This is a genomic window from Paenibacillus sp. LjRoot56, from assembly GCF_964253335.1.
Taxonomy (GTDB): Bacteria; Bacillota; Bacilli; order Paenibacillales; family NBRC-103111; genus Paenibacillus_E; species Paenibacillus_E allorhizoplanae.
In genome coordinates this window covers 230,687-288,357 of record NZ_CAXURV020000005.1, presented here as the reverse complement: position 1 = coordinate 288,357, position 57,671 = coordinate 230,687, and the positions used below count along the sequence as shown (strand labels likewise).

The following is a 57,671-nucleotide window of genomic DNA, read 5'->3' as shown; positions in this document are numbered from 1 at the left end:
GTTTTTGAAATAATCGAAAATGAGGGTGATATAGAACATGCGTTACCCTCCCTGTACGAATAGACGTGTTTTGGATTTTACCCACAGCACATAGATCGGAATAATAAGGAGCAGGAACCAGAGAACTTGTACGCCAAAGTTTTGGAGTATCGCGTTGCCCGTTATTTTTCCGGTAAACACTGCACTGGGTAAATAAGTGATCGCCTGAAAGGGCAGCCACTCCAGAATCGACTTGGACCATCCTGGGAAAAAGGAAATCGGAATAATGAGCCCTGAAAAAAGGTCTACCGCTACGCGCTTCATGCGCATAAGGCCTTCATTATTTTCGAGGAAAAAGGCAAACAAACCCGTAATGATATTCAATTGCGTGTTAATCAAAAAGCTGAAGAACAGCATCACTAAGTAAATGACCCACAAGCTCGGATCTGTTGGGAATTGAATCGGGAGCAGCAGCCAGATCAGGATCATACCAGGTGTCGTGAAGAGCAGAAGACGGAATACACCTTCGCCTAAGCCTTGCATCATTTTCACAAAAATATAATTGTAGGGCCGGATGAATTGAATGGCGACACTACCATCCCGAATCTCGTTAGCAATCTCACGATCTAGGTTATTAAAATAGAAAGCGCGGCCCATCCATGAAATCGCCACATAGGTTGTCATTTGACCAAGAGTAAGACCACCGATGACAGCTTGGTCGCCATAAATCGCTTTATATACGAAATAGTACGAGCCAATATTAAGCGCATAGATCAGGATCCCGCTGTAATAATTCACCCGATAAGCGAGCATCATGAGAAACCGCATGCGTATAACTTCTATATAAGCTCTATGCATGGATCGTAACTCCCTCTGGCTGATCAATCTCCAAACGTTTCACTTCGGCCGAGCCTGATTTATAAATTTCACGGACAATATCATCCGTATTCGTTTCATTAATCTTAATATCTTGGATTTGCAGCACGCCAACGACGCGGCTTAACACATCCGAGATATTCGCTCTTTCATACGGAATGAACACTTTGGCGGATAGCTCATTTTCAAGCTGCCAAGCTACATCCAACCCAAGGGTCAGCTCTTGAAGTCGCGCTAACGTTGTTGGGTGTTCGAACTGCAGGACAACTTCTTTTCCTTTTCCCCATCTGGCTTTCAGCTCTTCCAGACCGCCATCATAAATAATTCGGCCGTCATCTAGCATAATAACACGGGAGCACAGCGCCTCGATGTCCTGCAAATCATGCGTTGTCAACAGAATCGTCGTCTCATATCGCTGATTGAGTGACTTCAGAAATTCACGGATCTCTGTTTTCACAACAATGTCTAGGCCAATGGTTGGCTCATCCAGAAATAAAATTTCAGGATTATGCAGCAAGGAAGCCGCTAATTCACAGCGCATCCGCTGACCTAAGCTCAGCTTGCGGACAGGTCGTGATAGAAGATCAGACAGTTGCAAACGGTCGACGAGCTCGTCGAGACGTTTTTTGTAATCGGCTTCGGAGACGCGGTATACCTTTTTCAACAGCTGGAAAGACTCAACAACACCAATATCCCACCAGAGCTGGCTGCGCTGACCGAAAACAACACCGATCCCAGCGACGAATTTCTCCCGCTCTTTGAATGGCACATAACCATTCACTTTGATGTGACCGGACGTAGGAACGAGAATACCCGTTAACATTTTGATCGTCGTCGATTTTCCGGCACCATTTTCACCGATATATCCACAAATTTCGCCTTTTGGAATCTGAAAGCTTATGTCCTTCACAGCTGTAATTTGCTTATACTCACGTTTGAATAAATCTTGCACGGCACCTTTGAGGCCACCGCGGCTTTGCTGAACTTGAAATTCTTTGCGCAGCATTTGAACATCTATGGCTAACATGCGTCTTCCCCCCTGACTTCGTCGTCTCGGTTACAGATTACGGCAACATTCGTCATAACTTGCTATCGAAGTTTCGTAGCATCTATAATATGGATCATAATGACGTTTCCTACAACCGTACAACAAGCTCATGATACCCCAATTCTGTAAGAAAAAAAAGTACAGATTAACAGGTATCGTATTTGACTTTAAATTAAAGCTAAATTTTACCTTGGAGAGGAGCTTACATAGTATGAAAATCTTCAAACGGACCATGCTCCTGATCGTCATGCTGCTTTTGGTGGTCGCCGGCTATTATTCTTACGCCTTCTACAGCTTCGCTAACAATATCTCTCATAATTCTGACAGTACGAATGGGAAAGGTAGTGGAGGCACAACCTTTATTCCGAACAACGCGAAGGATGCGGATAAATACACACCACCGAAATGGGAAAGCAAGCAGCGCGTAAATATCTTGCTGTTAGGCGGTGATTCTCGTGGCATGGTGAAGAATGAGTTACCAAGATCAGATAGTATTATGTTAGCCTCCATCGATCCAGTCACGAAGAAGGCTCATCTGTTCTCGATTCTGCGGGACACCTACGTGAAAATCCCCGGTGAAGGCGAAGATCGGATTAATACAGCGATTACGACAGGCGGACCTAATTTGGCCATGAAAACCGTCAGTGATCTCCTTGGCATTCCGGTTCAATATTATGTATACACCGACTTCAAAGGTTTCATCGCATTGATCGATGCGGTTGGCGGCATTGATATTGATGTGGAGAAGGATATGAAATATTCCGACTCCGAAGATGACCATGTATACGACATTAATTTGAAAAAAGGACAGCAGCATCTAGATGGCAAAACAGCCCTGCAATATGTACGCTTCCGCCACGATGCGTTATCCGACTTCTCCCGGACGGAGAGACAAAGAAAGTTCCTGACAGCTGTTGCGGCTAAAATGCAATCCACTTCATCGCTGATCAAGCTCCCGCGCATTCTAAATGCAATCGATCCGTATATTGATACGAATCTTAGCGTAACGGACATGCTCAAGCTCGGAAGCCTTGGTTATGAAGCCAAAGCTGATGGCATCGTCACATCACAGCTTCCCCCTTCAGACTTACTGATGGAGAAAACGATCCGCGGCGCTTCGGTCATTACAGCGGATAAGGTGAAGCTTCAAAAGTATATGAAAGACCTTTTTGCGGGTACAGCTGAAGCTGATACGGGGCCAACCAAGCCTTTACCTTCTCCAACACCGAAGGTTGCTGCGAAAACCGTGAAGTAGGAAACACGAGCAGGATGCGGAATTAAAACAGGAATAGCGTAAGAGCATAGTGTGAAAAAGCGGATAATAAGAGTGGGTATCCACTCTTATTTTTGTATGGGTGCGCAATTCGCCGGAGGGTGTATATCGCTAAACAAAATAATCGAGAATGACAAAAATGGAAATTTGTTATTCGTATTTTGTTAGTGGCGACGGTTGATGCGAGGGGCTAGGCTGTGGCGGTATATTGCTAAACAAAATAATCACGAATGACAAAAGTGGAAATTTGTTATTCGTATTTTGTTAGTGGCGACGGTTGATGCGAGGGCTCGGCTGTAGTGGTATATTGCTAAACAAAATAATCACGAATGACAAAAATGGAAATTTGTTATTCGTATTTTGTTAGTGGCGACGGTTGCTGCGAAGGGCTAGGCTATGCGGTATATTGCTAAACAAAATAATCACGAATGACAAAAATGGAAATTTGTTATTCGTATTTTGATAGCGACGGTTGATGCGAGGGCTAGGCTGTGGCGGCGGTTGATGCAATTGGGCTGGGCCGTGGCGGTCCCATGCGATTAGTGAATCCGATAGATTTTGCTGCTGGAATGGAACAGAAGGATCGTCAGTGCGCTATCTACACAAAATTAGCCAAATTTCCGACGAATCGGAACGTCATTGCACTATTTCGTAGTTTTAGTCTGGAAATCATACCATTTCGCTGAAATAGCGCACCCTCGTTCCCTTTCAACTCCAAAACAACCAAAACACCACAAATAGCGTCCTCTCGTTCCCCTTCGCTTGGGGCAGGTCGCTACTTAATGAATTCAACCACTACTACATATAAAGGAATGATATCGTCATGGAACGCAAGCAATCCGAACTCCTGTATCAAGAAGCACTGCAACACATCGTCGGCGGGGTCAACTCCCCTTCCCGCTCATTCAAAGCCGTTGGCGGCGGCGCGCCCGTCTTCATGAAGCGTGCGCAAGGCGCACACTTCTGGGATGTAGACGGAAATCGCTTCATTGACTACCTCGCCGCCTATGGCCCTATCATTACCGGTCACGCGCATCCGCACGTGACTGAAGCGATTATCCGAGCCGCACAGAACGGCACGCTGTACGGCACCCCGACCGAACTCGAGATCGAGTTCGCCAAAATGCTGAAGTCAGCGATTCCCTCGCTCGACAAAGTGCGCTTCGTCAACTCCGGCACCGAGGCCGTGATGACGACGATTCGCGTGGCGCGCGCGTTCACGAAGCGCACCAAGATCATTAAGTTTGCCGGGTGCTACCACGGCCACTCGGATCTCGTACTAGTGGCGGCTGGCTCCGGGCCGTCCACCCTAGGTACGCCTGACAGCGCAGGCGTGCCGGCAAGCATCGCGCAAGAGGTCATCACCGTGCCGTTCAACGACATCCCGGCACTAGAGGCAGCGCTTGCGCGTTGGGGTGAAGACATTGCAGCGGTGATGGTCGAGCCCATCGTCGGCAACTTCGGCATGGTTATGCCCCATGCCGGTTACCTCGAGCAGCTCTGCGCTGCTGCTCGCAAACACGGCGCCCTCGTCATCTACGACGAGGTCATCACAGCGTTCCGATTCCATTACGGAACGGCACAGACCTACGACGGCCTCCCTATCCTAGAGGGAGGACCCACAGAAGCCGCGGCGCGCTTCGCGGCCGTGGAACCTGACCTGACGGCCCTCGGCAAAGTGATCGGCGGCGGTCTGCCGATCGGGGCCTACGGCGGCCGCAAGGAAGTGATGGAGCAGGTTGCGCCGCTCGGACCTGCGTATCAAGCCGGCACGATGGCGGGGAATCCCGCCTCCATCTCCGCCGGTATCGCCTGCTTGGAGGTGCTCCAGCAGCCGGGTGTTTACACCAAGCTCGAGCAGCTTGGTACAACACTCGCGAATGGCATCTCCGAATCCGCCGCCCGCCATGGCATTGCCCTGACGCTGAACCGCATCGGCGGCGCCTTCTCTACTCATTTTTGTGATCATCCGATTACCAATTATGAGGAAGCGCAAGATACTGATGGCGAACGCTTCGCCGATTTCTTCCGACTTATGCTGGAGCAAGGCATTAATCTTGCCCCTTCCAAATACGAAGCTTGGTTCATGACAATTGCCCATACAGAGGCTGATATTACTCAAACGCTCGAGGCTGCAGACCAAGCTTTCCGAATAATGAAAACACGATAGTCGTCCCAAAAACGAACTATGATCCTATTAGGATTGTAGTTCGTTCGTCTTTCTACCCTAACATGCGTTGTAAGAATTATACTTTTATTCACCTGTATACAAAAAAGGTAACGCTTACATTTATGATTTCCGTCTGCAAGTATTGTCGGATGAACTTTTTCATGCTATTCTAAGATTACTTTTACCCTTTTAGCCAAATCGCTTGTTTTCACAGTATTTTCCTAGAAACTTAGGGCATGATTTACAAATACTGCATGGTTTTTTGTGTGTGATGCCTTACTTTACTACGAGTCGATTTATGCCGTATTTCGAGAGACTTATCTCCTGTAAATTGGTATGATATTCAGTTGAATTGCATTTTTATACACAATTATGCATATTTCGGATTTAGCCCACAATGTGGAATTGTCCCGGAAATAGGATGGCTAGCAGGCTCGACCGTGCCAGAATGCAAGAAGCGTAAGTAAGAGGAGTTTAAATATGTATGGGGGGTGACGGTCAGGCGACTGACCAGAGCAATGAATGAAATTATGCGTAATGAAGGCCGTTTTCAACATCTACTAGGAACCGAACACGACAGCTGCGGTATTATTTGTATTATTGAGAAGAATGGTCATCCTTCCCGTGATAACATCCAAAAGACGATTGATGCCCTTGTTAAAATGGAACATCGTTCTGGATTTATCAATGGTGAAGGCGATGGTTGCGGTATTCTAACAGATATTCCACGTGCTCTCTGGGAAAAGAAGCTAACAGATGCGGGTCTGGACAGCAAACTTGCTTATGACAACCGTTTTTCCGTTGGACACATCTTTGTTCCACGCAAGTTGGATTTGACTGTTACTGAGATTCAAAACGGCATTCGTGAGCTTTTTGCCTCCCATGATGTATCCATTATTCTAGAGCAAGAAAACCTAGTTGATAGCGGCTCATTAGGCGCTAATGGTTTGCTCGATGAGCCTACGTTCTGGCAAATTGCAGCTATCAGCAATAAGACCGAAGGTCAAGTTGCCGATCACCTTTATGAACTGCACATTGCGATTGAAGATCGTTACAACGTTCATGTTGCTACTCTTAGCAATGTAACATCTGCCTACAAAGTACTAGGTGCAGCTAGCATCCTACCTAAATATTTTAACGACTTGCGTGATCCTTTATTTGCATCCCAAGTAACGATTGGTCATAACCGTTATTCAACGAACACATTGTCCAGCTTCTTCCGCGTTCAACCGTTCTCCCTACTTGGACATAACGGTGAAATTAACACGGTGAAGAAACTTCGCCTTGAAGCTGACATGGTTGGCGTTCCGCTTGTAAGCGGCGGGTCTGACTCCCAAGACATGAACAGAACGATTGAAACGTTCATTCACCGTTTTGGATTGTCCCTTTTCGAAGCGATGGAAATGGTGTTCCCTCCTATTATTAATGAAATGAAACAGTTCCGTCCGGAACTTCAAGATCTTTATGTGTACTACCGTCAAGTATGGGGTCACTTTGCACAAGGTCCAGCAGGTATCGTTTCCCGTTACGGTAACGAGTGTATTTTCAGCGTAGATGCGTTAGGTCTTCGTCCTGTTTGGATGGTTGAAAGTGACACGTCCCTGTACTTCTCATCGGAGCAAGGTGTCATTACGGTTGGCGAAATGGTTGCTGATCCGAAGCCAATCGCACCAGGTGAGAAAGTCGGTGTTGTTCTAACACCAGGCGAGCACATTCAAGTAATTCCTTATCATGAAGTTCAATCCCTCGTGTATGAGCGTGTGAGCAAGCGTGTAAATATTGGCGGTCTCCGCTCGTATTTGAACCCTACTCAAACGAATACAGAAGCTGAGCTTAATGAGAATATTGTTACAACTGATCAAGTGTACAGTTCATTTGGTTGGGACCGTGATGGTATTTCACACATCGAATCCATGTCCGAAACAGGCGCTGAGCCCATTCGTTCATTGGGCCATGATTCACCTCATGCAGCTCTTGCGTGGGAACGCCAGAACGTGCCTGACTTCATTAAAGAAAGTGTTGCTGTTGTTACGAATCCGGCTATTGACCGTGACCGTGAAATGGAACACTTCTCTACACGTGTTATTGCTGGAGCTCGTCTTCCGGTATTTGCACAGGTGGATAACAACCTTCGTCTTGAGCTTCTTACTCCGCTTGTTCTTGAAGGAACGAACGGTGTAGGCAGCGAAGAAAACCTGTCCCAACCATCATTGGAGCAATTGCTTGCACAATTCCGTGCACAAGGCGATAACAAAGTAGCTGTTCTATCCACAACTTTCGCTAGAGGGACTTCGCTGAAGGATGGTTTGGCTGCACTTGCTGCCGATGCGATCTCAGCTGTTCGTAATGGCGCGGTGCTGCTCGTCTTGGACGATTCAGAAGCTCACCAAAACGACCGTCTGTGGCTGGATCCGCACCTTGCTGTTTCCAAAATCGATATCGCACTTCGTGCAGAAAAACTCGGTTTCGGCGACAACCTGCGCCGTCAAGTTACACTGATTCTTCGTTCAGCTGCTATTCGCAGTCTGCATGATATCGCGGTAGCTTGTGGTCTCGGTGCAGATGTTATCTCACCTTACTTGTTGTTCTCCACGGCTTCTGATAAAGAAGGCAACGCAGCAGCAGCACGTAAAGTATACGCGGCACTTACGAAAGGGCTTGAAAAAGTCATTTCAACGATCGGTACGCATGAGCTTCGCGGGTACACACGTTTCTTCTCCTCCATCGGCTTCCATCCGGAAGTATCTGAGGTACTGGATATCGTGAACTACCTTGGTAGTGAAAAAGCAGGTACTGGCTTTGCTCAGCTTGAAGCTGAAGCTGAAGCTCGTTACGCAGATTTCATCAACCCGAAAGCGAAAGCAGCGAAAAACTTCCGTTTCTTCCAACGTATGTGGAAAGCGCTAGGCGATGCTGCATCAGGAGCTGCTCCTTACAGCGACTACCGCGACAAACTGCGCGAAGAAGAGAAGAAGAATCCGATTTCCATTCGTCACATTGCGGGCTTCAAAGCAATCAGCGATGGTCGTCAACCACTTGATCCGTCGCAAGTTGATATTTCCATTGGCGGTCATTCCTTGCCGATGTTGATCTCTTCGATGTCCTTCGGTTCACAAAACGAAACAGCTTTCCGTGCCTACGCTGAAGCCGGCGAACGCCTGAACATGGTTACCATGAACGGCGAGGGCGGAGAGATTAAAGATATGCTTGGCCGTTACAAAAGAACGCGCGGAGCACAAGTCGCTTCCGGACGTTTCGGTGTTAACATTGAGCTTGCTAACGCAGTAGCTTTCCTTGAGATCAAAATTGGTCAAGGGGCAAAGCCAGGTGAAGGTGGTCACTTACCAGGTTCCAAAGTTACAGCGAAAATCGCTGAAGCTCGTAACGCTACAATCGGTTCAGACTTGATCTCACCGTCCAATAACCATGATATTTACTCGATCGAGGATTTGGCGCAAATCATTTCCGAGCTTAAAGAAGGTAGCGGTCGTAAAGCCAAAATTATCGTGAAAATCCCAGTTGTTCCTGGTATTGGTACGATTGCCGTTGGTGTTGCCAAAGCTGGCGCTGACGTTATTACCCTTTCTGGTTTCGACGGCGGTACTGGTGCGGCTCGTATTCACTCTTTGACGCACGTTGGTCTTCCAACGGAAATCGGAACTAAACTTGCTCACGTTGCTTTAATTGAAGCTGGTCTTCGTCACCGCGTTGAGCTGTGGTCCGATGGCGGTCTGAAATCAGGCGCTGACGTTGTTAAAATGGTTATGCTTGGTGCAAACCGTGCTGGTTTTGGTAGTATCGCTATGCAATCCATTGGTTGTACAACATGTCGCGGTTGTCATTTGGACACTTGTCACGTTGGTATTGCAACACAAATCGATTCCATGGAAGAAGCCGAAGAAAAAGGTCTTCGCCGTTTCGTACCTCGTCAATTTGATCTAGCTGTTGACAGCTTGGTTCGTTTGTTCGGTTCGATGGGTGAAGAAGTACGTGAAGTCGTTGCTTCCCTTGGTTTCAAAAGTTTACAAGAACTTGTTGGCCGTTCTGATCTTTTGGAGCAGATCAGCCACATCGAGCGTATAGATTTGTCCGATATTCTTCGTCCAGCTCCATTACAGTTCATCTCTGAAGAGACAAGAGCGGCTGAAGCAGCAGCAGTTTCGTCCGATATCCGTATCGCGGCAGGTGCTGAAGGACTTGAATTCTTCCCAGATTCCGTATCGTTCGATGCTCCTGTCGTTCGCAACTGGTCCAAAGTGGACGCCGAGTCCCGTATCCTTGGAACTCGTTATTCCAGCCATCGCGTAAGAGACCGTTTCAACGGCAGCTACGATGAGCTTCCAGCAGTTGCACTTAACTTGATCGATGGTTCCGTTCCTGGTAACGGTCTTGCCGCATTCAATGCGCGTGGCGTAGACATTACAGTACACGGCGGTGCTGAAGACGGTCTTGGTAAAATGGCCTTCGGCGGTAAAGTAGCTATCGTGAAATCACTTGGCAAAAACAATACCTTCATCAATGGTAGCGTTGGTAAATCGTTCGGTTACGGCGCTCAAAAAGGTTTGTTCTTGATCCAAGGCAGTGCAGATACACGTGCATGTATCCGTTTCTCCGGTGCTGACGTTGTATTCGGCGGCGAGATCACAACGCCTCTGCAAGATGAGCTTGGCGGTCTAGCAGCTCGTGCAAACCTTAAAGGCTTTGCGTTCGAGTACATGACAAACGGCCGTGCCGTTGTTATGGGCGATCCAGGTCCATGGATCTGTGCAGGTATGACAGGTGGGGTTATCTACCAACGTCTAGTGCCAGAAATGGGTCTTGATCAAGCAGCTATCGAACGTCGTATTGCTAAAGGTGCCAAAGTTAAACTTGAGCCTATCGGCCTTCAAAGTAAAAAAGATCTTACTGAATTGCTCACTGCTTACCACGCTGAGCTTGCGAACTCCGGTCAATCCGAAGCCGCGGCGAAAATCGAAGGTTTGCTAAGCAATCTAGAAGCTAACTTCATTCGGATCTCCCCGGTCAACATGCAAGCTGACCAATCCGTTGCTACAGAATAGTATCGTTGCACAAAACTCCATCAGACCTTCATTGGTCTGGTGGAGTTTTTTCGTAAAAGTACGTGTAATTGTTGCATAAAATATAGTCATCTATCGCATTTTATTAGTGCAACACCATCCGCGTACCACAGGAGGTTTTCAGCTATGAGCCACTCGAAGCGCCGCCAAGAAGCTGCATGGAAGGGTCGTAAACAAGCTCAACATCCACCACATGGTAAGGTGAAAGCCCTGGCCGAGTTCGCCAGTGAGTATGATGCGGAAAACAAGTAACTAGGATCTCCCCCTCTTCTCCCACACGTTAGAGGGACCAACACAAAGAGCCCGTTCGACCTATTTCTAAGGAAATAAGGTTTTCGGGTTCTTTGTGTTGGGCTGGGTATGCAGGAGAGGCATAGCGCTCGTTACCGGCTTGTGGATCCTATCACCAACGCTTATTTACTTGTCTAAATCAGGCGGAACACGGTGATGTGTAGCTTGTTCAAAGCCGTAGGCGATTTGGATCAAAGTCGGTTCACTGAAGGCTCTGCCCGAAAAAACAACACCAAAGGGCCCGGAGGTCGAATTGCCCCGTGCGTCGGTAACTCCTTCTATGGAGTACCCGGCAGGAACGGAAATCAACGGGTAGCCCAATCGCGCCGCGATATACAGACCATCCACATCACCTGGGAGCAAGAGCGCATCCAGGTCATCTTGGTCTAGTGCATAGTCGATTCCTTGCTGGAGAGGCAGTTCCTTGTAGGCTTGTATCTTCTGACGATAGGTTTCCTCCGTCAAGGTCGTTTCTTGTGAGCGAACGAGTGTGTCCTGCCCGAATTGCAGAGCAGCCTCTGCATGGTTGTGGTTATACGCTATCAGCTCTTCCAAAGAGTGAACAGGTATGTCTTCAGCCAGTCGCGATAAATAGGCATTCAGGCCTTTTTTGAATTCATAGGTGATGGCATCATTGTTCCAGTTTTGCTGTTCCACGTGTAAGCTAACCGGATCTACGATTGTTGCGCCTTCCTTTGTCAATGTTGCAATGGCGGCTTCCATAATGGCTAATCTTCCTTTGTCCAAATGTTGATAATAATGCCGCGGAATACCGATTCTGGCCTTTCGTACAAAACTTGCATCCAAAAACGGTGTGTAGTCTTGCCAAGCGACTTTTCTGCTCGCTAGCGTAGCCGGATCCTCGCTGTCAGCACCTGTTAATGCCCCTAACAAAATAACTGCATCTTTAACCGTCCTAGCTATCGGTCCAGGGGTATCCTGACTGCTTGAGATCGGGATAATCCCCGTACGGCTCACTAGACCAACAGTAGGCTTGATCCCCACTACATAATGCTGGCTTGCTGGTCCAACAATTGAACCTGCCGTCTCTGTACCTAACGAAGCAGCACCTAGATTTGCAGCTATTGCCGCTGCCGAACCTGAGCTAGAACCGCTCACGAACATTTCCCCGGGACCATATGGGTTTAGCACTTGCCCGCCCCGGGAACTATATCCTGCGGGCATGGAGCTGGACATAAAATTCGACCATTCCGACATATTCGTTTTCCCAAGCAAAACGGCACCTGCTGCTCGCAGTTTGGCGGCTACAAATGAATCCTTAGCCGCATACGAATCCGCCAGCGCAATCGATCCAGCACTCGTATGCATGTTATCGTGTGTATCGATATTATCTTTTAGAAGAATCGGTATCCCGTGTAAGTTCCCTCGGCTCCCAGTTTCCTCGCGTTCTTTATCTAAGCCCTTTGCGATTTGAATCGCGTCGGGATTGATTTCTAAGATTGCATTGATGGTAGAATCATACTTGTCAATTCGCTCTAAATATTCACGAACAAGCTCCTCTGAGGTTACTGAGCCTGTCTCCATGGCAGCTTGCATACTTGCTATATCCGCCTCTACAATCCAATCCTTTAGATGCTTAATCACTTGATCGACCTCCAACTGCTTCTTCGTCACTTACTTGTTGTATAGAACTTACCATAAGCAGGGATAGGGCACATATAGAAAGATTAACTATAGTCGAATTAGGCGGTAATTCCCTGTGCATATCCCCTAGCTACGAACCCCATGCAGCTTGCAAATTCGCTCGACTGCACGCAAATGATGCTTGGCATGTCCAACCATCATTTTCAGCAATTGTGCAACGGCTTCTTCCCGATTCGTCGTCCGTATGGTGCGGTCTAATGCATCTGGAAGATACTTGCACAGCTCAATAATATGCTGCCTTGCCGCTCCAAATAACAGAACTTCGGCAGCGATTGGCCGCTCTGCATACTGGAGTCCCTGATGCCAATCATCTGGTTGAAACGAATTTCCTGTGTACATCCGCCCCGGTTCCGCAAGTGCAAATTTCACTTTGTGCATGGTGATCAGCTCCAAATCGATCAGATGCAGCACATGCTCACGTATCGACCACTTGTCATGAACTTCACGTAAGTTAAGCTGTGCATCGGATAAGCCGTCAATGGCTTGATGTAACTCTTCCAAGCCCGCTTCATACATCTTCATAATTTCGATATGAGATGGAAACAGCTCTTCCCAGTAGACCAGTGTATACCCATCAAGGGTCGGAACATGGCGTTCACGAATATGCTCTGACTCCTGACTCCCTATGGCCTGCTGGAAGCCTCTGGCGAGCAAGTTCGACTCCACGTCAGCTACAGAAGCTACACCAATGTAAACAAGGCCTCCAGCTTGTGCTGCGCTGTAATTCGGTCTTAACCAACGGTTCAGAGCCTCATTCGCTTCACACCCCTTCACGACTAGAACAGCCTCATCTGCTGTATCATCCATGTGCAGCAATGCCGCACAGCCCCCCTCATCCTGCTCAAGCAACTCCCAACCTAGCTGACTTCTATAAAAAGCTATCGACGTCTCCAAATTGCTCACGTTGAGCAACAATCTAGCCCGACCGTTCTGCTCCATATGCCCTGCCTCCATTTCCGCACAAAAAAATACGCTCCGTCCTAATTTCGACGGAGCGCATGTAAATGCCTACTTCTTGGCCGCTTGGTAGGCCTCAATATATTGCGCAGCCTTCTTCGCAACAAGGCTGTAGTTTCCTGTTTTGACCGCTTCGCTAGTCAAATCGGAGCCGATGCCGACGGCAACTGCGCCGGCCTGGATCCATTCGCCGAGGTTGCTCAGCGAAACCCCGCCAGTAGGCATAATGTTCGCCTGTGGCAGCGGACCTTTAATGGCCTTAATCATCGCCGGGGAGTACAGATTACCCGGGAAAAGCTTCACGATGTCCACGCCAAGCTCTAGCGCGGCTTGGATATCAGCAATGGTCATGCACCCTGGCATGATCGGCACACGATACCGGTTACACAGTGTAACCGTGCTTGGGTTCAAAGATGGGCCGACAACGAACTCGGCCCCGCTAAGGATCGCGGCACGCGCCGTTTCGGGGTCAAGGGCTGTGCCCACCCCGATAATCGCGTACTTAGACGCGTCCTTCGTTGTGCTCGAGTAGCGCTTCGCCAGCTCCTCGATCGCGCGCAGTGCGAAAGGCACCGTCATCGTGACTTCGATGACTTTGATACCGCCGGCGATCGCTTGATCCGCCATTTCGACGACTTCTTCTGGTGTATCTCCGCGTAGGACGGCAACGACGCCCTCATTTGTAATTTGCTGAAGTAATTGAAGTTTCTTCACTGGTCAACTTCCCTTCTATGTGTAAGCATGTATGATTTAGGTTCCGTATCTTCTTCCGAATAATTAACGTTCAATATGTTTAATGTTGTTAAGTACCGCTGCCACTTGCTCCCACGTCGGAGCGCCTTCCCAGTCGCCTTCCGTCTGCACGATCATGGAACCCACCAGATTCCCAATGCGAACAGCCTCAGGGTACTCATACGCTTTCAGCACGCCCACCAAAAAGCCCGCACAGAACCCATCGCCCGCACCAACGGTATCAATGACTTGCTCTGCTTTAAAGTAAGGCACTGTTGTAATCGTATCTGCTGTCACAACATACGTCACATCTTCTCCACCCTTGACGATGGAAACGGCCGACAATTCGCGCAGCTTGCTAACAATGACATCCCAGTCCTCTGTTTGGTACAGCAGTTTCAGCTCGTCCAGACCTGGCAGGAAAATATCCGAAAGCTTCGCCAGCTCAAGCAGCACAGGACGCGCTTCCTCGATGCTCCATAACTTCAATCGCAGATTCGGATCAAAGCTAACTTTCACGCCATGCTTGCGAGCTAAGCGAACTGCTTCAAAAGCTGCCTCTCTGCACGACTTACTCAAAGCCGGTGTGATACCGGTAATATGCAATATTTTGGCCCCAGCGATGTACGCCTCATCCAAATGTTTCGGGCTCATCTGACTTGCTGCCGAGTTTTTACGATAGTAGTAAACGGACGTTTTGCCCATTAGAACTTCACGCATCATGAGTCCTGTTGGCGCATCGGGCGTCAATTCCGCACGGGAAACATCGACACCTTCACCACGGATTTTTTTGAAAATCATACGACCTAACGGGTCCTTACCTAGTCTGCCGAACCAACCTACATGACCGCCAAGGCGTGAAATGCCGATCGCCACATTGCTCTCTGCACCGCCAAATAGGCTATGCAACTCCGATGAGTACTCTAAGCCCTTACCGCCTGAAGGCATAAGCAGAGCCATTGTTTCTCCAAACGTAATAATATCTGGTCCTGATCCTGATCCTGTATTTACCGACATAGAAGCACTCCATCCATTCCGATCACGACTCGCGTGTCCCGTTAATTGAAACGTTTAAATAAATGAGATATCTCATATTATAGTGGATTTGAACGGATTTCACCAGACTTTTACGACGAGCTGTCTCCGTTCCAAATAGAGGAAAAAACCTCTCGCTGAGTCATCCCTGAGGAAACGACCTTGCAAGAGGTTTTTTTACTTCACATACCCTGTCGCTTGAGCTACTGCGAGCTCGTTCTGGAACTCTTCGTGAATACGTCCATTCGTCGCCATCACGTTACGAACGCCCAAGTGGTAAGGCTTGCCTTCCGTATCCGTCACACGACCGCCTGACTCTGTAATGAGCAAGGCACCTGCTGCAATGTCCCAGGCGTTGAGACCAATTTCCCAAAAGCCGCTAAGACGCCCAGCAGCCACATAGGCCAAATGCAGCGCTGCGGAGCCTGCCACACGGATGTTACGAACTTTCGGCGAAAGCGCCTGAACGCCCTTCAGATTAATAGGCAGCGCTCCATCACGGTCAGCTGGGAATCCAGTAGCGATTAAACTGGTAAGCAGCGTCTCATCTTCGGAGACCTCTGTCTTTTTACCGTGCATATAAGCGCCTTTCCCCTTCTCAGCAACGAATAATTCGTCTCGTGATGGGTCGTAAACGACGCCTACGATGACTTCCCCTTTATGCGCTAATGCAATCGACACGGAGAAGAACGGAAAACCATGAACGAAGTTCGTCGTGCCATCAATTGGATCTACAATCCAGAGATACTCTTCATCACTCATTTCTTGCAATGCTTTGGCTGACGCCTCAGGACCTGGCTCTACGCCTTCTTCCCCAAGGATGGAATGGTTAGGGAAATGCGTCATAATCAAATTACGAATCAACTTCTCAGAACCTTTATCAACCTCGGTCACGAGGTCTTGAGCCGAGAATTTCGTCCCTACATGATTTATATCTCCGAGCTTGGTTTTGATCCACTGACCTGCCTTAGCTGCCGTATTAATAGCTACAGCTGTAAAACTTTTACTACCAACAACAAATGATTCCGTTCCACCATTTACCATATATATCAACTCTTTCTTTTCATTAATTTAGATATTACGTTAAGTATAGTAAATTATACGTTTCTAATACTAGTGCGTTTCATCCTAATTTATTCGTACATTTTCACATTGGCGTGGAATTTAAACGAAAAAAACCGTATCGGCACCAACGCCGTACGGTTTTCTATCTTCTTTTATCTATGAAAATAAAGCCTTTTATATACCAACGATGTGGTATCCGCCGTCTACATAAATAACCTCGCCAGTGATTCCACGGGATAAATTACTCATAAGGAACATCGCCGTATCGCCAACTTCAGCTGTATCTGTCGTTTTACGAAGTGGAGCTTTCTCTTCGACTTGACGCAGGATGGAGTTGAAATCCTTGATGCCTTTGGCAGCCAACGTACGGATTGGACCAGCCGAGATGCCGTTAACGCGGATACCGAATTGGCCAAGATCTGCCGCGAGGTAACGAACGCTAGCTTCAAGCGCAGCTTTGGCAACGCCCATCACGTTGTAGTTCTTCATAGCACGCTCTGCGCCAAGGTACGTCATCGTCATAATGCTTCCGCCTTCGGTCATCAGCGGGTAAATACGTTTGGATACTGCAACGAGGGAGTAAGCACTGATATCATGCGCAAGCGCGAAACCATCGCGTGATGTATCCACAAACAGCCCGTCCAGCTCTTCTGTTTTGGCAAAAGCAATACTATGTACAAGTCCATGCACGACTCCGAACTTCTCTTTGAGTGCAGAAGCCAAAGTATCGATTTCAGCATCTACGGTTACGTTACAAGGCATCAACGTGGAGCCTGGGATCGTATCGGCAAGCTTGCGTACGCGTTCTTCAACGCGCTCGTTTTCGAACGTGAACACCAAATTAGCGCCTTGCGCGGCTAAAGATTGTGCAATGGCCCAAGCGATACTGCGGTCATTAGCAACACCCATTACAAGTATATTTTTTCCGTTTAATAATTGACTCATGGTTCGTAGAAGCCCCTCTCACAATGGGATGGTTAGTCGTTCATTCTCCAAAGTACCCCATTTTGTCCAACAATTCAAGAAAAATATGGGATTAGAGCTGTAGCGACGCTTCATTGAGGGCTGTGACGCCTTCTTGTTCCTTGAGGTCCTCCATGAGCTTGAAAAGAGCACTATCCTTCATCTTCGCTTCGATCATGATATCGAGCTTTGGCGTGATGGGTGCTATAGCTTTTAGAAAATTGTATAAGGGCCCTACTTCCACATAGTCGGCATGACTTCTTGGTTCTGTTTCGCCTTTGGGGCTGGAAACGTGAATTTTGGGTGGGAGCGAGGATGATGCATCATCTAGGTTCAAGCGTGCGCGTTTTAGCCAGGTTTCTTGAATGCGAGGCCACAGCTCGACTGCGTCTTCGCCATTGTTATTGACTGCATGATGATGCACATCCAATACCATGGGAGCACCGACTTCCTCAGCAATCTCGAGCGTCTCAAGGGCATTGAACGTTTTGTCGTCATTTTCGAGCGTGATTCGCTGTTGAATGGGCATACGCATGGCGGTGAAGCTTTGAACAAATCGCTTCGCGGACTTAATTTTATCCCCATAGGAGCCGCCAACATGGATGTTGCACATGGCTTCCATACCAAGCCCCATGGCATTGAGCATGGCGGAGTGACGTTCCAAGTCTTCGACCGATTTCTGGAGCACATCCTTTCTCGCGGTGCTGAGCACGGTGAAGTGATCGGGATGGAAGCTAACACGCATGTTATTCTGCTTGGCATAGCTGCCAAGCTCCTCAAACTCCGCCGATAGGGATGGAATCGGGTCCCAGTCACCCAGCATCTCATGGCCAATCAGCGGGATGAATCGGGAAGAAAATCTAAACACCATGATGTCATGAGCACGATTATGTTTGAGCAATCGGAGCGTATTATGTAAGTTCTCAGCGCCGATGCGCTGCAGCTTGCGAATAGCTGCCTCGCGATCGAGCAGCTTGCTGAAATTTGTTGCCGTCATCGTCTTGGACGGAGAAGCATTCTTTACCACAGTGGACATGGCTACGTATCCTAGGCGAATAAGCATGTTCGGTTAACCTCCAGGTTCGATTGCAAATGGATTGTATTAGATTACCCTAGCTAAAAGGTGTACATACAAAAAGCCCCTCCGACATTTAAATGTCAGAAGGGGCTTTTGTACGATGGAGATCTGATTAATGCTCGTATTTAATCACTTGACGCGCAAGTATACCGGCTGGATTGCAAACGGCTAAGGTGTCCTGCGGTTGGTCAATAACTACCGGTATGCCATTAATAAGCACGATGGCTTTCTCTATGCTTGCTCTCCGAAAAACATTTCGAACGCAAGCGAAGTTTGAATACGAGCTTCTTCTTCGGTTAACCGACGAATGAGCTCCATTTCCACTTGTGTAACCTCTTCACCTTGGAAATTGATTTCCGCGATGGAGGCAACGATACGCACGATGGCGATCGCTTGATTCTCAGGCGTGTACGCGATAACCTTCTGGCCTGTTGGGAAAACGCGGAAGCCGCTTTTCACCATTTTGCCGCGGCCATACTCCAGCAGCTCGTAGAGCTCTTGCTCGGACTTAAACTTACAAACTGAATTGAATTCCGTTTGAAAACCCATGGTTTATCTACTCCGCATCGAAAGAATATTGGATATTTTGTTTAGCTGCGTGGCGCTCAAGCGCCAAACGAATAAGATCGTCCAGCAGCTCTTTATAAGGTTTACCTGTCTCTTGCCATAGCAATGGGTACATGCTGAATGGGGTGAAGCCAGGCATCGTATTAATTTCATTGATATAGATTTTCTGATCTATTTTGCCTAGGAAAAAGTCCACACGTGACAAACCGCTGCCATCAACCGCCAGGAACGCACGAAGCGCCAGCGCTCTGACCTCATCCGACACCTCTTGGGAGATCTCGGCAGGAATAATCATGGCTGATTTACCATCCAGATATTTGGCTTTGTAATCGTAGAATTCATTCGAAGATACGATCTCACCTACTACCGAAGCGATAGGCTCATCATTCCCCAGAACGGCAACTTCGATTTCACGGGCATCGATATTTTCTTCAATAATAACTTTGCGATCATATTGGAAAGCAAAAGCAACTGCCGCGATCAGCTCTTCTTGATTTCTAGCTTTGGAAATCCCAACGCTTGAACCTAAGTTAGCCGGCTTCACGAAGCATGGGTAGCCAATCGCTGTCTCCAGTTCCATCAGGTGATAAGCGCGGTTCTTCTCCCACTCGGTACGGGTAAAATGGCGGAAAATGCACTGCGGAAGTCCTTCCTGCGCGAAAACCTTCTTCATCATGACTTTATCCATGCCGACAGCAGAAGCCAGTACACCAGCACCTACATATGGGATGTTCGCCATCTCCAAAAGTCCTTGAATCGTCCCATCTTCCCCAAACGTTCCATGTAATAGCGGGAATACGACATCTAGTCCGAGATCCTCCGCTCCAGCAGAAGTAATAGAAGAAACAGCTACGTCACCCTTCGTTTGAATACTACCAAAAATCGGTGCCAGTGCGTTGGAAGCAGGAGCTCCAGCATCTTCCGTACTGAAGGTCAGCGCTTCCTTGGACTCAGCAGGACCTAAAAGCGGCGTTCCGCTTCTCCACTCGCCTTTTTTGGATATATAAAACGGTGTTATCTCATATTTCGTGAAGTCCACAGCTTTCATAACCGCCAATGCTGTTTGCAAAGACACGTCATGCTCACCGGATTTCCCTCCATAAATTAAACCAATTCGTATTTTGCGGCTCATTACGTACCTCCGTCTAGTATTTACAAATCTCTATGCCATCTTACATTTCATCAGCAACATGAATGAACGTGTATTTCGTCCGTTCCGACCAAGCAGGTGAATCCTTGTATGCCCAGTACCGATTACGGCTATTAAAGGTATGCGCATTAACAAGCGGCATCCCATTGGCATCTTTACCTATTACGATTGTATTGTGCTGGAAGCGACCATCGCCATCCCAATCATAGCTGATGGTGTCTCCTGGCTGTAGCTCCCAAGCGTCCTTAACGACTGTACCTGTCAAACCATGCTTATGAGGACGTTCCAAGTAATGATGCAAGCTGTTGGCTACTGCCCAACTATAGCTCCAAAGCTCTTGATGCCCTTTTTTGCCAGCATACCACCAGCCCGAATCCCTTTTCCCAGTATAGTCCATTGGAGCCCCGCCTGCAAAGAGGCATTGCGAGACATAATTCGTGCAATCTACTTCAAAATACTCATAACTCGGATTCGGTGTTTGCCACCATTTTTCCGCATATTGGACGGCTTTGGGACGATTATAAATGATTTTGCGGTGAGCGGATTCCAGACCACTCGTATTGCGTATACTAGGATTGATATAAGGAAGAGATGGTGAGCTGCGCTGGGTGTCTAGGAACGTCTCATTCTCTGACAAATGGAAGCTGCGGCCGCGGCTGGGCTGGGACTTTTCGCTTTGTAAAAGCTCCGCGCTTTGAACTTTCCAGCCTAAAGCATTTTGCTCGATGATCACGCGTTCTGACTCTATATGCTCCTCCTGATGTTCTATTAAACCAATTTGATAGGTCAAAAACCGATGCAACTGGATATCCGCAATAATACCATATGGCAATTCCTTAACACCTTGCATACGGAGCTTGGTTTCTCCGCGCAGCAGCTTAGCGTCACGTTCTCGGTAACTGTTCAGGAGCCTTCGCACCTTGACATCCTGTTTCCGTACATAAGCGCTGTCCGAGACAAATGCTTCCAAGGGTGCGGATGAGCCCTCAAGCTCAGCCTGATTTTTCGCATGAATGTAATTGTAGAGCGCTGTTTTCCAGGACATCTTGGTATCCCTCCTTAGCTTTTATTAAGGTTTTTATACGTTTTGTTAGGACAAGCCCGAATTGCTTTGAATTGATTCAATATATGACATTTTGACGGTAAAAATGATTGAAATTAATCTTTACTCACACGTGGCGAAGCGCTATACTTGAAGTAGAGGGAATTATGAAATCGAGTTTCACTAGATGAAATTCGATGGCATGGTTAGATATTATAATTTGAGGAGGAACTACCTATGTCCAATAAGGACTCTTTTTCTGTGCGCAAGCAGTTAACTGTCGGCACGAAATCGTTCCAGTATTACAGCCTTCCTGACTTTGAAAGCCAAGGTCACGGCACAATTAGCAATCTGCCAGTTTCGATCCGCGTATTGCTTGAAGCTGCCGTTCGTCAATTCGACGGTCGCGCGATTACAAGTGAGCACGTGAAGCAAATCGCTGGCTGGGCTGAAGGCCGCGATGAGAACAAAGAAATTCCGTTCATTCCTGCTCGTATCGTTCTTCAAGATTTCACAGGCGTTCCAGTCGTCGTTGACCTTGCGGCAATGCGTGCGACTATGGCTCGTGAAGGTGGAGATCCTAGACGTATTAACCCACTTGTTCCTGTTGACCTTGTAATTGACCACTCTGTCATGGTTGATGCTTTCGGTTCCCCGGATGCACTCGACATGAACATTAACTTAGAATTCGAAAGAAACGAAGAGCGTTACCGCTTCTTGCGTTGGGCACAAACCGCATTTGATAACTTCCGTGCAGTGCCACCTTCAACAGGTATCGTTCACCAAGTAAACTTGGAGTACTTGGCATCTGTTGCAGCTACGAAAACAATTGACGGCGAAACTGTCGTGTACCCGGATTCCCTCGTAGGTACAGACTCCCATACAACTATGATCAACGGTCTTGGTGTTGTAGGTTGGGGCGTTGGCGGTATCGAAGCGGAAGCTGGTATGCTTGGTCAACCTCTATACTTCGTAGCTCCAGACGTTGTTGGTTTTAAATTGACAGGTCAATTGGCAGAAGGCGCTACAGCAACTGACTTGGCTTTGACAGTTACACAAATTTTGCGTAAAAAAGGCGTTGTTGGTAAATTCGTTGAGTTCTTCGGTCCTGGACTAAGCAACATTTCCTTGGCTGACCGTGCAACAGTTGCGAACATGGCTCCTGAGTACGGCGCAACAATCGGTTTCTTCCCTGTTGATAACGAAACATTGAACTACTTGCGTGCTACTGGCCGTGAGGAAGAGCAAATCGCGCTTGTAGAAGCTTATTACAAAGCACAAGGCATGTTCCGCACAGACAGCACACCAGATCCAGTGTTCACAGATGTTCTTGAGCTTGATCTTAGCACGGTAGTTCCAAGCTTAGCTGGTCCTAAACGTCCGCAAGATCGCGTAGAACTTACGAACATGAAAGAATCTTTCAACGCTATCATCCGTACACCGATCGAAAAAGGCGGATACGGCTTGACCGAAGAGAAAGTTGCTGAAGTTGTTGATGTTGTGTATCCAAATGAAACAGTTAAAATGGGTACTGGCGCAGTCGTCATCGCGGCGATTACTTCCTGTACGAACACTTCCAACCCAAGCGTTATGATCGGTGCTGGTCTCGTAGCGAAAAAAGCGGTAGCTCTCGGTTTGAAAAAACCAGCTTTCGTAAAAAGTTCTTTGACTCCAGGTTCCCTTGTTGTTACTGAGTACCTGATTAAAGCAGGCCTTCTTGAGTCCCTAGAAGCTCTTGGCTTCCACGTTGCAGGTTACGGCTGTGCAACTTGTATCGGTAACTCCGGTCCGCTTCCGGACGAAGTTAGCAAAGCGATTATCGACAACGATATGACAGTTGCTGCTGTTATCTCCGGTAACCGTAACTTTGAAGGCCGCGTACACGCACAAGTAAAAGCGAACTACCTTGGATCACCTCCATTAGTTGTTGCTTATGCTCTTGCAGGTACTGTGAACATCGATCTTGCGACAGATCCAATCGGTAGTGACCACACTGGTAAACCTGTCTACTTGAAAGATATCTGGCCTACAAACCAAGAGATTCAAGATGCTCTTAACATTGCTATGAGCCCTGACATGTTCCGCGACAAATACAGCAATGTATTCCGCGCTAACGAACGTTTCAACCAAATTCAAATCCCTGAAGGCGATCTGTACGAGTTCGACACGAACTCCACATACATCCAAGAGCCTCCTTTCTTCACAGACCTAGGCACAGTTCTTGATGATATCGCTGATATCCGCAGCGCAAAAACACTAGCACTTATGGGCGATTCCGTAACAACGGATCACATCTCCCCTGCTGGTAACATCAAAGTAGACAGCCCTGGAGGCCAATACTTGATCAACCATGGTGTAAAAAGAGAAGACTTCAACTCCTACGGTTCCCGTCGTGGTAACCACGAAGTGATGATGCGCGGTACGTTCGCGAACATTCGTATTCGTAACCAAGTGGCTCCAGGAACTGAAGGCGGCGTTACAACTTACTTGCCAACTGGCGAAGTTGAATCCATCTACGATGCTTCCATGAAGTATCAAGCTGAAGGCCAAAACCTTGTCGTTATCGCAGGTAAAGAGTACGGAACTGGTTCTTCCCGTGACTGGGCAGCCAAAGGTACTTTCTTGCTAGGCGTTAAAGCTGTTATCGCTGAAAGCTTCGAGCGTATCCACCGTAGTAACCTTGTTGGAATGGGTGTTCTTCCACTTCAATTCGTTAACGGCGAAAGCTGGAAAACGCTAGGTATTACAGGCCGCGAAACATTCGACATCACAGGCCTTAGCAACGACGTACAACCAGGTTCAACAGTAAAAGTTACTGCAACTCGTGAAGATGGCACTAGCTTCGAATTCACAGCTCTTGTGCGTTTGGATAGCTTGGTAGACGTAGACTACTACCGTAATGGTGGTATCCTGCAAACCGTTCTTCGTTCGATTCTTGCAGAAAACAAAAACTAATCCTAAACAACCAGCAAAACACACACAAAAAAAAGCTCGGGATTGCCTTCATGGCATCTCGGGTTTTTTCCTATTTATGGAAATAGTTGTGATTAATTCGCTCATTTTCATCAAAAATTGAGCCTGCTCAACCCTTACTGCCCCAAGGGATTGACTTACATTTCCAGAAACTGCGGGTTGAGACGATGTATATCGGCCCCTATACTGAGGAAAGCGAAAGGGGAGATGAAGATGATGTTGATTAAAAAACTAGTCGTAGTCGCACTCGTAGCTTCCTTTGGTTTAGGGATGAATGCAGGTACGTGGAGCCCGAAGGTATCCGCAGCAGAAGCTACGACTTTAAAGCAAGGCACACAAAATGGTGACGTATGGGACGCACAATTCCGACTAAAAACTTTAGGCATTTATGAGCCTTCTATAGATGGAAAATATGGTCCAATTACAGCCGCGGCAGTTCGTAACTTCCAAACGAATTATGGACTTAGTGTGGATGGGATCGTTGGTGCGAAGACATGGGAGTACTTGCGTAAATTCACGGTGAATCAAGCTGAGCTGGATATGCTAGCTAAAGTTATTTACAGTGAAGCACGCGGTGAATCCTATGAGGGTCAAGTGGCTGTTGGAGCGGTTGTTATGAACCGATTAAAATCCAGTCAGTTTGAGAATACCATTCAAGGCATCGTATTCGAAGTTGGCGCCTTTACGGCAGTCAGCGATGGCCAATATAATTTAACACCGGATAGTCAAGCTTATAAAGCTGCACTAGAAGCTGTTCGCGGCTGGGACCCAACGGGTGGCGCGCTTTACTATTTCAACCCGAAGACAGCGACAAGCGCATGGATCTGGACTCGTCAACAAACGGTACAGATAGGGAATCATATTTTCGCAAAATAAGATCGCCTGAAAAATGCGATGTAATAGAAAACACCTCTAGATGAAGCCGCTGGTGAAGCGAGCTTATGTAGAGGTGTTTTTTTCACAGAGAGACAGCTTGGCCAGTTCACTCAGGTATCAGCCTGCTCTTCATACCAAGGATTTAAGTGGACTAACACCTCATCCACATCGTTATGGGCTTCTTTAATTTTCTGCTTAATACTACGGCTGATGTCATGACCCTCTTGAATCGTCAGTTGGCCTGGAACACCAAGTCTCGCATCAACTAATATGTAATGGCCATGTTCCCTCGCTCGTAGTCGATCAATCCGCTTGACCTCTGGTACAGTACGAATCAGCTGGGCATATTGCTCGATATAGGTCGAATTCACACTACGCTCCATCAAAATATCGAAAGACTCGCTGCCCATTTCGTACGCCAGCTTCAATACAAGAAATGAAACGATAATACCCGCTACAGGATCACCATACGCCAAGTAGCTAAAGTTGTAGTGATCTCCTAGCAATGCCAAGCCAATCCCTACCGAAGCTGCAATTGAGGCGTACACATCTGCCAAATGGTCGTAGGCCGTGGCAATCAACCCTTTGCTATTGAGCTTCTGTCCTATTCGCATCGTATAGACATAGAGAATTTGTTTCCAGACGAGGGAAACGATAGCCGCACAAAAGGCAATGATATGCGCCTCACCCGCTGGTTCGAATAAGGCATGAATCGAATGATAGCCCATATAGATAGCGGCTCCGCCTAATATAATGGCAACAATAAAAGCGCCGAGTACCTCCGCTTTCCCATGTCCATAAGGATGCTCTACATCCGCTGGCTTTGAGGACACGCGCATGGAGCTATACGCGGTTGCCGTCGCGATAACGTCTCCAGCATTATGAATGCCGTCGGCAATTAGCACTTGGCTATTAAACAGAAGGCCGACAATGATTTTGATCGCAGTCAGCACAATGTTACTGGCCAGGCTTACCCAAATCGCCAGCATCGAGGCTGTCTTCTTCATGACTTCCACTCCCTTCCCACATTTAGTATGGCTTTTCAGCGGCAAAGCATCCGTCCATGTTGGTAGGTAGTGGGATTACTGAGTGGATGGGGATAGGGGGTAATTGCGACGAAACGGTTTGATGATGACGGTGACTACGATGGGGATGGTGAGGTGATGTGGAATGTTATCTGGGATATCCTGGGGTTCGACTATTTGTGAGATAGAGCTGTGGAAAGTGCTTATTTGAGATAAACCTGCGGGATATCGCGGGCTAAGGTGATTGATGGAACTAGAATAAAAAGTAGACACCTTGTTAAGAGATGAGGATAATAATCTTATCAGGAGGTGTTCATTTTGGGTGAACAGCGGCAACGGTATAATGATGAATTTAAACAACAGACGGTAAAATTTATTCAAGAACAAACGAAGTCGGTAACGCAGATAGCCGAGGAATTGAACATTCCGGCAGGAACACTGCACCAATGGGTAGCGAAATATCGACAGTTTGAAAGTGAGTCAATTGCAACACCAGAAAGACTCCGCCAGTTAGAACAGCTTTTGAAAGAGAAAGACCGCGAACTTGCAGATAAAGATCGCCTCATTGCAGATGCTCAAGAAGAACTTGCGATCGTAAAAAAGGCCGTACACATCTTCAGCAAACCAAAGAACTAAGGTTCCAGTTCATTGAAAAGCATCGTTCCGAATTTTCAATGGAGAAGATGTGTCAAACGCTTGAGGTTTCCCGGAGCGGTTACTATAAATGGTTACTTGGAAAAGAGGCGGTGAATAGCTACCAGAAGCGCAGAACTGCGCTCTTAGCTCGAATCACGTTCATATTTCATGACCATTTTGGTAGGTATGGCAGCCCTAAAATCACAGAGACACTCGTGCGTGAAGGCTGGACGGTATCTGAACGACTAGTTGGTTCACTAATGAAAGCCAATGGGCTTCGTTCCTGCGTTTCTAAGAAGTTTCGAGTGAACACGACGGATTCAAACCACGATTCACCGATTGCACCTAACTTGCTAAATCAAAATTTTCAAACAACCGCACCTAACAAAGTCTGGGTCACTGACATTACCTATATTCCGTGCCGTGAAGGCCGGTTGTATTTAGCTAGTGTTTTAGATCTTTACACGCGCAAAATTGTAGGTTGGAAGCTCGGAGACCGCATGACAACAGAGTTAGTCCTGGCTGCACTAGACCAAGCTTATGTGGCGCAGCAACCCCCAGTAGGGCTTGTGCATCACTCAGATCGAGGCTCACAATATGCCTCGGAAGATTACCGCGAAAGACTTGAAACCTACAAAATGAAAGCAAGTATGAGCCGAAAAGGCAACTGCTACGATAATGCCTGCATCGAATCCTTCCACAGCGTATTAAAGAAGGAGTTTGTTTACTGTACGAAATTTTGGACAAAGGCACAGGCTCAACAGGACATGTTCGAGTACATTGAACTCTTTTACAACCGTAAAAGAATCCATGGTTCTTTGGGCTATGTCTCGCCTGATCGATTTGAAGAACTATATTACAAAAGCGTTAGTTAATTTCTCTTAGTAGGTGTCTACTTTCTTGACAGAGGTCCATGAAAGTGCTTATTTCCTGCTTTATGTGCCTTTTTGAGCGTAAACACGGGAAATAAGCACTCCTTGAGTGCTTATTTGAGATAAACTCATGATATCCCACGAGTTAAGGTGATTGAAAGTGCTTATTTCTTGCTTTACGCGCTATTCTTGGCGTAAATGCGAGTTAAGACGACTGCAGGTGCTTAGCGCAGCATCGTGCCCATCCGGCGCGCCGCCTCCATAATCGTCGGCGCCTGCTCTTGCATCAGCTCCAGCGTGAGCCTGTTCGCTGGACCCGAGACCGCCAGGGCGGCCACTAGTCGGCCGCCGCGGTCGAGAATCGGCGCGGACACAGCCGCCGCGCCAGGCTCGCGCTCTTCGACGCTCGTGGCGAAGCCCGCGCGTCTTGTGTCGCTGAGCTGCTGCAGGTATGCCTGCGTGTCTAACCCTGTCGGCCAGTCGGCCGAGGTTAGCAGCTGCTCCAGCAGCCCTGGCTCAGCAAAGGCGACGAGCACCTTGCTCGAGGCGCCGACGTAAAGCGGCATTCGCGCCCCGACAGGGGCCACACGGCGAATGGCATGGTTGCTCTGCACGGCTTGGATGCGCACGCGCACTAGGCCGTCCTGCACGTACAGCGAGATCGTTTCGCCGAGCTGATCGCGCAGCCGTTCCATCTCCGGTAGCAGAATAATGCCGGGGTCTCCCTCTTTGGACAGGTTAGCCGAAAGCTCCCAGAGCCGGTAGCCCAGTCTGTACTTATCCGTTGCTTCATCACGCATGATGAAGCCCTTGCCTTCAAGCGATGCGAGAAGGCGATGCACGGTGCTTTTGTGAAGCTGCACACGTGTAGCAATTTCGGTTAACGTCAATTCTGACGCCCCCGTGAAACAAAGCATAATATCTAAAGCGCGCTCAACAGCACGCACGGTCAGCTTGCCATCTTCCATAGAAGAGTCACCACCTTTATAAGCCAAACTGTTTCACTATATGAAACCTTGTTATGTTCAGTATAACGAAACTACGTGGAACCGTAAAGGTCAAACGCCTCTTTTTCCCATTATTACAGAACCGTTACAATAGGCTTACAAATGCCACATCTACATTGACTTGAAAGCGCATTCAGAATAATATTAAAGTACACCAACACTTATCAGAATATTTAAACAATTAACTCTCCCTTCCTATTTTACACCTCTAACTAGCAGAATTTCACATACACATTTTCACGGAGGGAGGCTTCATCGATGTCTACAACTACACTAAATCCTGTAACGGGATCGCTGCAACCCACTCTTGATCAGGTTACACAACCTTTTTTACGCAGGAAAAAACTAATCGCCACAACTTTTTTAGTTTTATTAATGCTATGCACCTCAGTCGTACTCATCTTCCACGCTTACATTGCTTGGACCTTGGCTAGGCCACATATTGAGCCTCTACATTCGAATCCGATGAAAGCTGTCCGACTTCCTTATACGAACATTTCATTTCCCAGTCTAAACGGTAAATCCAACTTAGATGGCTGGTTCATCGCAGCAGCAGGCTCGAGTAAAACCGTCATTTTCTCACATGGCTATGGAGGCAATCGTGAAGAAGAATGGGTTCCTTTGTACACCTTAGCCCGCGAGCTTCATAAAAAGCAGTATAACGTTCTCATGTTTGACTATGGCTACGTGAATCCCACTAGTAGTCGCCTCATGACCGGCGGTGTTCAGGAATCCCAAGAGCTGCTTGGGGCCATTGATTACATCAAACAATCTACTGGCGGTTCGATTTTTATTTGGGGCTTTTCCATGGGGGCAGGCACTGCCTTACAGACGGCTCTACAGCAAAACGGAGATATTTCAGGGATGATCCTAGACAGCACATTTCTGCTGAACTCAGACACCCTTTATCAAAATATAAATCAAATCGTGCACCTACCCAAATACCCTTCTTTACCCCTGGTGCGTCTCTTCTTTCCTTTATTAAATGGCGTAAGCTTGCATGACGTGCCCTTCTCGAAAGTGACCACAACGTCATATGAGATGCCGATCTTCATGATTCATGGCACAAATGACAACAAAGCTCCCCATGTCTTAGTTGAAGCGATGTTCAAGCAGCAACACAATAGCGCCTCTAAGCTATGGATTCTCCCTAATGCGCAGCACGAACTTCTGTACCGCGCTGAGCCCAAAACGTATGTGAGCCGCACGATGGACTTCCTTAGCAGTATTGAACCATCGGCCACATCCGAGCACGTTAACGCTGGTATTCCCTCCTCCCTATAAAATCGACCTCTGATGAGGTCGGTATTTTTTTGGCCATTTACCGGCTTGCATACCTATACGAGCCTATACGAAAAAGAGGTAAGCAGCGCTTACCTCTCATCAACAAATTGGCCAACTTCTCAACCGTATGCGCCTGCGTCGCGACTTAACTGGAAAACCTACAGCTAATTTCTGCTTATTTTATTAATTTTTGAATTTAGATGGAAAAGGTACAGCTAAATGTCGCGGTTTCCGCCAATTCCCCTAAAAACCGCTGAATTAACTACAGGAAATCCATCTAATCATCTAAAATGTGAAAAACCAGCTAAATTAGCTGGAGAAAATCCATTTATTCTAGCGCGGCGGCTAGTTGGTGGAAGATGGGGGGCTAGTAGCTGTTGCAGCCGCTTGTAGAAGCTCGTAAGTTACTTATAGTAGCTGCTTGTGGCTGCTTATAGCTTCCTGTATCTGATTGTAATGCCTGTAGCTAATTGCAGCCGCTAGCGGGCGGATGGTTCATGAAAGTGGGTTGGCGGAGTGGTTACATGTAGCTACCTGAAGCCTCTTACAGCTACAAGCAGACAGACGTTGAGTGGGCACGCCCCCACTCAATCCATCTCATATATCGAGCCCGATTTACTCGCAAACAGCTCCGCATATACCTTCTCGGCATAGGCATCGGTCATGCCCGAGATGTAGTCCGCGACGAAGCGCGGCCAACTCCAATTACTATTCGTGCTGCGCCGCTCGTAGCTATCGATCCAGTCGGGCGGGATGATCCACTGCCCTTTGTCCTTATCGATGAAGCTGTCCCAGAGACGCTCGACGATGATTTCGCTGCGCTTTTGCAGGCGCAGGACGCGGAAATCCTTAATCAGCGTGACCCACGCCAGCTTCTTGAGGATTTCCATCGTCCGCAGCAGATCCATATCCTCTGCGCCGTCTTTGACGAGAGCGACTTTCTTCCAGCCGCGCTCCGTGTCGTCGATGATGTCGAGGCGGCTCGCGAATGAGCTGACCCAGCGAGCTTTCATCTCTCTGCGCGTCCGTGATTCCTCGCGGTTGCACTCAGCAAAAATAAGCTCCCACTGCTCCAAATAATCGTGCAACACGCGCCGCACCATCTGCTCGATATCAACTTGCTCCCAGCCGAATTTATGCTGATTGGGATCGTTCAATATCTCCATCACGAGATGTCGAATCAATCGTTGATCTTCGAAAAAGGTAGCGTTCATTTGAATTTTGCCTGCCCGAATGCCATCCTCGATATCATGTGTAGAATACGCAATATCATCGCAGAGGTCCATCAACTGCGCTTCCAATGTGGAGCAGCCCTCTGGCATTTTCCAAATGTCGCGCAACTCACGAATAACGTCCCACTCCGCGCCATATACGCCCTTCAGACGCCCTTCTTCCTCAATGAGGAAGGGATATTTATTAATACCGAGAAGCACAGCTGACGTCAGATCCAGACCACTCTCGCTGCCTGCTCGTTTTTCAAGAAACATGAGGATCCGGAAGTTTTGCGCATTGCCCTCATATTTCAAGCCGTGATCCTTCATTAGGATATGATTGAGCACCTCTTCGCCCTTATGTCCAAAAGGCGGGTGACCGAAGTCATGCGCAATGGATGCGCACTCGACCACGGTCGGATCGATGATCAGGCCTGGATGTTCTCTTTTGCTCAAAAAGGGATTCGTCCGCTCTAAACGCTTCGCCACTTCTCGCGCAATCTGTGCGACCTCCAAGGAGTGCGTCAGACGAGTCCGATAGTAATCTCCCGAGCCGGCCCCGAACACCTGAGATTTCCCTTGTAGACGCCGAAAAGTCGGTGACTGAATCAACCTTGCATAGTCCCGTTCAAATTCATCCCGTTCTTCACTCCATTTCGAGGAAGCTGCCTCACCAGGCCGATATTTCCGTATGTTGTTCATATGCTTGCCTCCTCTAGCCCTCTAGCGCTGTAGGGCGCCGATCTCACCTGTATCCTGCTGCTGGGGCGATTCCTCACACTGCTATCAGTTTATGCGAGAGCATGTACGATAGTCACCATTCGACCCCCTGATGCAGAAGGATTATATTTTTAAAAGAATACTATATTCTCCATGCCCCAACAAGCCTAACCTGATGCACAACTGAAAAAAGGGAATGATGCACAAGACCATTGTCTTGGTGCACATTCCCCAGTGTTCTTATTATTTTAATAAAGATAGAAATTCCGAACGCAGTGTTGCATCCTTACGGAAGGAGCCGCGCACAGCAGATGTTACGGTTTGACTGCCGTATTTCTTCACGCCTCTTGCGCACATGCACATATGCTCGCCTTCAACGACAACCATGACACCATGCGGCTTAAGCACATCGAATAGGATGTCGGCAATTTCAGAGGTAATACGTTCTTGTACCTGCAGCTTGCGTGTAACGACATCAACTAAACGAGCAAATTTGCTTAGACCGGCCACTTTACCGCTAGGTAAGTAACCAACGTGGACTTTGCCAAAGAAAGGCGCCATATGGTGCTCACACTGGCTGTAGTAAACGATATCTTTGATGATAACAAGCTCTTCATGCTGTTCATCAAAAGTAACACCAAGTACTTCGCGAGGATCTGCTGCATATCCTGCAAAAATTTCTTCATACATACGCGTTACACGAGCTGGCGTATCCAACAGACCTTCACGATCTACATCTTCACCAATCAGTCGCAAAATTTCACGGACATGACTTTCAATCTGCTCGCGATTTTCTGCGACTAATCCATTTTTATAATCGATGGATGCCATCTTCTCTACCACTCCACCCTATTTCTTATTTCCGCTTTTGGTTAAAATTTTGGTTTTTCATCATTTGTTGTGCTTTATTCAATTGTTGCTTATTCATGTTGTAGCCCATTTGCTTCGCCATTTTGGCTAGCATTTCAGGATTGTTTTGCATGGATTCCAGCTGTCTCTTCAAATAGAATACACCAATAAAGAAACCGCCAACCAAACCTGCAATCAATGTGAGAATGGGAATTAAATAACTCCACATAACCTGTGCCCCCTGCTTGTACATATTTAGAATAGAATGCTTGTTCTATCATATCATTTCTGTTCCACGGTTTACAAATTAAAGAACTTGTTCAATGAATAAAGTTGTTTCTTTCGCCAGATCGATCTCCTTAATGTCCAACAGTTTATCTGTGGCATCCTGCTTCACAATCCGAATAATCGGACGCGTGGGAAGTCCTCTATGCTGACCAACGACAACGCCAGTCTCCCGATTCGTCAACCGCACCGAAGTTCCTGTCGGATAAATCGAAACAATTTTCAAAAATTGAATCAACACATCGCGATCCAGCTTCGTCTCCGCCAATGCCAGCATGTATTCACAGGCTTCATGGGGCAGCTTGCGTCGTCCTGCAGACATATCAAAGAGTAAGTTGTCGTACATATTGGCGACGGCCGTTATTTTGGCATATAGATGAATATCATCGCCCATGATCCCTCTCGGAACGCCTTCTCCATTTAGTGCCTCATGATGCTGAAAGGCCACATGTGCAATGAGCAGATTGAACTCACGCTTATTCTTCAAAAGCTCAAACCCACGCCACGTATGATGTCGCCGCGGATCCTCCGATTCATCGTCTGTGAGCAGCTCCACTTTCCCAATATCATGGAGAAGCGCTCCCATAGCGAGATCTTTCAATTGGGTCGCATTCATTCCCATATTCATGCCGATGAGCACAGCCATCATGCAGACATTCATGGCATGGATATACATTTGATTATCCTGCGTCCGAATATCGTTCAGCTGTACGAGGACATCACGATTTTTCATAATCTCATCTAACAGTGTGTTGATGGACATGCTGACGTTGCGCGAGTTGAAATCTTTCCCTGACTGAATAGACGCGAACGTCTGCCCCATCTGTGTCATGACAAGGCGCTTCGTTTCATCCGATAGGATTTCTGGGATCTCCACATCTTCTAGGTTCGGGTCTTTGATATAAATCATCGTCACGCCAATTCGATTCAGCGTATTGATCATAAACACGGTTAGCTGCACATTCTCCGAAAGCAAAATTGCCCCATTGCTGGCATATATCGTACGTCCCAGGTATTGACCAGACTCCACCGAATCCAAATGCACATATTTCATAGGATTCACTCCACATGTTGTAATTGTTGAACTTCTAGGATAGCAATGTTCGTTGTTCCAAATCTAATAAGTGCACTTTGGTCGGAAGTCCCCCGCCATAACCCACAAGATCGCCGTTTGCCCCAATGATCCGATGACATGGAATAATGACAGGAATGGGATTTTGATTGTTCGCTCCCCCTACGGCTCTAACAGCTTTAGGCGAACCAATCGCTTCCGCTATATGTTTATAGGATGCTGTCTCCCCATAAGGGATCGTTTGCAAGGCCAGCCACACTCGCTTTTGGAACTCCGTCCCTTGTAAATCCAGATCCCCTTCAAAGCTCTCTCGTTCTCTTTTAAAATACTGCGTTAATTGCTCAGCTACGGATGCTAGCTGCTTCGCATTTTCGTTTAGCTCAAACGCCCCATACCAACGACTTGCCCACTGTTCACGTTGTTCTCGATTCTCCTCATAGGTACCGAACTCGACTTTGCAGAGGCCCTGTGGGGATGCCACAAGCACGAGAGGACCGATGGGCGAGTCGATCTCGGTATAGGTGAGCACGACCGTTTCTTGCTGCTGTTTCATCTTATTCCTCCTGTACGGCCACTGCTTGACTGTTCTGTATAGCTATGGCTTTCTCGATGTCCGTCTTCACCTGCGGCTCTTGCTCAGCCGCAGCAGCTTTAGTTAAAGCCGCAAAAGCTTCCTCACCGCCGATGCGCCCCAGCGCCCACGCTGCGGTAGCCCGGATCTCCGGGCGAGGGTCGCTGCGCAGCAGATCCACCAGGACCGGCACCGCTGTGCGGTCCTTGAAGTTGCCCAGCGCGATGATTGCGTTGCGCTGGATGGGCTTTTTGCCGCGCCAGGAAGCCGCAATGCGCCCGTACTGCTCTTTGAAATCCTTGTTCGACATCGTGAGCAAGGGAATGAGCAGCGGCTTGACCTTCTCCGGGTCAGGCTGCAGTTCGGGATGATGCGTCCAGTTCATCCCCTTGTTCTTCGGGCAGACGACCTGGCACGTATCACAGCCGTAGAGTCGGTTGCCGATTTTGCGTTTGTATTCGTCATCCACATACCCTTTGGTCTGTGTGATGAACGAGATGCAGCGGCTCGAATTGAGCTGCCCTGGGCCGACTAGCGCCCCTGTTGGACAGGCATCGATGCAAATCGTGCAGTCTCCGCACTGGTCCATAATACCTATATCGGATTCGAATGGGATGTTCGTGATCATTTCGCCCAAATACACCCACGACCCCCATTCGGGGGTGATCACGGCGCAGTTTTTGCCGCTCCAGCCGATGCCGGCACGTTCGGCAACAGCGCGGTCGACAAGGGCACCGGTGTCGACCATGCTCTGCAGCCTCGCCTCCGGCACGCGCTCGGCGATGAAAGCCTCCAGCTTCGCGAGCCGATCGCGAAGCACGTCGTGGTAGTCGCTCCCCCACGAGGAGCGCGAGATCATGCCCCGATACGCCCCAGGCTCAGATCGGGGCGGGTTCGAGAGCTTCGATGGGTACGCGACGGCGATCGAGATGATCGACCGTGGCGCGTCGAAGCTCAGCTCAGGATGTACCCGCTTCTCGATGTCCGGCTCCTCGAAGCCGGATTCGAAGCCCTTCTCCCTGTGGCGGAGAAGGATGTCTTTCAATGCGTGAAACGGCTCCGCAGAAGTGAAGCCGATCTTATCAATACCAAGAGAGGGCGCGGCTTCCACGATCTCTTGTTGTAATTTCCGCCAGTCTGTTCTGTCTGCATTGGAAACCGCCAATCTGCTCACCTCTCTCTTTCAATTTCTCTTCTGGTTGTACTTATAGCTTCCCCGCCATATCGAGCGGCCATAACACAAAGTCAGCCCGTCCTTGGACGAGGCTGATCGGTATGACCCCGAACATACGGCTGTCTGCGCTTGCTGCCAGATGCCGATTATCGCCCATTACGAAGATCTGGCCCGGTCCGACCTCTGTCGGTCCGAAGTCACCATCTTCGATTGGCGTATCCGCATACGGCTCGGTGACTTTATCGCCGTTCACATAAAGAGCGCCTTGGCGGCCCTGCACCTCGTCACCTGCGATTGCAATGACCCTTTTGACCAACAAAGGGTGCTGAGGTAATGCTAACTTCTCAGGCTCCTCGAGAATAACGATTTCGCCCCGACTCGGTGCTTTCAAATAGGTGATGGCTTTGTTCACGAAGAGCCACTCGCCTTCTCGAAGCGTCGGATCCATCGAGTGACCGCGCACCGTAGACAAATTGAAACCGAATTGATGAACAATAATAACAACAAGAAGAGCTACGAGAATGGATTTCGTCCAATCCCACAGCTCGTGCGTAAAGCTTTTCGATTCATGAACATACCCTTGTACAGAAACTTGCCTTTTCGAATCTTCTCGCCCTACGAAGAAGCTCACTCAACCGCCTCCGCTCTTATACTTTTCCCATTGCTCATAATAGTAGATCACCATATCATCCTGAAAAGGCGGCTTGTCCTCATTCACTAACGACAGCAGCGCTGCAAGCCCCTCTTTCACCTTCGTTTCGACAAGGGACGAGTAATGGTAGCCGAGCTTATGACGCTCGTATTCATCTTGATCCACAATATGTACCGTTCGATCTGGCAAACGGATAACGTCTAAATCATAATCAATATATGTTAAAATTTGCTGATTCACGTATAAAGGAGAGGCCACATTACAGTAATAGCGAACCCCAGTCTCCTCCATGAGAGCAACGATATTAAACCACATTTTCGGAATAAAAAAAGAAACCCCTGGAATGCGGCTAACCCACTCCTTGCCATCCGCTTCTTGAATCTTAGTCTGACTATTAATGAACACAAGCATGCCCTGTTTCTGATGCTCTTCATGGAGCATACTTGAAGGAACCCGCCAATTGGTCAACCACATGCGATGGAGATGCCCGTCGTGTTTGAAGCTTTTTATCACATACGGCGTGAAATTATCCATGTTCCAAGCTCCTCTGTAAATTGCTGCCGAAACGTCACCTTATTATACTAGAAAAGCATATCTGACCCCCAATTGCAATGGCGGCACAGATATGCTCCCTATAAGTAAACTTATTTTACTTCCCTACCCGTAACAAGTGAAGACTAGACGCTTACTTTTTTCACAATGCTAAGTCGATGAGCAGCTCTGGAAAAGTCATCTGAACTGTAACCAGCAGACTCATACACAGGCAGCACCATTTCATTGTGCACATCTACCGTTACCATAATTTTCTTAACATTCCGCCCGAGAAACCGCTGCTTCATTGCCTCGATCAAAGCTTTGCCGATACCCTTACGTTGATATGCTGTTGCGACTGCGATCCTATAGTAGTAGCCATTGTTGTTATCAATCGTGCCGATAATCATGCCTACGACTTGCTCTTCTTCTTGAGCGATTAAAACAAGCTCCGTGTCCCACGAAAGCTGACGAGCGAAGGCTTCAATCGTCTCCTCATAGCAGGTTTCCGACAGAACGTCTTCTAGAAGTTCTTTAACCGAAGAGGTATCACCAAGTTGAAATGAACGAACATGCATACGGTTCTCTCCCAATTCCATATTAATTTGTAGAGATTAATTTTCTGGTAAAGAAGTAAATACGACAAAAAAACACGAAATCCTGCTGAAAATGTGGTGAAATTCACAAAAAACTTTGTTTTTTTCGATATATCTCTTGAAAGCGCTTAAATGCAAGCGTTTTCAATTATGAAATTCCATTTTAGCTGATTATTCTAGTTCTTTTTACCTCTATGTCATTCGTTATGCTCTAGCCTTTAAGACGCATAAAAGTAGACACGCCAAGGAACAATGTAAAACATAACTATGAAATTTGAGAATTTATGGGATGGATGAACATGGAACTGATCCGCCGCTTATTAAAAGCCGCAAATCGGATGCTCGAAGAAAACAACAACGATCTACAGGAACCGCCACCGTCCGAATTCGTCGAAATTTCGGCAAAACTATCCGAGAATATTGATCAACTCGCCACGATTTTCAGCGATACGCCAGATTTGATCGTTCGCACGTTTACTTATAAACAATCCGGAGTTCCAGCAGCTCTTGCCTATCTAGATGGGCTAGTGGATAAAAACTCCATCAATAATAATGTCCTTCACGAACTCATATTTCACACTACTACAGATACCAGCGATGAATTGCCTGTCGCTTTAGGAGAAATCAAAAGCCTTCTAGTTTGGGAAACCATAGAAACTTCAATTTTGCGAGGCTACAGTATTCTTTTCATCGATGGCCAAGCCCATGCTTTTTCCCTAGAAACCCAAGGCTGGCCGCAACGGGCCATAGAGGATTCTCAAATTGAAGCCTCGCTGAAAGGCGCACATCAAGGCTTTATTGAAACAGGTAGTCAAAATATTGCCTTAATTCGCCGATATATCCCCAGCAGTGAGCTCAAGATTAAAGAACTTTATGTCGGAAACAGGACCAAAAGTAAGGTATCCATCTTGTATTTAGAAGATATTGCGCTCCCTGAGATACGCATTGAATTAGAGCGTCGCATCTCCAGCTTGCAGATCGACTGCATCTTAAATACTGGCGAGCTTGCGGAGCTGATCGAAGATAACCCCTTCTCCCTGTTTCCACAAATGATTACAACCGAACGACCGGACACGGCAGCATCCCAACTGTTGCAAGGACGCTATTGTGTCGTCGTAGATCGATCATCGAGTGTATTAATTGCACCCGTTGGCCTAGCGGCCTTCTTCCAGGGTATTGATGACTACAGTACGCGTTGGCCCGTAGCGACCTTCTTTCGACTGCTTCGTTTCTTCGCTTGTATCATCGCCGCGTTTCTTCCGGCATTTTATATTGCCTGCGTTTCATTTAATCATGAACTGATTCCCTTGGATTTGATTTTGTCGATTGGTGAGTTTCGATCAGCAGTCCCTTTCCCTCCCTTTATAGAGGCACTCATTATGGAAATTATGCTCGAAATGCTAAGGGAGGCGGGAGTTCGTCTTCCTGCGCCCGTTGGCCAAACTGTGGGGATTGTAGGAGGAATTGTCATCGGACAAGCAGCGGTACAAGCGGGCATTGTGAGCAACCTCATGGTCGTTGTCGTCGCCTCTACAGCGGTTGCCTCGTTCATCCTTCCGAACTATGACATGGCGGCTTCCGTTCGTTTAATTCGCTTCCCGATGATGACGATTGCCTCCCTATACGGGATCATTGGGATTATGGCAGGCGCAATGGTCATACTAGCTCACCTCATTAGTTTAAAATCACTTGGAGAAGCGTATAGCACGCCCATTGCACCAGTTCGAATGGCGGACTGGAAAGATGTTTTCATCCGTCTGCCGCTTAAAAAAATGGTCCACCGTCCCAAAAGTGTACGTACGCTTCAAAAACGTCGATATGGCATGATGAAAAAGGAAGGAGATGACTCTTCATGATTCCAGGCAAAGGCAATCAGATTACGCTGTTTCAATTTATTTTGATCATTCACAGTGTACAATTAGGCGTTGGCCTTATCCCTCTGCCTGGCGATCTTGCGAAAGGTTGCGGGACTGACGGATGGATTGTTCTCATCATCGGGTGGCTTATATCTATCGTCAGCAGCCTGATTATCATTCAGATCATGAGGTGTCACCCCAATGGCACGATCATTGATTTACTGAGTCATTACTTTGGCAAATGGGTTGGAAAAGTAGGAATGGTGATGTTTATCGGCTATTTCCTCCTCTATATGTATTTAATTTATAATCGTATGGCCCTGTTAGTTCAGAATTGGATTATGCAGCAAACGAATATTGCTGTTCTCATGCTGCTTTTCCTCCTACCTGCTTATATGATTACCAGGGGGGGATTTCGTATCATTGGCCGCTATTCAGAAATTCTCCTGTTCCTTTCCGGCGGCTTACTATTCACTTCCTTCTATCTATTCAAACATGCGCAATGGATTCATCTGCTTCCCATCCTGAAACATGGCTGGATGCCCATTTTGCAAACCCTACGAACCAACATTCTTTCTTTTGTCGGGTTTGAAATTGCCTTCTTTCTATACCCCTACTTAGAAAAAAAAAGCTCTGCTTCCCTCGGCATCATAATTGCGAATTCGGTCACTTTTTTTGTTTACATGCTGTTTACTTTACTTGCTTTTGTCAATTTCAGTCCAGACGAGATCACACAATACCATAATACGCTCATCTCTTTATTTAAAATCATTGAGTTTCGTTTTCTGGAACGCTTTGATATTTTAATCCTCTCCATCTACTTGCTGATTATCGTAAGAACCTTCGTTCCTGTGCTATATGCGGCAGTTATATGTACTCAGCAGCTTGGACTCAAAGGACAGCCCAGACTGCATATCCTCCTCATCCTTACCGTTATGGTAGGTATCACATGGGTTTTGAAGCCTGGTTGGGATGAAAGTGTGCGTTTAAGGGATATTGTTCAAAATATTGGTATCGGGATCGCTTTTGTTATTCCGCCGCTCTTATGGGCCGTTCTAACGGGCATGCGTCGTGTCTTAAGGAGGTCCTCCCCATGAAGCCGATGCGAACAAGCCTTATTTTATTTCCGCTTTTCGCTTTCTTCATTCTGATATCTAGCTGTAAAGATCAAATGCCCTTAGAAAATGTGACGCTTGTTCTCATGGTCGGGTTGGATTTAGATAAAGATAATAATCTCGTCATTTATGCATCAAGTCCCGTCTTTAACAAGGAAGCCAAGGTGAAAAATGAAGTCACCAAAGTAACTGCGATTAACATAAGAGATAGCCGAAACGAATTTGACACGCGCGCTTCAGCGCTTGTTAGCGCAGGTAAAATCCAAAATGTGCTCATAAGCAAACGCATCTTAGCTCATGACGATTGGTTTAAGCTGCTCGATGTCTTCTACCGTGACCCCAAAACATCTGAAACGGCCAGAGTGATCGCCGTTGAGGGCTCCGTCGAGGAGATTATGAACTTTGCGCCTGCAGATAAACGGAGAATGTCCATGCATATTGCCAAGCTCCTAGATACCGCCCATATGCGCAATTTGGTACAAGTCTCAACACTATTTGACCTTCATCGGCAAATGTATGAGAAAGGAATTACGCCCTACTTAACTGACCTCCGTAAGGATACGGAAGTTGTGGCAGCAGGCACAATGCTTTTGAGTAAAAAAGGAAAGTATGCCTACGCCATTAGCAATACAGAGAACCAGCTTCTTCAAATGCTGCAAAAGGAGAAGAATGGCCCTCTATCCTTCACCGTCAAACTTCCAGAAGAAAAAGGCGACTCCCCCTTTGTAACAGGCGCACTCAGCTTCTATGCGTTGCGCATCAAAAGGGACTTGAAAGTCACTTTCGAGGAGAATAAGTTCGTTTTTGATATCCAATGCTCCATACCTATTCAATTGACTGATAAACCTTTCACCTTCGATGTGAGGAATGATGCGTCTAAGCTTGAAGCCGAGATCAATCAGCAGCTAGAGGCGCAGATGAAATCTCTGGTAAAAAAAATGCAAGAGCATGAAGTGGATCCCATCGGCCTAGGCCTTTATGCGCGCGCCTATCAATTCAAGGCCTGGGAGCACGTACAAGATGAGTGGGGGCATGCGTTTTCGGAAGCTGATGTACGTATCCATGTAAAGACGAAAATAAAGAATATGGGTGAAACCCTATAAAGCATGTATGAGATGCGTGAAAAAACACCATCTTATAGGAGGATATTCCGATTCAGAAAGAGGTGAAACCTATGTCCGATAAAGAATTAGATCATGAACTTACTGCACATGAGTATCCTCGTGAAATTCCAGATTTTCAATTTATGAGCACGAAAAAACCAGAAGAATGGACGGAGATCGAACTGCTCCAGCTCCACCGTACGATGAGCGACTTATCCCCCTACCTTCATGAGCAAGATACAGCCATGCACAATCAAATCACACGGGAAATGGAACGTCGCGGCATTTAAGGGACTACCGACTTAGTAAACACAAATGTTGCTTTATTAGCTGTGTTCCTTCATAATGAAATTGAAACTACATAATTTTTAGGAGGTATTTATTCAATGGCACATCAACTACCCGCTCTACCGTACGCAAACGAAGCACTTGAGCCGCACATCGACGCAAAAACGATGGAAATCCATCACGATCGTCACCATAACGCTTACGTAACAAACCTGAATGCAGCTTTGGACAAACACCCAGCTCTGCATGACAAATCCCTTAACGACCTGATCGCTGACCTTAACAGCCTTCCTGAAGATATCCGTACTGCTGTTCGTAACAATGGTGGCGGACATGCTAACCACTCCCTATTCTGGGAAACAATCGGACCAGAAGCTGGCGGCGCACCTACAGGCGCTCTAGCAGCAGCAATTGACAGCGAGCTTGGCGGCTTTGATAAATTCAAAGCAGATTTCGCTGCAGCAGCAACTACACGTTTTGGCTCTGGCTGGGCTTTCCTAGCTGTTGACAAAGCTGGTAAATTGAAAGTGTACAGCTTGCCGAACCAAGACAGCCCGATCATGGAAGGCGAAACGCCAGTTCTTGGTCTTGATGTTTGGGAGCATGCTTACTACCTAAACTACCAAAACAAACGTCCTGATTACATCGCAGCTTTCTGGAACGTTGTTAACTGGAACGAAGTTGGCAAACGTTACGACGCAGCGAAATAATTTGATTTAAAAAAAGCGACCCTTAGGGGTCGCTTTTTTTGTTGGAAACGGCGATGCGCACTTAGCTATCCCTTCGGATTTGGACCATATTGATTATCGTTGACGTCACTATCTTGGCAGAAAAATACGAGCAGAATGATGAAACCTATCAAGGGAATGATGCCGAGCAGTATCCACCATCCACTTTTCCCCGTGTCATGCAATCTACGAAAGGCTACAGCTAGAGAAGGTAAAAGGATAAATAGCGAATATAGGCCCGACAGGACTTGATCCAACCCGATAATAGCCTCCACAATACCTAACCCAATCGAAATAATAATATTGAACAAAACGAACATCCAATATTCCTTCCGTCTTGCTCTGCCTGAAAATCCTACATAATTCGATAACACCTTAACATACCATTCCATTGAGCATCGACTCCTTTCTTCTCCCATTGATATTCCAAGAAGAGGAATCTCATGCCATCAAGTGCCGGTTAGCAATTTTCCTTTACGTGCATGGAGCCTCGTTGTACCATGAAGGTAATACCATAATGAGGAAATGAGGTGGCAATTCCTTGAAATCCATTGTTCCATTGCTTCATAACATCCCCCTCTTTCAAGAGCTAACGGAAGAAGATCTAGTCGGGATTGCACCACTTTTTACAATTAAGAAAGTAAAGAAGGGAACTATCCTTTTTAAAGAAGGAGAAGTTGGCGAGGAATTGTACTTAATCCATTCAGGTGTCGTGAAAATATATCGTCTGGACGAGGCGAAAGAAGTCACACTAGCTTTATTCCGGGACGGAGACTTCTTCGGAGAAATGTCACTGCTCAGTAATGGCATGACCCGCTCAGCAACAGCAGAGACCATGGCAGCCAGCACGATGTATGTGCTTAGTCGAACCGCATTCACTTCGTTCATGGAAAAGAGCCCTAGGCTATGCCTAAAGCTCCTGGAAACGACGATGCAACGATTACGACATGCCAATGATCAAATCTATGATTTGACGTTCCTTGGCGTGCGTTCACGTATTATTAAAACGATCCTTCGACTGTCTGAGCAGCACGGTATCTCTACGCCAGACGGTCTACTTATTGATGTAAAGCTGACTCATCAGCAGCTTGCCAACTTAGTTGGTACGGTGAGGGAATCCGTCACGAAGGTCCTGCAGGAATTGCTTGATGATGAGTTGATACACATAGATAAAAAGTTAATAACGTTAAAAAATATCGAGGCCATTCAGGCCGAAATTCGTTAAGATTGTAGTCTGCTGCTAGCAGCTAGTCTTCGTTGCGGTCCTGCCATTCTTTGATGATTCGGACAAACACATTGGGGAACGCATAATTCTGGAGATCCTCCGGCCCTACCCAACGGTAATGGAATGGAATCCATTCCTCCCCCGTACTTGGGCGATTCGCGTCACCGAGCTTAGCGCGGTATACCTTCATTTTCCACACAATATGACTGAAAATATGCTCCGTATCCATGAACCACTCATCGGGCTGAATACCGATTTGCTCTTGCTCGGCAAGTGCCTTACGAAGCTCGGACATATTGTCCTCATCGGATTGCCATCCGGACGACGGCCATTCCACATGTGGGAGCTCCCACATGCGGGCTAGCAAGCCCTCTTGCGGGCGCTGTCTGATCAACCATTTGCCTGCATGCTCACCTGTACCTTCGATGAAAGCCACTGCCCGCAGCTCTGGACGTGGCGGTTTGGCTTTCTTTTTGATGGGCAGGGCTTCTTCCATGCCCGCTTCACGCGCTGAACAGTGTGCCATGACAGGGCACGTCAAGCAGTGTGGTGATCTCGGCGTACATACCATAGCCCCCAGCTCCATCAGGGCTTGGTTGAAGTCGCTGGCGGTCCCTTCCAAAATGAGCTCGCGCGCGAGCTTCTCCATAATCGTCCGCGTGGACGGCTTCATAATATCTTCTTCGATGAGAAAATAGCGCGAAAGCACGCGCATCACATTGCCATCGACAGCCGGCTCCGGCTTATTATAGGCGATGCTCAGAATCGCCCCTGACGTGTACGGCCCGACGCCTTTGAGCGCGGAGATATCGGCTTTATTTTGCGGGACAATGCCCTCGTAACGTTCGTGAACTTCTCTTACAGCGGATTGAAGGTTCCTCGCACGTGAATAATAGCCAAGGCCTTCCCACGCTTTGAGTACATTTTCTTCCGGAGCCGTCGCTAATGCCTCAACAGTTGGAAATTGATCCACAAACCGATGGAAATACGGAATCACCGTATCCACGCGCGTTTGCTGCAGCATCACTTCGGAAATCCATATATAATAAGGGTTTTTACTTCTTCGCCAAGGTAAATCACGTTTATGTGTCTGGTACCAATCCAAGAGGTTCTTGGAAAAATACATCTTCTGTTCTTCGCTGTACATGGGCTCTCCTTCTCTATGGGGCACGTTCAAGTTATAATAGATGAATAGATATGGTACCATTATACGAGAAGTGCGGAACATAAAACTAGAGGTGAATGTATGCAAACGTCGAAGCAAGCTGATATGACTAAAACTAGTCGACAACAATTAGAAAATAAAAGAAAAGATTGGCTGCGTGATGCACAAGGCTTAATCACCCTGCTGTTTATTTGGGGCGCGGAATGGGTATTCAGCGCAATCATTGATTTCGCCCTGTACTGGCGTGACCTGGATTGGCTGAAGCAAGCCGCTTTCGTTACGGCCGTGGTAGCCAGCTTGATCCAAATTTGGGGCATGCGGAAACTGTTTAACACGGGGGAAACGCGTACGACGGATGATACTGTCAAAAGTGGCTGGGGGCATCCGATATTCCTCGTGCTGCCAGGAGCACTGCTCGTTGCTGCCGTTGCGTTCATGGAGGCAATTGGTGCGGTGAACCCTTTTTTCGCCCCTATCCTGCGCGCATTCCTACTCGCGATTGGTTTCGTGCAGGTCGGGCTGTTGCTTGGCAGGCCTCTTATTTATTTGGGCGTGTGGTTATTCGCGCTGGCCGCGGTGATGGGCGTGTGGTATTTGGGGTATTCCGGTGTGATTCTCGAGGGAATGGGCGGCATCAGCCTGCTTGTGAGCGGTTATATGTTGCGGGTTTGGGCGAGATAGGGAGCTAGTTAAACCCCAACACAACCAGCTAACTGGAAAACCTCCAGCTAATTTGAGAGAAATTCATGCTTTCCAACGATTAGATGGATTTTCTGCATCTATTTTCACCGAATTTGGCTACTTATGCTACATCGGCTGAAATTAACGGCAGAAAATCCATCTATTTGCTTTATTAGCTGAAATTCCATGCATTTAAATGTAGAAAATCCAGTTATTTGGCATTTGGGTACAAATTGCTGCATATGTGGAAGTCGCTCGCTACTTACACTTGCTCAACAATCGCATACGCCGCAGCCATAGAGCCCGTATGCGTAATGCTGATGTGAATACGATGACTGCCTTGAAGCCCTGCACGCAGCATGGCTTCTTCTTTCACGGTACAGACCGGTTTGCCAAGTGCATCCGGCAGCACTTCTACATCCTGAAAACCAATCTGCTTGCCAATGCCGCAGCCGATGGCTTTCACGATCGCTTCCTTCGCAGCGAATCGCCCAGACACAAACTCCGCGAGCCGTCCGCGACGCTTCTGTGCCAACTCCCGCTCCGCCGGTGTCAAAACACGCTCCAGAAACCGATCGCCTGAAGATCCCTCTACCATTTTGCCTATTCGCTCAATTTCAATTAAATCCGTTCCGACCCCAATGATCATCGCTCAACTGGCCTCTTTTCTACTAACGATACGCTTTGCGTACAATTTAACCGATTCCTCCACTAAGGTCAAGTAAATGGACATACACAAGATCCATTGCTTACGTCGAGGTAAGTAAGTAACACTATTTTCAGGTCTTATGCTGATCTGTATCAGGCGTTATACTATGCGTAGAACTTATAGCATAGGAGGCCATCATAGTGAAAATCATGCCACTGGAAAGACGCGGAATTTCGAACAGCCGCATAGTCTTCGGATGTATGGGATTAGGCGGAGATTGGGCCGGCAATCCATTAACCAAGGAAGATTACATCACCGCTGAAAAAGCTGTAGAAGCCGCATTATCAATTGGAATTACGATGTTCGATCATGCTGACATTTATAAAAGAGGGAACTCAGAGACCGTCTTCGGTCAGGTTCTCAAAAATAGACCTGATTTGCGCGACCAAATCATTTTGCAATCGAAATGCGGGATTCGTTTCCAAGATGATCAGAACCCACAGCGTTTTGATTTTAGCAAAAATCACATCCTAAGCTCCGTCGATGGTATTCTCGGTCGTCTTGGGGTCGAGCACATCGATATCTTGCTGCTGCACCGTCCGGATCCGCTCATGGAGCCTGAAGAAATCGCGGAAGCTTTCAATACGCTGCGCTCAGCGGGTAAAGTTCGCCACTTCGGCGTGTCCAACATGACGTCTGCGCAAATGCGCTTCATCCAAAACTCACTTCCTGAGCCACTTGTTGTGAACCAGTTGGAGTTGAGTTTGGCTCGCTTAGATTGGATCGAGCAAGGCATTCTGGTGAATCAGAAGGTAGGATCCAGCGTCAATTTCGCCGATGGCATTCTTGAATATTGCCAAATGAATGATGTTCAAATTCAGGCATGGGGCCCGCTCGCCAAAGGTAAGTTCTCTGGCGGCGCTACTGAGGACGCGCCTGAGACCGTCAAGAAAACAGCCGCGCTTGTTCAGAAGCTGGCCGCTGAGAAGGAAACGACGCCAGAAGCTATTGTGCTCGGCTGGCTCATGAAGCATCCGGCCCGTATTCAGCCGGTCATCGGCACTTCCTCCGCCAAGCGTATCGTCGCTTGTGAAGACGCGGTTCGCATCGCGGATACCATGACGCGCGAAGAGTGGTACGCGCTGCTTGAAAGCTCCCGCGGCTTGCGCATGCCGTAGCCGTTTATACCCTGAGTATCTGCGTGCCCACGCACATAAGGCCGTCCTGCAGTAGATAAATCTACTTCAAGACGGCCTCTCTTACGTTCAACTTATCACTTCACGCAAATCCCGATACTCCTGGGGGCTAACCCCCTCCATCTCTTTGAATACTCGGCTGAAATGCTTCACATTCTCGAAGCCAGCCCGCTCACTGATCTCGTAGACTTTGAAGTCAGTCGTTGCGAGCAGCTCGCGCGCCCGCTCAATACGCAGCCTTTTCAAATAATGAACGAAGCTCTCGCCGGTGTACTCTTTGAAAGCCTGACTGAAATAGGAGTAATTGAATGACACATGATTCGAAACCATGGCCATATTCAAATCTTTATCAAAGTTCTCCTGGATGTATTGTGTGGCTTTCTTCATTTCTCTGTGATCGATATGTAACGTCTTCATCGTACGCACATACGCATTGAGTCGATCCACCAGACCCTCCACACTATGAAAATAATCGGAGAAATAATAGAAGTTAGCGATGTCCCCAACCTTTTTGAACAACCGCAGGATCTCCACAGACTCTCCGCCATACACATGAAATACTTTATCGAAAACAAGCTCGTTCAGGGCTTTGCTCACAGCCTCCACATAGGCGATATCGAAGCGAGCCACGGTTTTCATGTCCAGTATTTCCAATAGCAGCGTGGACATTTCCTTATTGCGGTCCGTCCCGAGCATATTGGCGATTCTTTGAATCGTAGCAACAGGCACAGTGAAATCCTTATTTTTATGACAAATGCTTTCATAGCTCACACTGCCTGGCCCTGACTGCAAGAACGTGTACTTAAGCGCCTCTAGCGCTTCCGTATACGCAGACTGCAATCGCTCCGCTCCACGTGTGTAGTCACTTACGCCCATGCTATACATGAAATACCCCGCCATAGCGATCCGCTCCGTCAAATATGGAAATAAGTCTGCCTGCTCTGCAATTAGCACTAACTGGTTTTCTTTATCTAGCACGATCGCATGCCGATTACGGCAGTGGTCTGGAACATGAGCAAGCTCATCTTGGATACGAGCCAAGAATTCAGAATGCTTCATCCCTGTTATCGTTCCCCGATAGTGAAGCACGCCGACTTGAAAACCCGCCTCCACCCAAGCCATGTCAATCTGCCCCAGCTTGCTCCGCATAGTTTCCCTGTCCATATGGGAGTGCCTGAGCAGATAACTCAACTGACTCTCCTTGAAAGCTTCCCGTTGTTGTAAGGAGTTGCTCAGTTGCTCAGATATCTGCTCCTTCAGCTTCAGATCATTCTCTAAACGAACTAGCGTGCTCGACAGCTCATCTCGAATAATAGGCTTCAGGAGATACTCCTTCACCTCGCAACGGATCGCTTCCTTCGCATAGGGGAAGTCATCATGCCCGCTTAGAATGATAACTGCCGGCTTCAGAACCATCTCTTGAATACGATTGATCAGCGTAATCCCATCCATCACAGGCATACGAATATCTGTAATGACAATATCTATCGTGACGCTTTGCAATAGCTGCAACGCTTCTTCGCCGTCCCCAGCAAACTCGAACGTATACGTTTCCGGAAATTCGCGGGCAATCATGGCTTTCAAGCCAAGTCGGATATTTTTCTCATCGTCAACGATAAGTATGTTTCTCATTCGTAGACATTCCTCCAGATAATATCAAATAAGGCAGCTTCATAAATACTTTGGTATACGTCCCCTCCGCACTCTCTACCCAAATCCCATACTCGTTCCCATAGTACATTTTGATTCGCTGCGTCACATTGCGCATACCGATGCCGTTGCCTTCCTGCTCACGTTCAGACCTATTCCCATATTTGTTATGAAAATAAGCGTCCTCCATATGCATCTTCTCGTGAAGCTCTTCCAGCTGATGCGTTGACATGCCTGCGCCATTATCTCCAACCTCAATGAGCATGCCATCCGCACTCTCGCTTGCACGAATCCAGATCGTAACACCCTCCCGCCTGGCCCGATCAATATTCATCCCGTGCTTCACCGCATTCTCCACAAGGGGCTGCAGCGACATCTTCAACACTTCTTGCCCTAGATAACTCTCGGGTATATCTAATTTCAGTTCTAATTTATCATCATAACGAATGTTCATGATCGCGATGTAATTCTGAATATGCTGGATTTCATTGCGTAGCTGAACCTGATCGCTGGACCACTTCAGACTGTAGCGCATCATGGCGCCAAGTGACGTCAATGCATTAGAAATCGTATACTGCGCTTCGACTTCGGCCATCATTTTTAAATTTTCCAACGTGTTGTATAGGAAATGGGCGTCGATCTGATTTTTCAATGAACTCAGCTCTGCCTCTTTCGTCGCCGCTTGCTTGTTCACAGCTTCCACGATGAGCTCATTCATTTTTTTCATCATTTGCCGGAAATGATGGGCCAACTCGCCCACTTCCCCGCCAGCATCCATATCAATTTGTACATTGAGATCGCCTCTGCGCACCTTTTTCATCGAGTCACGCAGGATATGCAATTTCTTCAAGATTAGCCCTTGCAGGAAATATGTAATAGCTGACAATAACGCAATTAACACAACAGCTGCTGCAATAAATAGATTGCGGGTATGATGGATTTGCGTCACGGGTTCTTTTAAAGACACCACATTCAGCAAGTGAGCATCCAAGTTTTCGATGACCGTTGTCAAAATGAGATACGGCGTATCCCCGATGGTTACAGTGAAATTAGACCCTTCGGGATGCGAGTTGGCGTTCCACGCTTGGCGTAGCAGATCCATGTTCATGCTTTTGAAAAACGTATCGCCATTCCCCGTGAACATCCCACCATGTCGATCGATAACGATCATGTGCGACTGGCCATCCTGAATGGGACTGAACAGCTTCTGAAAAAACTTCTCCATCAGCATATCCACCTCAAGAATCGCAACACGCGTGTTCTTCGGGTAATAAATCTCTTTCAACAGAGATACATACGTCCAGCTGGCTTCATTATCCGTGTTGTACCGATTCATAATATCTTTCTCATTCTGCAAAATTTCCCATCGAGCCTCGCCCTTCCGCTCCAGTACATCCTTATACCATGGGCGATCGGCAATCCGGCTTTCTTTGAGAAAAATGGGCCAAATCTCCTCCGTATTCGGATTATCCGTAAACAAGCGAACATTCGCTATACTCGGGTTGTTAAATAGGAGCCGCTGTAAATTTGAAAACGTATTCATATTAAAATCAACAAGTTCGGACACTTCAAGCTCATGAGCGCTATGCAGATATTGTATAACCTCTCTGTCCGTTATCGAAAACTGAGCAGCACGTCCCATCGCTTCAATATTGTTAAGGATACTCGCCTTCTCGCTCTCTAAAGCGTACTGGTTATTGTTCACGGTGTCTTGAATCGTATTCTGGTAAAACTCATTAAATAAATACCAAGATATCAATATAATGGGAATCAAAATAATGATGATATACGCTCCGATTAGTTTCGTTTGAATGGAGATACGGTTCGTCATCTGCGTCATCCGCATTTTCCCTTTGCCCAGCATAGATCCCATGGCCTCATATCCCGTCTTTCTTTCGGTAGTTCTCTTATTTTAAACTAAAATACAGCGATGCGAGAACTATTTGCGGCGAAAAACCCGAAAACCCGATAGATTCGGGCTCTCAGGTCATTTTATTGATTTACTTTGCGGACGCGGCAATTTTCTTCGTGTTCGATTCAAATTCTTTCTGTTGGTAGGCCCGCACCTTATCTAATCCAGCTGCTTTTCGATCTTTTTGGTATTTATCGAACAATTGATCGAATTCAGCATCCGTCTTGGCTAATAACAGCTTCGGAAGCGTTTTGCCCCACGCCTGGGCGATTTTCGTATTGGCAATTCCCTCTTCCGATGTCCCTGTTGGCACAATGTTGTCGTACTGCGAGAAGCTCTTCGACTTGCCCTTCGTCCACTCTTCAGGCTGTTTAATTGGTTCCACGCTAGGCGGCGCCCATTGCAGATTCATGTTGGTATCCATGAGCATCCAGAAGGTGTAGGACGAGCCGTATTTTTTATCAAAAGCAGCCCGGTCTTTGTTCATGAGATCCAGCACTTCTGGCTTAAATTGATCTTTGCCATTGATGGTGTCATAGCTTACGCCTTTTTCACCAAGGTACAGATCCTTGTTGCCTTCCTCACTAATGAGGTAGCTCAGGAATTTAATCGCTCTTGCTTTGTCCTTCACGTCTTTGGAAATCAAGGTCACTGTCCAACCGGAGATACCAGGACCTGCTAGGGTTGGCGGGCTTTTTGCAGCATTCGCTGGACCGTCTACGGCGATATAGACTTTGTTCGGGTCTTTTTGGTACAGGGAAATATTTTGATTCGCTAAGTCAGAACGTTGATACAACATGGCAAAATAACGGCCTTGCGCAATCTTTTCTTCCATTTGAGGGCGCTTATCGATAAAAATATCTTTAGCCAGCAAGCCCATTTCATTGGCTTTACGGAACGTTTTGAGCCAGCTCACGAACTCTGGATCTGTGGAACGATCGTAGAGCTTATTATCTTTCTCATACGGAATCGCTAAGAAATTCTGCAGCATGGAACCATTTTGACCAGCATCAAGCAGTGAACTATTCCCTAAGTCTCCGAACTCATGCAAACCTAGCGGAATTAACGGCTGACCGTTCACATCAGGGAACTTCTCTTTCGCAGCCTTAAGCGCGTTCAAGAACCCTTCTTGTGTTCTCATATCCGGCTTACCAATTGCCTCATACATATCTTTGCGAACCAGGAACGTTTGATTGGATACGAAGTTTTGCCCGTATTTCTTATAGTCCTCGGAGGAGGAGGAAGCGTTCGGATAACCATAGAAATTGCCATCTTTCTGTGTGTACCACGATGTTTTAGCCGGGTCAGCAACCTTAATGAAATAAGGATCATACTGTTTGGCAAGCTCATTTAGCGGAAGCACCATATTCCCTTCGATCATTTTCTTCACAGCATCTTCGTACCAACCTAGCGTGATAAAATCAGGCAGCTTCCCGGAAGCAATCATCGTATTCAGCTTCTCGTTCTCATTGCCAGCAGGCACGATAAAGTTGATATTCACACCGGTTTTCTTAGTTATGTACTGCGAAGTGGCATCAACGCCCCATTTATTAGGAAACCAAGAAAAGTTAAGATACCAATCGAACGTAATCGGCTTCGTATCGGATTTCCAACCTGGATCATTTGCGTTAGCCACAGGTGCAGCGGATTGTGCTGCAACTTTATCTGCTGCTTTGGTAGCCTCTGGGCTTGCGGTGCTGGTGTTGGTCTCTTTATCCGTTGTACAGGCAGTTATTGAAAAAGCTGTAAATAAAGCAAGCAAGGTCGTTAGCGTTTTGCGTGGTTTCCTCATTGGCGTTTCCCCTTTTCGGATTCATAATGTGTAATCTCTGTACAATGACAGAGCTGGCCACCTGAATGACGTGATGCTTGAGATGGTTAACCTTTAATCGAGCCGATCATAAAACCTTTTACAAAATACTTCTGTAAGAATGGATAGACCAACACGATAGGTAATGTGGTCACAACCATCGTTGCGAGCTTAATTGACTGAGACGATACCGTCTTCGCCACACTTCCCGTCGTTGCGGCCATCATTTGATTGGAGCTGGACTGCGCAACTACCCGATAGAGATACGTCTGGATGGGTTGAAGCTCGCTTTTGTTAATATAGATCATCCCGGTAAAGTAATCATTCCATTGATAAACGCCGTGAAAGAGGGCAATCGTAGCGACGACAGGCATGGAAACCGGCAGGATAATTTGGTAAAAGATTTTGAAATCATTTGCACCATCAATCTTGGCGGCCTCTTCCAACGCGTCCGGAATTTCTCGGAAGAAGGATAAGAAGATAATGAGATCAAAAAAGCTGAACATCGCCGGAATAATATACACCAGAAAGCTATCGAGCATCCCTAAATCTCGGATTAACAAGTAGTACGGAATTAAGCCTCCGCTGAAAAATAAAGTTACCGTACCAATCAGCATGTAGATGTTGCGGCCGATTAACTCTTTGCGAGAAAATGCGTAGGCGACCATCGCTGTAAAAAGTACGTGAACTACTGTACCTATCAGTGTTTTCGCTACAGTTACTCCCATCGCAAGCATAATGCCATTATTCGCAAATACAGCCCTATAGCTGTCGATGCTGAACACCCGTGGCCACCAATAGATCCCCCCTCGCATGGCGTCATTCCCTTCATTGAAGGAATTGACGAGCACATACCAGATCGGGTAAATGGTAACGAAGCAGATGACTAGCATGAATATAAAGTTGAAATAATCGAATGCAGCCTCTTTGTAGGTTCTGCGATTCAGGGAAAGCATCGTTGGCTCACCTCCTTGCCTAGAAGCATTATGTTTTTAAAATAAGGATGTGTTATTGAGTCGTTTGGTAATGAAATTCGCCGAAAGCAGTAAAATAAGTGAGATGAGAGACTTAATTAAGCCGACCGCAGTAGCATAGGAAAAGCGGCTCTGACGAAGGCCTACTTCATATACATACACATCAATTACGTTGCTGGCGCTGGCGTTCAGTTGGTTTTTGAGTACGAGAATTTGATCGAAGTTGGAGTTCAGAATACCGCTCACAGATAGAATGAACAGAATCGTGATCGTTCCTTTAATCGAGGGAAGGGTCACATAGAACATTTTCTGAAAGCATCCTGCCCCATCGATCGTAGCCGCCTCATACATATCCGGAGATACGCCGGCCATCGCTGCCAGATAGATAATTGCCGACCAGCCAAGCTCCTTCCAAATATCAGAAGTAATGATAATACTCCAAAAATATGAAGGCTCTGCGAGATAACTGACAGGCTCTTGGATGATATTGAGCGCTAGGAGAACTTTATTGACTAAGCCCACGTCAGCTAACCATGTGGCAAGTATGCCACCGAGAATAACCCAAGATAAGAAGTGGGGTAAATAGGATATGGTTTGAACCAGCTTCTTAAAACGGATAGAACGAAGTTCATTCAGAAATAACGCGAACACGATGGGAAGAGGAAAACCAATGACGAGCTTGAGTACGCTCATCCCGACGGTATTTTTAATGACACTAGCCAAATTATCATCTTCCAGAAAAGCCTTGAAGTGCTCAAGCCCCGCCCAGGGTGCTGCGGATATGGGTTTCACAATATTGAAATCCTTGAAGGCAATGATGATCCCGTACATGGGGACATAGTGAAAAATGATCATCCACGCGACGCCCAGCAGCGCCATCACCTGCAAATATCGCTGTGCGTATGCGATGCGGAGCAGCCTTGAGGCAGATTTGCGGAATGGGACTGACTTGTGATTCGGAGTGACGATGTCCGTCTCCGTCTTCATTTCTGGCTGCACCTCCTGTGTCTTCGTCCTTGTAAGCACTTTCACTTTACTCATTATAGGTCTTCTATTCCGGCGATGTAAGGCTTCAAATTTCAGCTATGGTTACTATTTTTTGGGTGACTTCTACTCCTAAAACCGCTTCAACCATCCAGCCTATTCTACGCCGCACTAAACAAATTAATGGATTTTATGTAGTTAATTTTGCTACTTCTCCCCATTTGGGAGCACTAGATGGATTTCCTACAGTTAATTTCCAGCAAAGTCCACCAAACGGCCAAGCTCCCTGATATTAGCTGTATTTTTTCCATCTATTCGCTAAATCTTAGATAATTCGGCAATATTAGCTGTATTTTTTACAGATATTTGATAAAAAAAAAGACCCAAGGCATACTTTGCCTCGGGTCTACTTCGATTAGGTTTAATTACTTGCTGGTACGGCTGTCGGCGCTGACGGTAACTCCCTTACTACTGGGGCTGCTGCTGGGGCTGATCTTGGCTTCATCACTTCTTGGGATGCCGCTGGTGCTGATTCGGGCTTCCTCACTTCTTGGACTGCTGATGGCACTGCTCCTGGCTTTCTTACTTCTGGTACTGCTACTGGTGCAGCTGCTGATTCGGGCTTCCTTACCTCTTGAGCTGGTGCAGGTGCTGGTCCTGATCTGGACCCCTCAGTTACTTGCGCTGGTGCAGGTGCTGGACTTGACTCCACTGTCGGAGTAGTTGGAGCAGTTGGTGTCACTACGTCGATAGTCTTGGTTTCGCCTGCGGTTTCAACTGAGGTATTCTTATCCGTCCCCGTTGTTAGCGCAGATGTATCTGTTGCCTTCTGATCAACAATCGGTGCAATCGATTCCGTTGCTGATTTCTTATCTTCACTCGCATTCGTCAACGAGCAACCACTAATGATGAGAATGGCAGCCAAACCAAGGAACGACCACCGGTAGGAATTAAATTGAAACTGTTTAATCATCATAATTCTCCTCTTTAACTGTGACTTGTTTCCGGATAAATGAACATTACCTGGTACACTTACGGGTCGCACATAGCTTTCCAATAATTGAATGAGTGTATATCCGTATTCTTCTCTTCGAGCTGGTTCTATATAAGAAAGGGCTAAAGCATCGCTTGCAATCTCCTGGTCTTCACGCATCCGTTGATGCGCGTACCAAAGTACAGGGTTGAACCAATGAATAATCAACAGAAATTGCATCAGCCAATTGACACCAATATCATTTCGTTTGCAATGTGCCAGTTCATGTAGAAAAACATGCCGTAATTGCTCATGGTTTAAACTGTTAATGACCGACTGCGGTATGACTAAACAGGGATTCCTGAAGCCAAATAACGTAGGCATCGACAATACATCTGATACCACTAATGTGACCGGTTTATGTATCGACATTAGCTGTCGGCACTGAGCGAATAACTGTAATATGCCGTTGTCTGTGATCGATCTCGTTTCTTTCGTTATTTTCAGCGCAAATTTACGGTTGATCACGAAAGTATATATCGCAAATAGGACGATTCCAAGCACCCATACGTACATCGCATATTTATACAAAATATCCGACAACGAGTCACCAATTGCCAATTCCTCGTGTGTTCCTATCTCATTTGCTGGATTGATTTCGTAAATCGTATCAGGGTAGGATAACCAATTATAAATGCTTAAATTGCTCTCCAAGTGCCAAGGCAGGAGCAGTCTTACGAGCACCAACAACCACATGAGATAGTGCCATCTAGGTTTTATCCGTTTATGCAGGATGCGCTGAATCAGCATAATGAACACAACTGTAATGGTTGCCATGATCGATACCGATAAGATCCATTCAAAAAAACCTGTAAGAAGTTCACTCATTGGGTTCACCTTCATCCCTCCCTTCTTTCCTAGAAGTGGAACCTTGCTGGAGCACTTGTCATTTGTTTTTACCGTCAAGCATCTCTCTTAACTCTTTGATGTCTTCCTCCGACAACTGCTCCTCTTTCAAAAAATTAACAAGCATTGGCTTAAAAGCCCCGCCATAAATTCTTTTCAGAAAAGATTGCGTCTCCGACTTCACACACTCGCCCTCAGAGACCAAAGGGAAATAAGCATACACTCTGTTCTCTTGTGTAAACGAGATTGCCTGTTTCTGTGCTAACCTGTTCAATAACGTTCGAATCGTTTTGGGCTTCCACTCTGTCCGCTCCTGCATGGCATCAATAACTTCATTGGCTGTGCGTGGTGATTCGTTCCAGAGTACCTTCATAACTTCCCATTCGGCATCCGTAATATGAGGGACCGTCTTCACATCGTTTCCTCCTTTCGGTTGGATTACAACTGTAATACAACTTGAATATTACAGTTGTAATCCAGCGATGTCAAGCTGCGTAGTTTAAGAAATAGAAAAAGAAAAAAACTATCCATGTTTAACATGGATAGTCTCTGAACCCTAATAACTAAATACCTGGAATCGGAACACGCTTGTGCTCGGTTTTCACATATTGCTTCTCCAGCTTTTCTTGAATCGCTGGATCAATTTGCTTACCTTCGAGGTAGTCGCTGTTATCACCGTAGGTGATGCCTAGCTCGTCCTCGTCGGTTTGGCCATCCCAAAGGCCCGCTGTAGGAGCCTTGTCTAACACGCTTTGCGGTACACCGATCTTCGCCGCAAGCGAACGCACTTGACGCTTGTTCAGCGTGCTCAGCGGTGTAATGTCGACTGCGCCGTCGCCGTACTTCGTATAGAAGCCGGTGACCGCTTCGGAGGCATGATCCGTGCCCACGACGATCAAGCCTAGCTCAAAAGCCAAGGCATACTGCATCACCATGCGCGTCCGTGCCTTGATGTTGCCTTTGCCGCCGCGGCTCACATGCTGGTGAACGCCGATGTGCTTGAGCCCGTATTCGACTTCGATCGCAATCTCGTCGACGGATTCTTCGATATTGTTCTCGATTTGGTATTTCAAATCGAAGGCTTTCGCCACCGCGTAGCTATCTTCGATATCGACTTGTTGGCCATAAGGCTGGAACACGCCGACGGTTTTGT

Annotated in this window: 53 protein-coding genes (2 of these 53 running past the window's edge); 18 read left to right on the top strand and 35 right to left on the bottom strand. The window is 47.2% G+C overall.

Annotation, left to right across the window (positions count from 1 at the left end; translation table 11 throughout):
* The 3 genes in view from ACSQ8O_RS33300 to ACSQ8O_RS33290 are tightly spaced (at most 3 nt apart) and all read right to left on the bottom strand, a layout consistent with a single transcriptional unit that may run on beyond the window.
* On the bottom strand, window positions 1-39 hold the start of the coding sequence (locus ACSQ8O_RS33300; protein WP_057313366.1) for an ABC transporter permease. 747 nt of this gene lie to the left of the window's left edge; the window shows 39 of its 786 coding nt (coding positions 1-39); the start codon lies at window positions 37-39; its stop codon lies off the left edge, out of view.
* Between the two features lie 3 nt (window positions 40-42).
* Window positions 43-837, bottom strand: a complete 795-nt coding sequence (locus tag ACSQ8O_RS33295; RefSeq protein ID WP_236288229.1) for an ABC transporter permease — start codon at window positions 835-837, stop codon at window positions 43-45.
* Window positions 830-1,882 (bottom strand): ABC transporter ATP-binding protein, encoded by a 1,053-nt coding sequence (locus ACSQ8O_RS33290; RefSeq protein WP_056617608.1) that lies wholly within the window; start codon window positions 1,880-1,882, stop codon window positions 830-832. The genes ACSQ8O_RS33295 and ACSQ8O_RS33290 overlap by 8 nt, the downstream gene beginning before the upstream one ends.
* 232 nt (window positions 1,883-2,114) lie before the next feature.
* Here ACSQ8O_RS33290 and ACSQ8O_RS33285 point away from each other — a divergent pair, with 232 nt between their 5' ends.
* The 5 genes from ACSQ8O_RS33285 (at window position 2,115) to ACSQ8O_RS33265 (ending at window position 10,676) form a co-directional block, all read left to right on the top strand.
* Window positions 2,115-3,158, top strand: coding sequence for an LCP family protein (locus ACSQ8O_RS33285; RefSeq protein WP_436245186.1), 1,044 nt, complete (start codon window positions 2,115-2,117; stop codon window positions 3,156-3,158).
* Between the two features lie 509 nt (window positions 3,159-3,667).
* Window positions 3,668-3,862: a hypothetical protein gene (locus ACSQ8O_RS33280; RefSeq protein ID WP_436245185.1), complete on the top strand. Its 195-nt coding sequence runs from the start codon at window positions 3,668-3,670 to the stop codon at window positions 3,860-3,862.
* A gap of 137 nt (window positions 3,863-3,999) precedes the next feature.
* Window positions 4,000-5,346, top strand: coding sequence for a glutamate-1-semialdehyde 2,1-aminomutase (locus ACSQ8O_RS33275; RefSeq protein WP_436245184.1), 1,347 nt, complete (start codon window positions 4,000-4,002; stop codon window positions 5,344-5,346).
* A gap of 530 nt (window positions 5,347-5,876) precedes the next feature.
* Window positions 5,877-10,406 carry a glutamate synthase-related protein gene (locus ACSQ8O_RS33270; RefSeq protein WP_436245203.1) on the top strand — a complete coding sequence of 1,510 codons (4,530 nt, stop codon included), beginning with the start codon at window positions 5,877-5,879 and terminating at the stop codon, window positions 10,404-10,406.
* Window positions 10,407-10,550: 144 nt separating this feature from the next.
* Window positions 10,551-10,676 carry a DUF6254 family protein gene (locus ACSQ8O_RS33265; RefSeq protein WP_235549887.1) on the top strand — a complete coding sequence of 42 codons (126 nt, stop codon included), beginning with the start codon at window positions 10,551-10,553 and terminating at the stop codon, window positions 10,674-10,676.
* 165 nt (window positions 10,677-10,841) lie between these two features.
* On the opposite strand, the gene ACSQ8O_RS33260 is transcribed toward ACSQ8O_RS33265, so the two are convergent.
* The 10 genes from ACSQ8O_RS33260 to ACSQ8O_RS33215 all read right to left on the bottom strand — a co-directional run bounded on the left by ACSQ8O_RS33260 (window position 10,842) and on the right by ACSQ8O_RS33215 (window position 20,972).
* Window positions 10,842-12,320 (bottom strand): amidase family protein, encoded by a 1,479-nt coding sequence (locus tag ACSQ8O_RS33260; protein WP_436245183.1) that lies wholly within the window; start codon window positions 12,318-12,320, stop codon window positions 10,842-10,844.
* Between the two features lie 126 nt (window positions 12,321-12,446).
* A complete protein-coding gene (locus ACSQ8O_RS33255) occupies window positions 12,447-13,319 on the bottom strand; it encodes a DinB family protein (RefSeq protein ID WP_436245182.1) in 873 nt (290 codons plus the stop codon).
* 69 nt (window positions 13,320-13,388) lie between these two features.
* Window positions 13,389-14,051, bottom strand: a complete 663-nt coding sequence (locus tag ACSQ8O_RS33250; protein WP_436245181.1) for a bifunctional 2-keto-4-hydroxyglutarate aldolase/2-keto-3-deoxy-6-phosphogluconate aldolase — start codon at window positions 14,049-14,051, stop codon at window positions 13,389-13,391.
* Window positions 14,052-14,114: 63 nt separating this feature from the next.
* Complete coding sequence (locus tag ACSQ8O_RS33245) at window positions 14,115-15,086, bottom strand: sugar kinase (protein ID WP_436245180.1); 972 nt, start codon at window positions 15,084-15,086, stop codon at window positions 14,115-14,117.
* A gap of 195 nt (window positions 15,087-15,281) precedes the next feature.
* Complete coding sequence (locus ACSQ8O_RS33240) at window positions 15,282-16,148, bottom strand: inositol monophosphatase family protein (RefSeq protein WP_436245179.1); 867 nt, start codon at window positions 16,146-16,148, stop codon at window positions 15,282-15,284.
* A 195-nt stretch (window positions 16,149-16,343) separates the two neighbouring features.
* On the bottom strand, window positions 16,344-17,114 hold the full coding sequence (fabI, locus tag ACSQ8O_RS33235; RefSeq protein WP_028555353.1) for an enoyl-ACP reductase FabI: 771 nt from the start codon (window positions 17,112-17,114) through the stop codon (window positions 16,344-16,346).
* Window positions 17,115-17,205: 91 nt separating this feature from the next.
* A complete protein-coding gene (gene uvsE, locus ACSQ8O_RS33230) occupies window positions 17,206-18,195 on the bottom strand; it encodes a UV DNA damage repair endonuclease UvsE (protein WP_436245178.1) in 990 nt (329 codons plus the stop codon).
* 246 nt (window positions 18,196-18,441) lie between these two features.
* Window positions 18,442-18,759, bottom strand: a complete 318-nt coding sequence (locus ACSQ8O_RS33225) for a hypothetical protein (RefSeq protein ID WP_056617576.1) — start codon at window positions 18,757-18,759, stop codon at window positions 18,442-18,444.
* Window positions 18,760-18,766: 7 nt separating this feature from the next.
* The gene (locus ACSQ8O_RS33220) at window positions 18,767-19,909 is read right to left on the bottom strand and encodes a D-alanine--D-alanine ligase (RefSeq protein WP_436245177.1); all 1,143 of its coding nucleotides are present in this window, start codon (window positions 19,907-19,909) and stop codon (window positions 18,767-18,769) included.
* Window positions 19,910-19,949: 40 nt separating this feature from the next.
* On the bottom strand, window positions 19,950-20,972 hold the full coding sequence (locus ACSQ8O_RS33215) for an amidase domain-containing protein (RefSeq protein ID WP_436245176.1): 1,023 nt from the start codon (window positions 20,970-20,972) through the stop codon (window positions 19,950-19,952).
* Window positions 20,973-21,206: 234 nt separating this feature from the next.
* On the opposite strand from ACSQ8O_RS33215, the gene acnA reads away from it, so the two are divergent.
* Both acnA and sleB read left to right on the top strand, forming a co-directional pair.
* On the top strand, window positions 21,207-23,924 hold the full coding sequence (gene acnA / locus ACSQ8O_RS33210) for an aconitate hydratase AcnA (protein ID WP_436245175.1): 2,718 nt from the start codon (window positions 21,207-21,209) through the stop codon (window positions 23,922-23,924).
* A 225-nt stretch (window positions 23,925-24,149) separates the two neighbouring features.
* Entirely contained in the window at window positions 24,150-24,818 is a 669-nt protein-coding gene (gene sleB / locus ACSQ8O_RS33205; protein WP_436245174.1) for a spore cortex-lytic enzyme, read from the top strand.
* A gap of 110 nt (window positions 24,819-24,928) precedes the next feature.
* Here sleB and ACSQ8O_RS33200 read toward each other — a convergent pair whose 3' ends face one another.
* Window positions 24,929-25,825, bottom strand: a complete 897-nt coding sequence (locus ACSQ8O_RS33200) for a cation diffusion facilitator family transporter (RefSeq protein WP_436245173.1) — start codon at window positions 25,823-25,825, stop codon at window positions 24,929-24,931.
* Between the two features lie 336 nt (window positions 25,826-26,161).
* Between ACSQ8O_RS33200 and ACSQ8O_RS33195 the strand changes: the two genes are divergently transcribed.
* Together ACSQ8O_RS33195 and ACSQ8O_RS33190 are read left to right on the top strand one after the other, a co-directional pair.
* Window positions 26,162-26,479 carry a transposase gene (locus ACSQ8O_RS33195; RefSeq protein WP_436241275.1) on the top strand — a complete coding sequence of 106 codons (318 nt, stop codon included), beginning with the start codon at window positions 26,162-26,164 and terminating at the stop codon, window positions 26,477-26,479.
* 11 nt (window positions 26,480-26,490) lie between these two features.
* Entirely contained in the window at window positions 26,491-27,354 is an 864-nt protein-coding gene (locus ACSQ8O_RS33190) for an IS3 family transposase (RefSeq protein WP_436241980.1), read from the top strand.
* Between the two features lie 221 nt (window positions 27,355-27,575).
* On the opposite strand, the gene ACSQ8O_RS33185 is transcribed toward ACSQ8O_RS33190, so the two are convergent.
* Window positions 27,576-28,319, bottom strand: coding sequence for an IclR family transcriptional regulator (locus tag ACSQ8O_RS33185; RefSeq protein WP_056617559.1), 744 nt, complete (start codon window positions 28,317-28,319; stop codon window positions 27,576-27,578).
* A gap of 297 nt (window positions 28,320-28,616) precedes the next feature.
* Here ACSQ8O_RS33185 and ACSQ8O_RS33180 point away from each other — a divergent pair, with 297 nt between their 5' ends.
* Window positions 28,617-29,642: an alpha/beta hydrolase gene (locus tag ACSQ8O_RS33180; RefSeq protein WP_436245172.1), complete on the top strand. Its 1,026-nt coding sequence runs from the start codon at window positions 28,617-28,619 to the stop codon at window positions 29,640-29,642.
* A gap of 587 nt (window positions 29,643-30,229) precedes the next feature.
* Here the strand turns inward: ACSQ8O_RS33180 and ACSQ8O_RS33175 are convergent.
* The 9 genes from ACSQ8O_RS33175 to ACSQ8O_RS33135 form a co-directional block, all read right to left on the bottom strand.
* On the bottom strand, window positions 30,230-31,555 hold the full coding sequence (locus ACSQ8O_RS33175; protein ID WP_436245171.1) for a deoxyguanosinetriphosphate triphosphohydrolase family protein: 1,326 nt from the start codon (window positions 31,553-31,555) through the stop codon (window positions 30,230-30,232).
* 261 nt (window positions 31,556-31,816) lie between these two features.
* Entirely contained in the window at window positions 31,817-32,404 is a 588-nt protein-coding gene (gene folE / locus ACSQ8O_RS33170) for a GTP cyclohydrolase I FolE (protein ID WP_056617551.1), read from the bottom strand.
* A 25-nt stretch (window positions 32,405-32,429) separates the two neighbouring features.
* Window positions 32,430-32,651: a YneF family protein gene (locus tag ACSQ8O_RS33165; RefSeq protein ID WP_056617548.1), complete on the bottom strand. Its 222-nt coding sequence runs from the start codon at window positions 32,649-32,651 to the stop codon at window positions 32,430-32,432.
* Window positions 32,652-32,729: 78 nt separating this feature from the next.
* Window positions 32,730-33,761, bottom strand: a complete 1,032-nt coding sequence (locus ACSQ8O_RS33160) for an HD-GYP domain-containing protein (RefSeq protein WP_436245170.1) — start codon at window positions 33,759-33,761, stop codon at window positions 32,730-32,732.
* A 34-nt stretch (window positions 33,762-33,795) separates the two neighbouring features.
* Window positions 33,796-34,332, bottom strand: coding sequence for a methylated-DNA--[protein]-cysteine S-methyltransferase (locus tag ACSQ8O_RS33155; protein ID WP_436245169.1), 537 nt, complete (start codon window positions 34,330-34,332; stop codon window positions 33,796-33,798).
* A 1-nt stretch (window position 34,333) separates the two neighbouring features.
* Window positions 34,334-35,515 carry a tRNA epoxyqueuosine(34) reductase QueG gene (gene queG, locus ACSQ8O_RS33150; protein ID WP_436245168.1) on the bottom strand — a complete coding sequence of 394 codons (1,182 nt, stop codon included), beginning with the start codon at window positions 35,513-35,515 and terminating at the stop codon, window positions 34,334-34,336.
* Window positions 35,516-35,555: 40 nt separating this feature from the next.
* Window positions 35,556-36,155: a signal peptidase I gene (lepB, locus tag ACSQ8O_RS33145; RefSeq protein WP_436245167.1), complete on the bottom strand. Its 600-nt coding sequence runs from the start codon at window positions 36,153-36,155 to the stop codon at window positions 35,556-35,558.
* Complete coding sequence (locus ACSQ8O_RS33140) at window positions 36,156-36,710, bottom strand: DUF402 domain-containing protein (RefSeq protein WP_056617538.1); 555 nt, start codon at window positions 36,708-36,710, stop codon at window positions 36,156-36,158.
* 143 nt (window positions 36,711-36,853) lie between these two features.
* Window positions 36,854-37,285 carry a GNAT family N-acetyltransferase gene (locus ACSQ8O_RS33135; RefSeq protein WP_157256964.1) on the bottom strand — a complete coding sequence of 144 codons (432 nt, stop codon included), beginning with the start codon at window positions 37,283-37,285 and terminating at the stop codon, window positions 36,854-36,856.
* 317 nt (window positions 37,286-37,602) lie between these two features.
* On the opposite strand from ACSQ8O_RS33135, the gene ACSQ8O_RS33130 reads away from it, so the two are divergent.
* The 5 genes from ACSQ8O_RS33130 to ACSQ8O_RS33110 all read left to right on the top strand — a co-directional run bounded on the left by ACSQ8O_RS33130 (window position 37,603) and on the right by ACSQ8O_RS33110 (window position 42,375).
* Entirely contained in the window at window positions 37,603-39,159 is a 1,557-nt protein-coding gene (locus tag ACSQ8O_RS33130; RefSeq protein ID WP_436245166.1) for a spore germination protein, read from the top strand.
* Window positions 39,156-40,256 carry a GerAB/ArcD/ProY family transporter gene (locus ACSQ8O_RS33125; RefSeq protein ID WP_436245165.1) on the top strand — a complete coding sequence of 367 codons (1,101 nt, stop codon included), beginning with the start codon at window positions 39,156-39,158 and terminating at the stop codon, window positions 40,254-40,256. Before ACSQ8O_RS33130 ends, ACSQ8O_RS33125 begins: the two co-directional genes overlap by 4 nt.
* Complete coding sequence (locus tag ACSQ8O_RS33120; RefSeq protein ID WP_436245164.1) at window positions 40,253-41,377, top strand: Ger(x)C family spore germination protein; 1,125 nt, start codon at window positions 40,253-40,255, stop codon at window positions 41,375-41,377. The genes ACSQ8O_RS33125 and ACSQ8O_RS33120 overlap by 4 nt, the downstream gene beginning before the upstream one ends.
* A gap of 71 nt (window positions 41,378-41,448) precedes the next feature.
* Window positions 41,449-41,667 (top strand): hypothetical protein, encoded by a 219-nt coding sequence (locus ACSQ8O_RS33115; protein ID WP_056617525.1) that lies wholly within the window; start codon window positions 41,449-41,451, stop codon window positions 41,665-41,667.
* 96 nt (window positions 41,668-41,763) lie between these two features.
* On the top strand, window positions 41,764-42,375 hold the full coding sequence (locus ACSQ8O_RS33110; protein WP_028555379.1) for a superoxide dismutase: 612 nt from the start codon (window positions 41,764-41,766) through the stop codon (window positions 42,373-42,375).
* Window positions 42,376-42,440: 65 nt separating this feature from the next.
* Here the strand turns inward: ACSQ8O_RS33110 and ACSQ8O_RS33105 are convergent, their stop codons facing one another.
* Window positions 42,441-42,785: a DUF805 domain-containing protein gene (locus ACSQ8O_RS33105; protein ID WP_056617522.1), complete on the bottom strand. Its 345-nt coding sequence runs from the start codon at window positions 42,783-42,785 to the stop codon at window positions 42,441-42,443.
* 149 nt (window positions 42,786-42,934) lie between these two features.
* On the opposite strand from ACSQ8O_RS33105, the gene ACSQ8O_RS33100 reads away from it, so the two are divergent.
* Window positions 42,935-43,618 (top strand): Crp/Fnr family transcriptional regulator, encoded by a 684-nt coding sequence (locus ACSQ8O_RS33100; protein WP_436245163.1) that lies wholly within the window; start codon window positions 42,935-42,937, stop codon window positions 43,616-43,618.
* A 22-nt stretch (window positions 43,619-43,640) separates the two neighbouring features.
* On the opposite strand, the gene mutY is transcribed toward ACSQ8O_RS33100, so the two are convergent.
* Complete coding sequence (mutY, locus tag ACSQ8O_RS33095) at window positions 43,641-44,765, bottom strand: A/G-specific adenine glycosylase (protein WP_436245162.1); 1,125 nt, start codon at window positions 44,763-44,765, stop codon at window positions 43,641-43,643.
* 99 nt (window positions 44,766-44,864) lie between these two features.
* Between mutY and ACSQ8O_RS33090 the strand changes: the two genes are divergently transcribed.
* Window positions 44,865-45,464, top strand: coding sequence for a hypothetical protein (locus ACSQ8O_RS33090; protein WP_436245161.1), 600 nt, complete (start codon window positions 44,865-44,867; stop codon window positions 45,462-45,464).
* Between the two features lie 262 nt (window positions 45,465-45,726).
* Here the strand turns inward: ACSQ8O_RS33090 and acpS are convergent, their stop codons facing one another.
* Window positions 45,727-46,113: a holo-ACP synthase gene (acpS, locus tag ACSQ8O_RS33085; RefSeq protein WP_436245160.1), complete on the bottom strand. Its 387-nt coding sequence runs from the start codon at window positions 46,111-46,113 to the stop codon at window positions 45,727-45,729.
* A gap of 200 nt (window positions 46,114-46,313) precedes the next feature.
* Between acpS and ACSQ8O_RS33080 the strand changes: the two genes are divergently transcribed.
* The gene (locus ACSQ8O_RS33080) at window positions 46,314-47,291 is read left to right on the top strand and encodes an aldo/keto reductase (RefSeq protein ID WP_436245159.1); all 978 of its coding nucleotides are present in this window, start codon (window positions 46,314-46,316) and stop codon (window positions 47,289-47,291) included.
* Between the two features lie 87 nt (window positions 47,292-47,378).
* Here ACSQ8O_RS33080 and ACSQ8O_RS33075 read toward each other — a convergent pair whose 3' ends face one another.
* From ACSQ8O_RS33075 to nadE, 8 genes are all read right to left on the bottom strand, one after another.
* On the bottom strand, window positions 47,379-48,941 hold the full coding sequence (locus ACSQ8O_RS33075; protein WP_436245158.1) for a response regulator: 1,563 nt from the start codon (window positions 48,939-48,941) through the stop codon (window positions 47,379-47,381).
* On the bottom strand, window positions 48,919-50,832 hold the full coding sequence (locus ACSQ8O_RS33070; RefSeq protein WP_436245157.1) for a cache domain-containing sensor histidine kinase: 1,914 nt from the start codon (window positions 50,830-50,832) through the stop codon (window positions 48,919-48,921). The genes ACSQ8O_RS33075 and ACSQ8O_RS33070 overlap by 23 nt, the downstream gene beginning before the upstream one ends.
* Before the next feature lie 127 nt (window positions 50,833-50,959).
* Window positions 50,960-52,663 (bottom strand): extracellular solute-binding protein, encoded by a 1,704-nt coding sequence (locus tag ACSQ8O_RS33065; RefSeq protein WP_436245156.1) that lies wholly within the window; start codon window positions 52,661-52,663, stop codon window positions 50,960-50,962.
* A gap of 86 nt (window positions 52,664-52,749) precedes the next feature.
* Window positions 52,750-53,637, bottom strand: a complete 888-nt coding sequence (locus ACSQ8O_RS33060) for a carbohydrate ABC transporter permease (RefSeq protein WP_436245155.1) — start codon at window positions 53,635-53,637, stop codon at window positions 52,750-52,752.
* Window positions 53,638-53,673: 36 nt separating this feature from the next.
* Window positions 53,674-54,642, bottom strand: a complete 969-nt coding sequence (locus ACSQ8O_RS33055; RefSeq protein WP_436245202.1) for an ABC transporter permease — start codon at window positions 54,640-54,642, stop codon at window positions 53,674-53,676.
* Window positions 54,643-55,060: 418 nt separating this feature from the next.
* Complete coding sequence (locus ACSQ8O_RS33050; protein WP_436245154.1) at window positions 55,061-56,500, bottom strand: M56 family metallopeptidase; 1,440 nt, start codon at window positions 56,498-56,500, stop codon at window positions 55,061-55,063.
* 58 nt (window positions 56,501-56,558) lie between these two features.
* Window positions 56,559-56,891: a BlaI/MecI/CopY family transcriptional regulator gene (locus tag ACSQ8O_RS33045; protein WP_063795619.1), complete on the bottom strand. Its 333-nt coding sequence runs from the start codon at window positions 56,889-56,891 to the stop codon at window positions 56,559-56,561.
* Window positions 56,892-57,081: 190 nt separating this feature from the next.
* Window positions 57,082-57,671, bottom strand: partial view of an ammonia-dependent NAD(+) synthetase gene (gene nadE, locus ACSQ8O_RS33040; RefSeq protein ID WP_056617478.1) — the 3' portion only. The gene runs 220 nt beyond the window's last position; the window shows 590 of its 810 coding nt (coding positions 221-810); the start codon falls outside the window, past its right edge; its stop codon occupies window positions 57,082-57,084.

Bases quoted from the DNA above. Each gene is read 5' to 3' on its own strand.
- sleB (WP_436245174.1), top strand. From the start codon at position 24,150: ATGAAGATGATGTTGATTAAAAAACTAGTCGTAGTCGCACTCGTAGCT.
- ACSQ8O_RS33140 (WP_056617538.1), bottom strand. From the start codon at position 36,710: ATGGATAATTTCACGCCGTATGTGATAAAAAGCTTCAAACACGACGGG.
- ACSQ8O_RS33180 (WP_436245172.1), top strand. From the start codon at position 28,617: ATGTCTACAACTACACTAAATCCTGTAACGGGATCGCTGCAACCCACT.
- ACSQ8O_RS33115 (WP_056617525.1), top strand. From the start codon at position 41,449: ATGTCCGATAAAGAATTAGATCATGAACTTACTGCACATGAGTATCCT.
- ACSQ8O_RS33200 (WP_436245173.1), bottom strand. From the start codon at position 25,825: ATGAAGAAGACAGCCTCGATGCTGGCGATTTGGGTAAGCCTGGCCAGT.
- ACSQ8O_RS33055 (WP_436245202.1), bottom strand. From the start codon at position 54,642: ATGAAGACGGAGACGGACATCGTCACTCCGAATCACAAGTCAGTCCCA.
- ACSQ8O_RS33070 (WP_436245157.1), bottom strand. From the start codon at position 50,832: ATGGGATCTATGCTGGGCAAAGGGAAAATGCGGATGACGCAGATGACG.
- ACSQ8O_RS33120 (WP_436245164.1), top strand. From the start codon at position 40,253: ATGAAGCCGATGCGAACAAGCCTTATTTTATTTCCGCTTTTCGCTTTC.
- uvsE (WP_436245178.1), bottom strand. From the start codon at position 18,195: ATGCTTATTCGCCTAGGATACGTAGCCATGTCCACTGTGGTAAAGAAT.
- ACSQ8O_RS33125 (WP_436245165.1), top strand. From the start codon at position 39,156: ATGATTCCAGGCAAAGGCAATCAGATTACGCTGTTTCAATTTATTTTG.
- ACSQ8O_RS33275 (WP_436245184.1), top strand. From the start codon at position 4,000: ATGGAACGCAAGCAATCCGAACTCCTGTATCAAGAAGCACTGCAACAC.
- folE (WP_056617551.1), bottom strand. From the start codon at position 32,404: ATGGCATCCATCGATTATAAAAATGGATTAGTCGCAGAAAATCGCGAG.
- ACSQ8O_RS33220 (WP_436245177.1), bottom strand. From the start codon at position 19,909: ATGAGCCGCAAAATACGAATTGGTTTAATTTATGGAGGGAAATCCGGT.
- ACSQ8O_RS33065 (WP_436245156.1), bottom strand. From the start codon at position 52,663: ATGAGGAAACCACGCAAAACGCTAACGACCTTGCTTGCTTTATTTACA.
- ACSQ8O_RS33105 (WP_056617522.1), bottom strand. From the start codon at position 42,785: ATGGAATGGTATGTTAAGGTGTTATCGAATTATGTAGGATTTTCAGGC.
- ACSQ8O_RS33240 (WP_436245179.1), bottom strand. From the start codon at position 16,148: ATGGTAAATGGTGGAACGGAATCATTTGTTGTTGGTAGTAAAAGTTTT.
- ACSQ8O_RS33045 (WP_063795619.1), bottom strand. From the start codon at position 56,891: ATGAAGGTACTCTGGAACGAATCACCACGCACAGCCAATGAAGTTATT.
- ACSQ8O_RS33110 (WP_028555379.1), top strand. From the start codon at position 41,764: ATGGCACATCAACTACCCGCTCTACCGTACGCAAACGAAGCACTTGAG.
- ACSQ8O_RS33285 (WP_436245186.1), top strand. From the start codon at position 2,115: ATGAAAATCTTCAAACGGACCATGCTCCTGATCGTCATGCTGCTTTTG.
- ACSQ8O_RS33175 (WP_436245171.1), bottom strand. From the start codon at position 31,555: ATGAACAACATACGGAAATATCGGCCTGGTGAGGCAGCTTCCTCGAAA.
- ACSQ8O_RS33135 (WP_157256964.1), bottom strand. From the start codon at position 37,285: ATGCATGTTCGTTCATTTCAACTTGGTGATACCTCTTCGGTTAAAGAA.
- ACSQ8O_RS33245 (WP_436245180.1), bottom strand. From the start codon at position 15,086: ATGTCGGTAAATACAGGATCAGGATCAGGACCAGATATTATTACGTTT.
- ACSQ8O_RS33155 (WP_436245169.1), bottom strand. From the start codon at position 34,332: ATGAAACAGCAGCAAGAAACGGTCGTGCTCACCTATACCGAGATCGAC.
- ACSQ8O_RS33265 (WP_235549887.1), top strand. From the start codon at position 10,551: ATGAGCCACTCGAAGCGCCGCCAAGAAGCTGCATGGAAGGGTCGTAAA.
- ACSQ8O_RS33185 (WP_056617559.1), bottom strand. From the start codon at position 28,319: ATGGAAGATGGCAAGCTGACCGTGCGTGCTGTTGAGCGCGCTTTAGAT.
- ACSQ8O_RS33270 (WP_436245203.1), top strand. From the start codon at position 5,877: ATGCGTAATGAAGGCCGTTTTCAACATCTACTAGGAACCGAACACGAC.
- acpS (WP_436245160.1), bottom strand. From the start codon at position 46,113: ATGATCATTGGGGTCGGAACGGATTTAATTGAAATTGAGCGAATAGGC.
- ACSQ8O_RS33165 (WP_056617548.1), bottom strand. From the start codon at position 32,651: ATGTGGAGTTATTTAATTCCCATTCTCACATTGATTGCAGGTTTGGTT.
- ACSQ8O_RS33130 (WP_436245166.1), top strand. From the start codon at position 37,603: ATGGAACTGATCCGCCGCTTATTAAAAGCCGCAAATCGGATGCTCGAA.
- ACSQ8O_RS33215 (WP_436245176.1), bottom strand. From the start codon at position 20,972: ATGTCCTGGAAAACAGCGCTCTACAATTACATTCATGCGAAAAATCAG.
- mutY (WP_436245162.1), bottom strand. From the start codon at position 44,765: ATGTACAGCGAAGAACAGAAGATGTATTTTTCCAAGAACCTCTTGGAT.
- ACSQ8O_RS33290 (WP_056617608.1), bottom strand. From the start codon at position 1,882: ATGTTAGCCATAGATGTTCAAATGCTGCGCAAAGAATTTCAAGTTCAG.
- ACSQ8O_RS33050 (WP_436245154.1), bottom strand. From the start codon at position 56,500: ATGAGTGAACTTCTTACAGGTTTTTTTGAATGGATCTTATCGGTATCG.
- fabI (WP_028555353.1), bottom strand. From the start codon at position 17,114: ATGAGTCAATTATTAAACGGAAAAAATATACTTGTAATGGGTGTTGCT.
- ACSQ8O_RS33075 (WP_436245158.1), bottom strand. From the start codon at position 48,941: ATGAGAAACATACTTATCGTTGACGATGAGAAAAATATCCGACTTGGC.
- ACSQ8O_RS33255 (WP_436245182.1), bottom strand. From the start codon at position 13,319: ATGGAGCAGAACGGTCGGGCTAGATTGTTGCTCAACGTGAGCAATTTG.
- acnA (WP_436245175.1), top strand. From the start codon at position 21,207: ATGTCCAATAAGGACTCTTTTTCTGTGCGCAAGCAGTTAACTGTCGGC.
- ACSQ8O_RS33160 (WP_436245170.1), bottom strand. From the start codon at position 33,761: ATGAAATATGTGCATTTGGATTCGGTGGAGTCTGGTCAATACCTGGGA.
- ACSQ8O_RS33090 (WP_436245161.1), top strand. From the start codon at position 44,865: ATGCAAACGTCGAAGCAAGCTGATATGACTAAAACTAGTCGACAACAA.
- ACSQ8O_RS33060 (WP_436245155.1), bottom strand. From the start codon at position 53,637: ATGCTTTCCCTGAATCGCAGAACCTACAAAGAGGCTGCATTCGATTAT.
- ACSQ8O_RS33295 (WP_236288229.1), bottom strand. From the start codon at position 837: ATGCATAGAGCTTATATAGAAGTTATACGCATGCGGTTTCTCATGATG.
- ACSQ8O_RS33225 (WP_056617576.1), bottom strand. From the start codon at position 18,759: ATGGGTTTTCAAACGGAATTCAATTCAGTTTGTAAGTTTAAGTCCGAG.